The 57,671-nt window shown below is 32.9% G+C and carries 50 protein-coding genes (1 of these 50 only partly in view); 15 read left to right on the top strand and 35 right to left on the bottom strand.

The window, feature by feature from the left end:
- Positions 1–166: 166 nt before the first annotated feature.
- The 11 genes from AX016_RS07450 to tamL all read right to left on the bottom strand — a co-directional run bounded on the left by AX016_RS07450 (position 167) and on the right by tamL (position 14,531).
- On the bottom strand, positions 167–1,030 hold the full coding sequence (locus tag AX016_RS07450) for a sigma-70 family RNA polymerase sigma factor (RefSeq protein ID WP_013620242.1): 864 nt from the start codon (positions 1,028–1,030) through the stop codon (positions 167–169).
- A 236-nt stretch (positions 1,031–1,266) separates the two neighbouring features.
- Complete coding sequence (locus AX016_RS07455; protein WP_100895013.1) at positions 1,267–2,700, bottom strand: glycosyltransferase; 1,434 nt, start codon at positions 2,698–2,700, stop codon at positions 1,267–1,269.
- 242 nt (positions 2,701–2,942) lie between these two features.
- Entirely contained in the window at positions 2,943–4,142 is a 1,200-nt protein-coding gene (locus AX016_RS07460; protein WP_100895014.1) for a glutamate-5-semialdehyde dehydrogenase, read from the bottom strand.
- 10 nt (positions 4,143–4,152) lie between these two features.
- On the bottom strand, positions 4,153–4,923 hold the full coding sequence (proB, locus tag AX016_RS07465) for a glutamate 5-kinase (RefSeq protein ID WP_100895015.1): 771 nt from the start codon (positions 4,921–4,923) through the stop codon (positions 4,153–4,155).
- Positions 4,924–4,925: 2 nt separating this feature from the next.
- Positions 4,926–5,732 carry a pyrroline-5-carboxylate reductase gene (proC, locus tag AX016_RS07470; protein WP_100895016.1) on the bottom strand — a complete coding sequence of 269 codons (807 nt, stop codon included), beginning with the start codon at positions 5,730–5,732 and terminating at the stop codon, positions 4,926–4,928.
- Between the two features lie 325 nt (positions 5,733–6,057).
- Entirely contained in the window at positions 6,058–6,765 is a 708-nt protein-coding gene (locus AX016_RS07475; protein ID WP_100895017.1) for a VWA domain-containing protein, read from the bottom strand.
- 155 nt (positions 6,766–6,920) lie between these two features.
- Positions 6,921–9,167 carry a polyribonucleotide nucleotidyltransferase gene (locus tag AX016_RS07480; RefSeq protein WP_100895018.1) on the bottom strand — a complete coding sequence of 749 codons (2,247 nt, stop codon included), beginning with the start codon at positions 9,165–9,167 and terminating at the stop codon, positions 6,921–6,923.
- Positions 9,168–9,387: 220 nt separating this feature from the next.
- Positions 9,388–9,657 carry a 30S ribosomal protein S15 gene (gene rpsO / locus AX016_RS07485; RefSeq protein WP_072305038.1) on the bottom strand — a complete coding sequence of 90 codons (270 nt, stop codon included), beginning with the start codon at positions 9,655–9,657 and terminating at the stop codon, positions 9,388–9,390.
- Positions 9,658–9,917: 260 nt separating this feature from the next.
- Positions 9,918–10,796 (bottom strand): acetyl-CoA carboxylase, carboxyltransferase subunit beta, encoded by an 879-nt coding sequence (accD, locus tag AX016_RS07490; protein WP_100895019.1) that lies wholly within the window; start codon positions 10,794–10,796, stop codon positions 9,918–9,920.
- 32 nt (positions 10,797–10,828) lie between these two features.
- On the bottom strand, positions 10,829–11,896 hold the full coding sequence (gene fbaA, locus AX016_RS07495; RefSeq protein ID WP_100895020.1) for a class II fructose-bisphosphate aldolase: 1,068 nt from the start codon (positions 11,894–11,896) through the stop codon (positions 10,829–10,831).
- Between the two features lie 58 nt (positions 11,897–11,954).
- Positions 11,955–14,531: a translocation and assembly module lipoprotein TamL gene (tamL, locus tag AX016_RS07500; RefSeq protein ID WP_100895021.1), complete on the bottom strand. Its 2,577-nt coding sequence runs from the start codon at positions 14,529–14,531 to the stop codon at positions 11,955–11,957.
- Positions 14,532–14,555: 24 nt separating this feature from the next.
- Between tamL and AX016_RS07505 the strand changes: the two genes are divergently transcribed.
- Positions 14,556–15,284, top strand: coding sequence for a TrmH family RNA methyltransferase (locus AX016_RS07505; protein ID WP_100895022.1), 729 nt, complete (start codon positions 14,556–14,558; stop codon positions 15,282–15,284).
- Positions 15,285–15,289: 5 nt separating this feature from the next.
- Here AX016_RS07505 and porT read toward each other — a convergent pair whose 3' ends face one another.
- A complete protein-coding gene (porT, locus tag AX016_RS07510; RefSeq protein ID WP_100895023.1) occupies positions 15,290–15,985 on the bottom strand; it encodes a type IX secretion/gliding motility protein PorT/SprT in 696 nt (231 codons plus the stop codon).
- A gap of 14 nt (positions 15,986–15,999) precedes the next feature.
- On the bottom strand, positions 16,000–16,728 hold the full coding sequence (ubiE, locus tag AX016_RS07515; protein ID WP_100895024.1) for a bifunctional demethylmenaquinone methyltransferase/2-methoxy-6-polyprenyl-1,4-benzoquinol methylase UbiE: 729 nt from the start codon (positions 16,726–16,728) through the stop codon (positions 16,000–16,002).
- Between the two features lie 287 nt (positions 16,729–17,015).
- Between ubiE and trkA the strand changes: the two genes are divergently transcribed.
- Complete coding sequence (trkA, locus tag AX016_RS07520; protein ID WP_100895025.1) at positions 17,016–18,365, top strand: Trk system potassium transporter TrkA; 1,350 nt, start codon at positions 17,016–17,018, stop codon at positions 18,363–18,365.
- Between the two features lies 1 nt (position 18,366).
- A complete protein-coding gene (locus AX016_RS07525) occupies positions 18,367–19,857 on the top strand; it encodes a TrkH family potassium uptake protein (RefSeq protein WP_100895026.1) in 1,491 nt (496 codons plus the stop codon).
- On the opposite strand, the gene AX016_RS07530 is transcribed toward AX016_RS07525, so the two are convergent.
- From AX016_RS07530 to AX016_RS07555, 6 genes are all read right to left on the bottom strand, one after another.
- A complete protein-coding gene (locus tag AX016_RS07530; protein ID WP_100895027.1) occupies positions 19,823–20,308 on the bottom strand; it encodes a nuclear transport factor 2 family protein in 486 nt (161 codons plus the stop codon). The genes AX016_RS07525 and AX016_RS07530 overlap by 35 nt on opposite strands.
- Positions 20,309–20,319: 11 nt before the next feature.
- Positions 20,320–21,168: a ChaN family lipoprotein gene (locus tag AX016_RS07535; RefSeq protein ID WP_100895028.1), complete on the bottom strand. Its 849-nt coding sequence runs from the start codon at positions 21,166–21,168 to the stop codon at positions 20,320–20,322.
- A gap of 102 nt (positions 21,169–21,270) precedes the next feature.
- Positions 21,271–22,344: a DUF3667 domain-containing protein gene (locus tag AX016_RS07540; RefSeq protein WP_100895029.1), complete on the bottom strand. Its 1,074-nt coding sequence runs from the start codon at positions 22,342–22,344 to the stop codon at positions 21,271–21,273.
- A gap of 35 nt (positions 22,345–22,379) precedes the next feature.
- Positions 22,380–23,318, bottom strand: coding sequence for an RluA family pseudouridine synthase (locus AX016_RS07545; protein ID WP_330400386.1), 939 nt, complete (start codon positions 23,316–23,318; stop codon positions 22,380–22,382).
- A 31-nt stretch (positions 23,319–23,349) separates the two neighbouring features.
- Positions 23,350–24,534, bottom strand: a complete 1,185-nt coding sequence (locus tag AX016_RS07550) for a pyridoxal phosphate-dependent aminotransferase (RefSeq protein ID WP_100896821.1) — start codon at positions 24,532–24,534, stop codon at positions 23,350–23,352.
- Positions 24,535–24,550: 16 nt separating this feature from the next.
- Positions 24,551–25,651, bottom strand: a complete 1,101-nt coding sequence (locus tag AX016_RS07555; RefSeq protein WP_100895031.1) for a fatty acid desaturase family protein — start codon at positions 25,649–25,651, stop codon at positions 24,551–24,553.
- Positions 25,652–25,883: 232 nt separating this feature from the next.
- On the opposite strand from AX016_RS07555, the gene rsmG reads away from it, so the two are divergent.
- Complete coding sequence (rsmG, locus tag AX016_RS07560; protein ID WP_100895032.1) at positions 25,884–26,519, top strand: 16S rRNA (guanine(527)-N(7))-methyltransferase RsmG; 636 nt, start codon at positions 25,884–25,886, stop codon at positions 26,517–26,519.
- Positions 26,520–26,840: 321 nt separating this feature from the next.
- On the opposite strand, the gene pruA is transcribed toward rsmG, so the two are convergent.
- From pruA to AX016_RS07575, 3 genes are all read right to left on the bottom strand, one after another.
- Positions 26,841–28,469, bottom strand: coding sequence for an L-glutamate gamma-semialdehyde dehydrogenase (gene pruA / locus AX016_RS07565; RefSeq protein ID WP_100895033.1), 1,629 nt, complete (start codon positions 28,467–28,469; stop codon positions 26,841–26,843).
- A gap of 93 nt (positions 28,470–28,562) precedes the next feature.
- Positions 28,563–28,949: a Co2+/Mg2+ efflux protein ApaG gene (gene apaG, locus AX016_RS07570; protein WP_100895034.1), complete on the bottom strand. Its 387-nt coding sequence runs from the start codon at positions 28,947–28,949 to the stop codon at positions 28,563–28,565.
- 253 nt (positions 28,950–29,202) lie between these two features.
- The gene (locus tag AX016_RS07575; RefSeq protein WP_100895035.1) at positions 29,203–30,447 is read right to left on the bottom strand and encodes a type IX secretion system plug protein; all 1,245 of its coding nucleotides are present in this window, start codon (positions 30,445–30,447) and stop codon (positions 29,203–29,205) included.
- 182 nt (positions 30,448–30,629) lie between these two features.
- On the opposite strand from AX016_RS07575, the gene AX016_RS07580 reads away from it, so the two are divergent.
- The 10 genes from AX016_RS07580 to AX016_RS07625 all read left to right on the top strand — a co-directional run bounded on the left by AX016_RS07580 (position 30,630) and on the right by AX016_RS07625 (position 39,329).
- Positions 30,630–31,979 (top strand): Na(+)-translocating NADH-quinone reductase subunit A, encoded by a 1,350-nt coding sequence (locus AX016_RS07580; protein WP_100895036.1) that lies wholly within the window; start codon positions 30,630–30,632, stop codon positions 31,977–31,979.
- A 3-nt stretch (positions 31,980–31,982) separates the two neighbouring features.
- Complete coding sequence (locus AX016_RS07585; protein WP_100895037.1) at positions 31,983–33,185, top strand: NADH:ubiquinone reductase (Na(+)-transporting) subunit B; 1,203 nt, start codon at positions 31,983–31,985, stop codon at positions 33,183–33,185.
- A gap of 19 nt (positions 33,186–33,204) precedes the next feature.
- Complete coding sequence (locus tag AX016_RS07590; RefSeq protein ID WP_100895038.1) at positions 33,205–33,954, top strand: Na(+)-translocating NADH-quinone reductase subunit C; 750 nt, start codon at positions 33,205–33,207, stop codon at positions 33,952–33,954.
- 3 nt (positions 33,955–33,957) lie between these two features.
- Complete coding sequence (locus tag AX016_RS07595; RefSeq protein ID WP_100895039.1) at positions 33,958–34,620, top strand: NADH:ubiquinone reductase (Na(+)-transporting) subunit D; 663 nt, start codon at positions 33,958–33,960, stop codon at positions 34,618–34,620.
- 27 nt (positions 34,621–34,647) lie between these two features.
- Complete coding sequence (gene nqrE / locus AX016_RS07600; protein ID WP_100895040.1) at positions 34,648–35,382, top strand: NADH:ubiquinone reductase (Na(+)-transporting) subunit E; 735 nt, start codon at positions 34,648–34,650, stop codon at positions 35,380–35,382.
- 2 nt (positions 35,383–35,384) lie between these two features.
- On the top strand, positions 35,385–36,692 hold the full coding sequence (gene nqrF / locus AX016_RS07605) for an NADH:ubiquinone reductase (Na(+)-transporting) subunit F (protein ID WP_100895041.1): 1,308 nt from the start codon (positions 35,385–35,387) through the stop codon (positions 36,690–36,692).
- Between the two features lie 209 nt (positions 36,693–36,901).
- On the top strand, positions 36,902–37,285 hold the full coding sequence (locus AX016_RS07610) for an ankyrin repeat domain-containing protein (protein ID WP_100895042.1): 384 nt from the start codon (positions 36,902–36,904) through the stop codon (positions 37,283–37,285).
- Positions 37,286–37,473: 188 nt separating this feature from the next.
- A complete protein-coding gene (locus AX016_RS07615; RefSeq protein ID WP_100895043.1) occupies positions 37,474–37,872 on the top strand; it encodes an ankyrin repeat domain-containing protein in 399 nt (132 codons plus the stop codon).
- A gap of 85 nt (positions 37,873–37,957) precedes the next feature.
- Positions 37,958–38,317 carry a Na(+)-translocating NADH-quinone reductase subunit F gene (locus AX016_RS07620; protein ID WP_100895044.1) on the top strand — a complete coding sequence of 120 codons (360 nt, stop codon included), beginning with the start codon at positions 37,958–37,960 and terminating at the stop codon, positions 38,315–38,317.
- Positions 38,295–39,329 (top strand): FAD:protein FMN transferase, encoded by a 1,035-nt coding sequence (locus tag AX016_RS07625; protein WP_100895045.1) that lies wholly within the window; start codon positions 38,295–38,297, stop codon positions 39,327–39,329. Before AX016_RS07620 ends, AX016_RS07625 begins: the two co-directional genes overlap by 23 nt.
- Positions 39,330–39,332: 3 nt before the next feature.
- Here AX016_RS07625 and AX016_RS07630 read toward each other — a convergent pair whose 3' ends face one another.
- The 4 genes from AX016_RS07630 to gpmI all read right to left on the bottom strand — a co-directional run bounded on the left by AX016_RS07630 (position 39,333) and on the right by gpmI (position 43,368).
- A complete protein-coding gene (locus tag AX016_RS07630) occupies positions 39,333–40,097 on the bottom strand; it encodes a class I SAM-dependent methyltransferase (protein WP_100895046.1) in 765 nt (254 codons plus the stop codon).
- A 79-nt stretch (positions 40,098–40,176) separates the two neighbouring features.
- A complete protein-coding gene (locus tag AX016_RS07635) occupies positions 40,177–40,968 on the bottom strand; it encodes a DUF3667 domain-containing protein (RefSeq protein ID WP_100895047.1) in 792 nt (263 codons plus the stop codon).
- A gap of 22 nt (positions 40,969–40,990) precedes the next feature.
- Positions 40,991–41,797, bottom strand: coding sequence for a type I methionyl aminopeptidase (gene map / locus AX016_RS07640; protein WP_100895048.1), 807 nt, complete (start codon positions 41,795–41,797; stop codon positions 40,991–40,993).
- Between the two features lie 53 nt (positions 41,798–41,850).
- Positions 41,851–43,368: a 2,3-bisphosphoglycerate-independent phosphoglycerate mutase gene (gene gpmI, locus AX016_RS07645; protein WP_100895049.1), complete on the bottom strand. Its 1,518-nt coding sequence runs from the start codon at positions 43,366–43,368 to the stop codon at positions 41,851–41,853.
- Between the two features lie 239 nt (positions 43,369–43,607).
- Between gpmI and AX016_RS07650 the strand changes: the two genes are divergently transcribed.
- A complete protein-coding gene (locus AX016_RS07650; RefSeq protein WP_100895050.1) occupies positions 43,608–44,033 on the top strand; it encodes an ankyrin repeat domain-containing protein in 426 nt (141 codons plus the stop codon).
- Between the two features lie 105 nt (positions 44,034–44,138).
- On the opposite strand, the gene AX016_RS17430 is transcribed toward AX016_RS07650, so the two are convergent.
- From AX016_RS17430 to AX016_RS07690, 9 genes are all read right to left on the bottom strand, one after another.
- Entirely contained in the window at positions 44,139–44,306 is a 168-nt protein-coding gene (locus AX016_RS17430) for a DUF6747 family protein (RefSeq protein ID WP_330400387.1), read from the bottom strand.
- A 121-nt stretch (positions 44,307–44,427) separates the two neighbouring features.
- Complete coding sequence (locus AX016_RS07655) at positions 44,428–45,198, bottom strand: M48 family metalloprotease (protein WP_100895051.1); 771 nt, start codon at positions 45,196–45,198, stop codon at positions 44,428–44,430.
- A gap of 44 nt (positions 45,199–45,242) precedes the next feature.
- Entirely contained in the window at positions 45,243–45,989 is a 747-nt protein-coding gene (locus AX016_RS07660) for a M15 family metallopeptidase (protein ID WP_100895052.1), read from the bottom strand.
- A gap of 5 nt (positions 45,990–45,994) precedes the next feature.
- Positions 45,995–46,450 carry a GNAT family N-acetyltransferase gene (locus tag AX016_RS07665; protein WP_100895053.1) on the bottom strand — a complete coding sequence of 152 codons (456 nt, stop codon included), beginning with the start codon at positions 46,448–46,450 and terminating at the stop codon, positions 45,995–45,997.
- A gap of 30 nt (positions 46,451–46,480) precedes the next feature.
- Positions 46,481–47,554, bottom strand: a complete 1,074-nt coding sequence (locus AX016_RS07670; protein WP_232732606.1) for a gliding motility-associated C-terminal domain-containing protein — start codon at positions 47,552–47,554, stop codon at positions 46,481–46,483.
- 83 nt (positions 47,555–47,637) lie between these two features.
- A complete protein-coding gene (locus AX016_RS07675; protein WP_157811110.1) occupies positions 47,638–48,564 on the bottom strand; it encodes a hypothetical protein in 927 nt (308 codons plus the stop codon).
- 231 nt (positions 48,565–48,795) lie between these two features.
- Positions 48,796–55,737: a hypothetical protein gene (locus tag AX016_RS07680; protein ID WP_157811111.1), complete on the bottom strand. Its 6,942-nt coding sequence runs from the start codon at positions 55,735–55,737 to the stop codon at positions 48,796–48,798.
- Between the two features lie 364 nt (positions 55,738–56,101).
- Entirely contained in the window at positions 56,102–57,259 is a 1,158-nt protein-coding gene (locus tag AX016_RS07685) for a gliding motility-associated C-terminal domain-containing protein (protein ID WP_100895056.1), read from the bottom strand.
- Positions 57,260–57,262: 3 nt separating this feature from the next.
- Positions 57,263–57,671: the 3' end of a beta strand repeat-containing protein gene (locus AX016_RS07690; protein WP_100895057.1), read on the bottom strand. It continues 2,258 nt past the right edge of the window; 409 of the gene's 2,667 nt are visible here — the last part of the coding sequence; its start codon lies beyond the right edge, outside the window; its stop codon occupies positions 57,263–57,265.

The following is a 57,671-nucleotide window of genomic DNA, read 5'->3' on the forward strand; positions in this document are numbered from 1 at the left end:
ATTGAAAAACTCCGGTAATCAGCCGGAGTTCATTCATCAATCAAAAAACGAACAGTCATGATAAACTGTTGTTACAGTTCACAAATTACAATTTTTATACCAAAAAGACAACTACTGTTGTTATGTGTTGTTAAAAAAATGATTTGCGCTTCTAAACCGTTATGGTTTATCCAAGATATGTTTTTAATATTTTGCTTCTAGAAGTATGTTTAAGCCTCCTAATAGCTTTTTCTTTAATTTGTCTTACTCTTTCTCTAGTTAAATCAAAAGTCTCTCCTATTTCTTCTAAAGTCATAGAGTGTTGCTCTGCTAAACCAAAGTATAAACGTATAACGTCTGCTTCTCTTGGTGTTAGTGTTTCTAATGCTCTTTCTATTTCTGTACGTAGAGATTCAATTAATAACTCTCTATCTGGATTAGGAGACTCGCCACTGCGCAATACATCATATAAGTTAGAATCTTCACCATCAATTAATGGAGCATCCATTGATACGTGACGACCAGAATTTTTTAAAGACTGCTTTACATCTTCAATGGTCATATCTAATTCCTTAGCTATCTCTTCTGCAGAAGGCTTGCGCTCATGTGCTTGTTCTAAGAAAGCAAAAGTTTTATTAATCTTATTTATAGATCCAATTTTATTTAATGGTAAACGTACAATACGAGATTGCTCTGCTAATGCTTGTAATATAGATTGACGAATCCACCAAACAGCATAAGAGATAAATTTAAATCCACGAGTTTCATCAAAACGTTGTGCAGCTTTAATAAGACCTAAATTACCTTCATTAATTAAATCTGGTAACGTTAAACCTTGATTTTGGTATTGCTTAGCAACAGAAACTACGAACCTAAGGTTTGCTTTAGTTAATTTTTCTAAGGCTACTTGGTCTCCCGCTTTAATACGCTGTGCTAATTCTACTTCTTCATCGGCAGTAATTAAGTCTACCTTACCAATTTCCTGTAAATATTTATCTAGCGATGCGGTTTCCCTGTTGGTAACCTGTTTTGTAATTTTAAGCTGTCTCATTTAATATATAATTTACGCGCAACCAAAGGGCTGCATATACTTATACGTAGAAAAACAAGAAATGTTACATTTTGGTAATGTTAATTTTATCTTTTTCTTATTAATTCGTCGAAATAAACACTTTAACCTTATAAAATGTCTACTTTTTTTTTCTAATGTGTTAATATTCAGATATAAAAAAAGTAGATATATGATGTATATATCTACTTTTAAAAATTATTTTTAGTCTTTTAAAACTATTTTTTTTCTGCTAATCCACGAGTTAGCCAACCTCTTCTACTTGCTGTTGCTATTGCATAAGGAGTAATCCAGAATAAGCCAAACGTGTATAGAATACTATATGTATAAGCCCATAAAGATTCTTGTGGCTTGTACTTGTTAGAATAAAATATAACAGAGAAAGTAGATAAAATTAGTATGCTAAATAACGTAGAGCTTAAAAATAATAGTGGATGCGTTGCTACAAAGAATAACATAAATATTAAAAATGGGTAGCTCATTATTATTTTTATAGATTGATTTAAAAACAACAATCTAGAACCAGCTTTAGATTCTTTTCTGAAGTTTGTAAATACATATTTAGCCATTTCTATGTTTTCACGTACATTACTTCTTCCCCATCTAATAAACATTTTGTAAAGTCCTTTGTATTTTTCTGGCACGTTAGTGTATGCATTTGCGTTTCTTTGAAAAAGTACGTGGTTACCTTCTTTTAAAATCATATTTGTCATAGCTCTATCTTCTCCAATATCCGATGGTTTTCCCATAAAAGTTTGGTTAATCCACTTTGGTAATATTTTAAAAACAGCAGAACTACGGTAAGCAGCCAATGCTCCTGGCGTACATAAAACAGAATTTAATGTGCTTTCTGCAGAACGTACAAACTCAAAACTTAAAACAAAACTAACATCTAACATTTTTGGTATTAGTGCTTTAGCTTTATTTAATACTCTAATGTTACCTGCAACAGCACCTACTTTATCATTAACAACAAATGGGCTAACTAAATTACGTAGTGTATCTGCGTCTACTATAGAATCACTATCTACAGTAACAAAAACATCTCCTGTACCTATATTAAAACCACGATATAAAGCGTGTCTTTTTCCTTTATTTTCTGGTTGTTGGTATATTTCTACACTATCACCTAACCTTTGTTTTGCTTTTTGCATCCAATCCCAAGTGTCATCTGCACTACCATCATCAATAGAAATTAACTGTAGTTTTTGTTTAGGGAAATCACTATTTATTAAGCTAACTAAAGTATCATACACCTGTTTACCTTCATTATAAGCAGGAACTATAACTGTAACTGTTGGTAATTTATCATCAGAAACAGACTCAATAGGTTTATATTTAAAATATCTGTAAAGCACAAATAAGAAAAAAGCAACTTTAAAAACTAATAGGGTAGTGGCAATGCCCATAAATATTAATCCAAAAGTAGAATTTGTTCTGTCTTGGTTAAATTGAAGGAAATCGTTTTGAAAAGTTACCATATAGTAAATAGACCCCAGTAATAATAAAAATGTAGTAGTTAATACTAATATGGCCAATGAATTATTTTCTTTTGAAGCACTTACTTTTTCGTCTACAGATGTTTTAAAATCCTGAAAAATAGTAGCAGTCTTTTGATATGAAGTTTTTAATAGCATAGGTATAGTGTTCATAATTATTATAGTTTATTAACTCTGTTCTCTCTTAGTTTTACGAACGCAATGCCATTTTAGATTTTTCTATTTTTTTATTTATGAATATCTTAAGAAAAAGATTGTATTTGACTTTAAAATGTTAAAGACTTGTTAAAGAATAAGGAATTTGATATTGTCTTTACTTATGTAACAGCAGAAAAGAGACTGTTTCTAATATTAGAAATAGTCTCTTTTTACTGAGGTAAACCTATGTTTTATGCCTATTCTCTTATGTGTCCGTCTCCAAAGACATAATATTTATTAGTTACCAATTGTTTTAATCCAAGTGGCCCTCTATGGTGTAATTTATCAGTACTAATTGCAAGCTCAGCACCAACACCCATTTGTCCGCCATCTGTAAATCTGGTTGATGCATTATGGTATACAGCTGCACTGTCTACTTGTTGCATAAATGTATCTGCTTTTTGTTTGTCCTCAGTTAAAATAGCAGCAGAGTGACCACCAGAGTAAGTATTAATTTTTTTTATAGCATCATCTAAATTGGCAACCTCACCAATAAGAATTTTTAATGATAAAAATTCTTGAGACCAAGTACTATTTTTTTTAATCTCTTGGTTATTGGGTATTATTTTAGACGTTTTGTTATCTGTTATAATACTAACATTTAGTTGATCTAATACTTGCTCTAACTCTTTAATTTTAGCCTCGTAATTAGTAATGTTTTTATTAATTAACACTTTATCTAATGCGTTACAACCAGATATTTTATCAGTTTTTGCGTTTACAATTACATTTATTGCTTTAGTCCAGTTTGCATCTTCAGCAACATATAAAAAATTATTACCACGACCACTTACTAAAACAGCACAACTAGTATGTTCTTTTACAAATTTTATTAAACGTTCGCCTCCTCTAGGCACAATTAAATCTAGCTTTTCAGGAGGGTTTTTTAAAAAATCTTGTGTTTCTTCTCTTTTTAAGTGTAAAAGCTTAATCCAGTCTGTAGATACATTATTTTCTTCTAATGCTTTATGCCAACACTTTTCTAGTATGTTGTTACTGTATAGGGCTTCTTTACCTCCTTTTAATAAAATTTTATTGTTTGCTTTAAAAGCTAAAACTGCAGCCTCTATTGTAACATCTGGTCTAGACTCGTAAATAATAAGTATAGTGCCAAATGGGGCTGTTTTGTTGGTAACTACTAATCCACTATCTAAAGTTAGGCTAGATATTTCTTGATTAACAGGGTCTTCTTGGTTTTTTACTTCCGTAATAGCTTTAATCATTCCGTCTATTTTGCTATTATTAACTATTAAACGGTCTAAAAGTGCTTGATCTTCTTTGTTAAAAGCTTCAATATCTTTTTTATTCTCTTCTAGAATTTTTTCTCTGTCATTATCAATAATTTTAATCATTGACTCTAGAACGTCATTTTTTATTTTGGAGCTTAATAATTTCATATTTTTTATTTTAATGAATAAATTTTGTTCCTATTTTTTTGTTATCAATAATATCTACAATAACATTTTGTTTTTTACCATTTGCTATGTAAGTAGGAATCTCTTTTTTAGCGGTGCTTTTAGCTATTTTTAATTTTGAAGCCATACCACCACGGCCTTCTCCTTCTTTTTTTCCACTTGCTTTAACATATTGTTCTACATCTTGATCATGTGTAACTTGGCTAATTTTTTTAGAGTTTTTATCGTCTGGGTGTCCAGTATATAAGCCATCAGTATCTGATAAAATAATAAGTCTATCAGCATCTATTAACTCGGCAACTAAGCTTGCTAATTCATCATTGTCAGAAAATATAGACATTGTTACAGAAACAGCATCATCTTCATTGGCAATTGGTATTATGCCTTCAGACAGTAAACCTTCATAACAATTAATCATATTGTCCCTATGTATTCCTAAATCAAAATCTCTTTTAGTTGCTAATACCTGCGCACATCGCATACCGTAATCACTAAAAAGACTGTAATAATGCCTCATTAATCTTGGTTGACCAACAGAAGAGTACACTTGTCTTCTTGTAGATTTGTCTGTGATATTAGTTTCCCCTAATATTTCTTTTCCTGCAATTGCAGATCCAGATGATACCAACACAACCATGATATCTCTTTCATATAAAACAGAGATTTGGCGTACAAGTTCTTTTAAAATTGGCCCTAAAATTCTATTGTCTTTATTTGTAAGTACATTAGTACCTACTTTTACAACTACTCTTTTTACTTCCATTTTTATTTTTCTTTACCCATTTCTATGGCTCTATTAAATGCGGCGTAAGCAGCATCTTGTATAAGCTGTTTTACATTGTTGTCTTCCATAGAGTCTATTGCAGCTTGGGTTGTACCACCTTTAGAAGCAACACGATCTATCCATTTTTTAGGTGATATGTCATTTTGGTTAAATAGTTCTATAGCGCCTTCAAAAGTGCTACTCACAAGAACTTTAGAATCATAGTCTGAGAATCCCATTTTTAAAGCAGCCTCTAACATAGATTGCATAAAATAAAATACATAGGCAGGTCCGCTACCAGAAATACCTGTAGAAGCATCTATAAAATTTTCTGTTTTAACGTGGATTGATGTTCCGGTAGTGTCTAACAAATTACGAACCATTAATAGTTCTATTTTAGAAACATCTTTAGATTCTGTGTACGATGTAACCCCTTTACCAACTTGTGCCGGTAAATTAGGCATTGTACGTATTACTTTGGTTATAGCTAACCTCTCTTGAATAGATTGTATAGTAACCCCAGCCATTAAGGATACAATTATTTGCTGATTGTTAAGCATAGTTTTCATTTTAGCAAACAAATCATCACTATGAAAAGGCTTTACAGCAATAAAAATTAAATCAGATTGTGGTAAACAATCTTCTAGGCTTTTAAAAACATTAAATGCTGGATTTTCTCTAAGGGTTTCAATTTTTTTTGGATCGGTGTCGTAAATTCTAAGTTTGTGTTTGTTTAAAAGTGGAGATTTAGACATACCTTCTGAGTATGTTAATCCCATATTACCTGCACCAATTACTAATACTTTCATTTTGTGTATATATTGTTTTATATACACTTAATGGCACAAGGACTATGCGAGAGTCCAGATAACAAAATCTAATTTTAAGGAATCATTAATCTGTTAATGATATACATTTAGATTGTGATGTTGTTAATTGATATGCAAAATGTTTGAAATATTTTAAATTTGAAGTTTAATTTTGATGATTTAGAGGTGACAGACTGTCGCGTAAAAATGACTGTTTTTAATAAAAAATGACTGTTTTATATAAAAAAAGCCTTAAAATATTAATTTTAAGGCTTTTTTTTGAGTTTTTTTGACTTGTGTAGCAAACGCTATTTTTTGCTTATACTTACATTTTAGAGGTGATTGAAACACCATTGTTTTCTTGAGCTAAAGTCCTCATAAAGTTTAAGTCTGCATCTTCACCAAAAGCAATAGTATGTATAATAATATTGTTGGTATTTACTTTTCTAATTTCTTCTAATACAGATTCTGGCCCGCTGTTAGGTAAGCCGTCACTCATTAAAACAATTTCTTGCACGTCTGTCGTAGATAATGCTTCTAGCAAACCTTCTAGCGTATTGGTGCCTCCGTTAGCTTTTAAATTTTGAACAAAAATGTTTGATGATGTTCTAGAAGTGTTACTTGCAACCCTAAATCCTGTAGCTTGTTTTGTAACATCATTATTAAAAGTAAAAACAACAAATTTTTTGCCATCTGGTAAACCTTTAATAGCAGGTATTAATTTGCGTTTTACAGCGCCTAATTTTGTAGCTTCTTTGGTTACTTGCTTACCTAGTAAATTTCCAATTTTACCACCAATAACTTTACTCACCTGATTGCCTGCTTTGTTACCAGCTTCTCTCATTACTTGATCTTTTATAGAGCCTTCATCTATACCTTCCATACTTCCAGATACATCTATAAGATACAAAGTGTTAAGGTTAGAGGTTTCAATTCCAAAAAAGTCATTAGATTTTTTAGCAACGTAACAAGACTGTAATAGTGTACAGGTAATTAGTAGTGTTAATGCGGCTAGTGTTCTTCTTGTTTTCATTTTATGCTATTTTATATTGATAAGCTAAAGTACTATTATTTTGTGTTTGTAACTTTAAAAGTATAAGTTTTAAATGCTATTTGGAAAATTTAGAATAAAAAAAAGCCCAACAAATTTAAATTGTTGGACTTTTGTTATTTTGAGAAAACTAAAAATTAATCTTCTTTTTTATCTTCTCTAGGTTTGCGATCGTCACGACGATTATCACGTCCGCGATTATCTCTACCTCTGTTGTCATTACGTCCTTTATTTTCTCTAGGAGCTCTTTCTACATAACCTTCTGGTTTAGGTAATAAAGCTTTTCTAGATACTTTTTCTTTACGTGTTCTTGGGTCTACACCAAAGTATTTTACATCAAAAACGTCACCCATATTTACAACATCAGTAACATTTTCTGTACGCTCCCAAGCTAACTCAGATACGTGTAATAAAACTTCGTTTCCTGGAGCTTCTGTATATTCTACAACAGCACCAAAATCTAACATTTTAATTACTTTTACTTCGTATACACTACCTTTTTCTGGCTTAAACAGTAAAGAGTCAATTTTAGCTAAAACAGCATCAATACCATCTTGTCCTGTACCTAAAATTTCTACAACACCTTCTTCAGTAACAGGATCTTCATTGATAACAATAGTTGTACCTGTTTCTTTTTGAAGCTCTTGAATAACTTTACCACCTGGACCAATTAATGCACCAATAAATTCGTTAGGAATTCTTCTAGTGATCATTTTTGGTGAGTGAGACTTAACATCTCCAGCAGGAGCAGAAATAGTATCTGTTAATTTTCCTAAGATATGTAAACGACCATCACGAGCTTGTTTTAAAGCGTTTACAAGAATTTCATAAGAAAGACCTTTTACTTTAATATCCATTTGGCAAGCAGTAATACCGTCTGCAGTACCAGTAACTTTAAAGTCCATATCTCCTAAGTGATCTTCATCACCTAAAATATCAGATAATACAGCGTATTTACCTGTTTCTGCATCAGAAATTAATCCCATAGCAATACCAGAAACCGGCTTTTTAAGTTGTACACCCGCATCCATTAATGCCATTGTACCAGCACAAACAGTTGCCATAGAAGAAGAACCGTTAGATTCTAATACTTCAGATACTACACGTACAGTGTAAGGACAATCTGCAGGAACCATATTTTTTAAAGCACGTTGTGCTAAATTACCGTGACCAACCTCACGACGAGAAGTACCTCTTAAAGGACGTGCCTCACCAGTTGAGAAAGGAGGGAAGTTGTAATGTAAATAAAAACGCTCTTCACCTTCGTAAGATGGCATATCTATTTGGTTTGCTTCTCTAGATGTACCTAAAGTAACTGTTGCTAAAGCTTGAGTTTCTCCACGTGTAAAAATAGAAGAACCGTGGGTAGATGGTAGGTAGTCTACCTCACACCAGATTGGTCTAATTTCATCAGTCTTACGACCATCTAAACGTAAACCTTCATCTAAAGTTAAGTTACGTATTGCAGCTTTTTCTGCCTTAGCATAATATTTAGATACCAAGCCACCGTAATCTGCTAATTCTTCTTCAGAAAAAGTAGCTTTAATTTCTTCTTTAATTTCGCCAAAAGCAGTAGTTCTCTCGTGTTTAGAAGAACCAGCCTTAGCTACAGCATATACTTTGTCATATGCCATATCATGAATTTTCTTTGCTAAATCATCATCAGATCTTTCAGCATCATATTCACGTGTATCTTTTTTACCAAATGCCTCAGCTAATTTTACTTGAGCTGCACATTGTGCTTTAATAGCTTCATGAGCAAATTTAATAGCTTCTGCCATTTCTTCTTCAGAAATTTCTAGCATTTCACCTTCTACCATCATTACAGAGTCGGCAGAGGCACCAATCATCATATCAATGTCAGATTCTTCTAATTGAGCTCTAGTTGGGTTAATGATAAATTCACCATTAATACGACCAACTCTTGCTTCAGAAATAGGAGTTTCAAAAGGAACATCTGATAACTGAATAGCAGCAGAAGCAGCTAAACCAGCCATAGCGTCTGGCATTACGTTTTCGTCATGAGACATTAACTGTATCATAACTTGAGTTTCTGCATGGTAATCTTTTGGGAAAAGTGGACGTAAAACACGGTCTACTAAACGCATAGTTAAAACTTCACCATCACTAGGTCTTGCTTCTCTTTTAAAGAAACCTCCTGGGTAACGACCTGCAGAAGCAAACTTTTCACGGTAATCTACCGTTAAAGGAAGAAAATCTACATCACTTTGTTTGTAGTTAGATACTAACGTACACAGTAACATACAATTTCCAGATTGAACAACAACAGAACCGTGGGCCTGTTTTGCTAATTTTCCGGTTTCAATAGAAATTTCTCTACCGTCCCCAAGGTCTATGACCTCTTTAAATACTTTTGGAATCATAAATTTTTTTTAAAGCCTTATATTTTATTTAAGGCTTGTTAAACAATGGTCTTACGTCTTGTTAGACGAGGTGTTGTGTTGTTGTGTTGACCAATGAAAAACTATAAATAAGCTTTTAGTTTGCCTTATACTACTACAAGGTCTTTTAAATTTTAGCTAAGATAATTATTATAAATTAGCTGGTATAAAAAAAGGGAAAGCAATGCTTTCCCTTGATGTATTATTTTCTAATACCTAATTCTGCAATAATTGCACGGTAACGTACAATATCTTTTTTGATTAAGTAATCTAGAAGACTTCTTCTTTTACCTACCAATTTAACTAGAGAACGCTCAGTGTTGTAATCTTTGTGATTTCTTCTTAAGTGACCAGTTAAGTGGTTAATTCTGTGTGTAAACAAAGCAATTTGTGCTTCTGCAGTACCAGAATCTTTTTCGTTTTTACCGTGTTTCTTAAAGATTTCGGTTTTTACTTCTTTTGTTAAATACATTCCAATATTTGTTTAATGATTTTTATGTATATGACTGAATCTCAATCAAGCCGCAAATGTACAATTTATTTGTGAGACTTTTATTCTTGAATAAAATATTTTTTAAACTTTAATAAAGGCATTAATTTTATAAACCATTATAAAGTTTACTAACTACTTTTTTAAGTATTACACAGTTTTAAAAAAATAATCCTTGCTTATATAAACTATTAATAGCGTCTAGAAGCAAGGATTAAAGTATTGTAAAAATCTATTTTGACTTAAGCAGAAATAGGTTTTTGTTTACGAACAGGGTTGTTTTGTATCAAATCTAGATAAAGATTTATTTTTTGTTTTAAATCTCTTCTATGTGTAATAAAATCTAAAAATCCGTGCTCTTTTAAAAATTCTGCAGACTGAAAACCTTCTGGAAGGTCTTTACCTGTAGTATCTTTTACAATTCTAGGACCTGCAAAACCAATTAAGGCTCCAGGCTCAGATATATTAATATCACCTAACATTGCATAAGATGCTGTAGTACCACCAGTTGTTGGGTCTGTACATAAAGAAATGTATGGCAAATTAGCCTCTGCTAATTGCGCTAACTTAACAGATGTTTTTGCAAGTTGCATAAGAGACAATGCAGCCTCCATCATACGTGCTCCTCCAGATTTTGAAATCATCATAAAAGGAACCTTCTTTTTTATAGCAAAATCTATAGCTCTTGCTATTTTTTCACCAACAACGCTTCCCATAGAGCCACCAATAAAGCTAAAATCCATACAAGCAATAACAATATCACTACCATTAGATTTACCTATTGCAGTTCTAACAGCGTCTTGTAGCCCTGTTTTTTTCTCGGCTGCTTTTAAGCGATCTACATACTTCTTAGTATCTTCAAACTTTAAAGGGTCTTTAGATGATAGTTTTTCGTCTAATTCTTTAAACTTATTATCATCAAAAAGTATTTCAAAATATTCCTTACTTCCTATTCTTACGTGGTAGTCATCTTCTGGACTAACGTAAAAATTCTTTGCTAAAACTTCAGATTCAACAATTTTACCTGTTGGAGATTTATACCACAATCCTTTAGGAGTGTCTTTTTTCTCTTCTGTAGCTGTTTGTATTCCTTTTTCTTTTCTTTTAAACCAAGCCGACATAAAATAATATTAAATTAAGTGGGGATCTTTTATTATAATGTATTTACATTATTAAGATCCTCAAATGCTTTCTTTAAACGTGTACTAAACGTTTTCTCTCCTTCACGAAGCCAAACTCTTGGATCGTAAAACTTTTTATTAGGTACATCTGCACCATCTGGGTTTCCTATTTGTGCTTGTAAATAGTCTTTTTTACCCAATACATAATCTCTAACACCTTCTAAAAATGCGTATTGTAAATCTGTATCAATATTCATTTTTATTACTCCGTAACCAATTGCTTCTCTAATTTCTTCTAATGTAGAACCAGATCCTCCGTGAAAAACAAAATCAATATGATTTTCTTCTACATTGTACTTTTTAGTGATATACTCCTGTGAATTTAATAAAATTTTTGGAGTTAATTTTACATTACCTGGCTTATACACACCGTGTACATTACCAAATGCAGCAGCAATTGTAAACTTAGGGCTTACTTTAGATAGTTCTTCGTAAGCATAAGCAACTTCTTCTGGTTGTGTGTATAGTTTAGAATCATCTACATCAGAATTATCTACACCATCTTCTTCTCCACCAGTAATACCTAATTCAATTTCTAAAGTCATATCCATTTTTGCCATTCTAGCAAGATACTCTTTACAAATTTCTATGTTTTCTTCAATTGGCTCTTCAGATAAATCTATCATATGAGAACTAAATAAAGATTTTCCTGTTTCTTTATAATGTGCTTCACTAGCATCTAATAAACCATCTATCCAGGGTAATAGTTTTTTAGCACAGTGGTCTGTGTGCAAAATAACAGTAGCACCGTAAACTTTTGCTAATTCATGCACGTGTTTTGCACCTGCAACTGCACCAGCAATAGCTGCTTTTTGGTCTTCATTAGATAACCCTTTACCAGCGTTAAATTGAGCACCTCCGTTAGAGAATTGAATAATTACAGGAGCGTTTAAGCTTGCTGCTGTTTCCATAACACTATTAATTGTGTCAGATCCAATTACATTAACTGCAGGTAAGGCAAAGCCTTTTTCTTTTGCGTAGTTAAAAATTTCTTGTACTTGGTCGCCTGTAGCAACTCCAGGTTTAATGTTGTGAGCCATACTTTATGTGTTGGTATTTTATTAGATTAACAAAGCAAAAGTAATAAAATATTTAGGGTTAAAAAGGATAATTAACACCAATGTTTATTGTGGCATTACTAAAATTATATTCATTAAACCATCTTTTTGATGCTTCTAACTCTGGATTATATGTTTTAAAACCAGTATCTAAACGTAGTACAAAGAATGTAAAATCATACCTTAAACCAAAGCCTGTACCTAATGCTATTTCTTCTAAAGAATTGAAATCTTTAAAGATTGCATCTTCATTTTCTTCGTTATCAAATACGTTCCAAATATTACCTGCATCTGCAAATAAAGCGCCTTTTATACTACCTGCAATAGGGAATCTAAATTCTAAATTTGCTGCAATTTTTAGGTTGGCTTCATTAAAATCATTTAAAGATTGTGTGCTTCCTGGTCCTAAAGAATAGGCGTTCCAGGCACGGTTGTCATTAGAGCCGCCAGCAAAGTAACTTTTTGCAAAAGGTATACTGTTAGAGTTGCCATAAGGTACTGCTATCCCTAGAAAACCTCTAAAGGCTAAAACGTTTTGAGACGGAAAACTCCAGTGCTTAATATAGTCAAAATCTGTTTTTATATACTGAGAAAAAGGAACTCCAAAAATCTCTTTATGTCCATTTTCATTTTTCTTAAATTCTGTAACGCCAGATAATAGAGATAATAAGTTACCAGCACTTTCTACCTTTATTTTAAATTGATGAAAATCATTGTCGTTAACACCATTTCTGCTGTCTTTAGAATAAGAAAAACTTGTAGCAAAAATTAGGTTGTTTTCTGTTAGTCTTTTTTCTCTTTCATCTATACTACTAACCTCTTTATAATCACTAGATGTTGTAGGTATTAAACCTTGGTTTAAAACCTGGTCTATAAAGCCACTTGTACCGGTAGGAATTATTAGTTTTGGGTCAGAATCGCTATCAGATGTTTCAAAAAACGCACTTAAGGCAGGGTTGTCTTGGTAATCATCTGCAATTTTATCTAGTCTGCTGTATGTACTTTGGTATACATTGTAAAACCTACCAGGGTTTAAATTTCTAATAAACTGTACATTTATTAATTCTAAAGAATTTTTTTTAAATTGAGAAGGAGACCAGTTGTATCCTAAAATAGCATTAAAATTTTGCTTATCTAAACCTATGTTTTTCTGAAAATTTGTACCAATTACCATTCTTGTTTGTGGTAACATATAAGGAGGTATAATTTTTTTAGTTTTAAAAGGCATCCATATTCTAGGTACAGTTAAATTAACATCTGCCCCAATTTCGGAGACAGAGTTCTCATTAGGATTGTTAACTTCACTTAAAACACCAACAGAACCACGAGCGGATATACTAAGTGTTTCTGCGCCACCAAAAACATTTTTAATATTTAAAGATGTGCTAAGAGCAGCGCCAAGTCTTTGTATGTTAGAGTGTGTACCTTCTACGTTAGTTTCTAGAGTGTATTTTTTTAAAGGTGATAAATAAATATTTGTATTAAGCTTACTTGTTAAAGTGTCAAAAGTAATGTTAGGGTATTTAAACGTATTTAAATTACTTATTTGTTTGTACGTTCTAGACTTATTTATTTCTCTGTAAATACTATCTTTTTTTATAAAAATGGCATTAGTTATAGCTTTAGGTTTATACTTTAACTTGTCTTTGTAAAAAAGTGTATAGTTGTCATATTTAATAGATTTCATTTTAGAAATATCATCTCCAAAAAAATAATCTGTATAAATATTTATAGTGTCAAACTTGTAAATTTTATATTCTGTTAGTTTGTTTTCTCCTCTTTGCTTAAGGTTGCTAATACGTAGCTCAACCTCCATTTTTTTAGAGATTGGTTTTAGTGTACTGTCACTAGGAATGTCATAAATAATAGAGTTTTCTTGAAAATTAAATATTCCTGTATTTCTAAACAAGTTAGTTAAACGCTCTCTTTCTTTATATAAGTTAGAGGCGTTGTATTGTTCGTTTTCTTTTAAAAAAGAGTTTTCTACATTTAAATTGTAGATGGAGTCTAATGTTTTAGAACTGATGGTTTTAGTTATGCTATCTATAATATATGGGTCTCCAAGTTGTAACTTGTAATTAATATGTGCACGCTGTTTTTTATTAATAGAGTCTATTTGGTATGATGATTTAGTGTCAAAATACCCTTTACTATCATAATAAGACTTTAAAAGTTTTGCAGATTTTGCAGATTTAGATGTGTCTATAATTGCAGGAGATTCTCCTATGTTTTTTAGCCATTGACTGGCACCTTTTACCATAAAAGATTCTCCTAGGCCATCTACCTGTTTTTTAGATAAAAATTTATTTAAACGTTCTACGCGTTTGGGTTTTTTATGCAACCAAACTTGGTACAAAGAGTCTGGGTTATCTTTAGCCAGGTTGTATAAGTTTAAACGTAATGGATAACCTAATAAATTACTATTTGGTTTTTGAGAAATTAAGCTAAATGCTTCTTCGCTTTTTATTTTTTTACCATCAGCAGTAATGGTGTTTTTTGTTAATAAAAGCTCGTCATCTTCTACTTTTTTTAGCGCATTACAAGATGTTATTGCTATAACTAGCAATAATAAACTTATTTTAGCAAAATGTTTTGTGTTACGTAAGCGCATTTTCATAGAGTTCAAAAATACATTATTTGTATGGTTAGTAAAAGCCAAATAAAATTTATAAAGAATCTACAGCAAAAAAAGCACCGAACAGAGCATAAATTGTTTGTAGTAGAAGGGGTAAAGACGGTAAAAGAGTTGGTAAAGGCCAACATAAAGCCTTATGCAATTTATACAACAAGTTCTACTGTTTTAGAGGATGAAACTTTTAAAAGTGAGTTAGTTTCTACTGCTGATTTAAAAAAGATAAGTGCCTTAAAAACTCCTAATAATATTTTAGCTGTTTTTCATCAGCCTAAAGAAAAAAAGATTACTACAAATAATTGGGTTGTTGCTGTAGATGATGTTCGTGATCCTGGAAATTTAGGTACTATAATAAGGTTGTGTGACTGGTTTGGTATCACTAACTTATTTTGTTCTACCCAAACTGTAGATTGTTACAATCCAAAAACATTACAGGCAACAATGGGTTCTTTAGCAAGGGTTAATATTGTGTATGGTGATTTAGAAGCGTTTTTAAAATCGACAAAAATGCCGGTTTATGGTGCTTTTATGGACGGAAAAAATGTGTACAAAGAAAGTTTTGCAGTAGAAAATGGTGTTTTGGTAATGGGAAATGAAGCCAACGGTGTTTCTGCAGCAGTTGAAGAACTAATAACTAAAAAAATAAGCATACCACAATACGGAGCAAAAACTACAGAGAGTTTAAATGTAGCAACAGCAACAGCAATTTTACTAAACGAAATTAGAAGAGGAGCTTAAGGGTGTTACTCAAAAGTAAAGTTTATAAAAATACCTCTTGTTTTCATAGAGTTAATATTTCCTGTCCAAGGACTATTAGGGTCTGCATCTGGTACCAACTCATTGTTAATAGCAAAAACACCTCTAATAGAAGGTGAAAACTTAAAATACTCTAGGTAAAAATCTATTCCAAAACCCATTTCATAATAATAGGTAGCTTTCTTCATTCTAAATGTAGCACTACTATTATCTTCTACGCTATCTTCATTGGCGCTTAAATTCATAGATGTAGATGCTCCACCAATAATATAAGGTTTCCAGTTTCCTATTCTTCTTGTGCTTACTTTAAGTAAAAGCGGAAAGTTTATGTAGGTGCTTTTTATTTCTCTAATGGCATCATTAACATCTGTAAAACCTCTAAACCCTAATGTTCTTTTTGTGTAATGTAAACCAGGTTCAAAACGTAGATCTAAAAAATCGTTTAATCTAAGTTCTCCAATTAAACCTACGTTAAATCCCATAGATTTATCAACTAAAACATCACCTAAATCATCTTTATAGTCAAATTTAAAGTCGTATTGGTTAAAACCTAAAAAGTATCCCCAGTTTAAAGGGCGTAAATCTTCGGACTCTAAATTTAGAATAGGATCTTCATTAAACTGCGCATTTATAGTGCTAGCAGTAATAAAAAGGCACAAAAAAAGAAACAGAATTTTTTTCATTGGATTTTCATATCTTATTTAGATGCAACGTAAATGGATGCAACTCCAAAAGTTTGCGGCTTATTCTCTATAGATATAAACCCATTTTTTTGTAAAATATTGTTGAACTCTTTTCCGTGAGGAAAAATAGATGCAGATTCAGATAAATAAGAGTATGCAGTACGGTCTTTAGAGAACATTTTACCAATGGTAGGTAGTATGTATTTTGTGTAAAATTTATAACCTTGTTTAAAAGGTGTTTTTGTTGGTACAGAAGTTTCTAAAACAACAAAAGTCCCTTTTGGTTTTAATACACGTAAAATTTCTGTTAGTCCTTTGTCTAGGTTTTCAAAATTACGCACACCAAAGGCTACGGTTATGGCATCAAAAGAGTTATCACCAAAAGGTAAATTTTCACTATCACCAATAATCATATCTATGGTGTTGTTTAAATTTTTAGCAGCTACTTTTTGTTTGCCAACATCTAACATACCAGGAGAAATATCTAAACCTGTAATTTTAGTAGCGCCTGTTTTTGTAAGATTAATAGCAAGGTCACCTGTGCCTGTAGCAATATCTAAAATGGTTTTAGGTTTTTTGGCTTTTAAAAGATTAACCACTCTTTTGCGCCATTTAATATCTATTCCAAAAGAAATTACTCTGTTTAAGCCATCATAATTCTTAGAAATGGTATCAAACATTTGTGTAACCTGTTCCTTTTTCCCAAGTTCAGAATCTTTATAAGGAGTAACTTTTTCTGCCATTGTTATTTTTTTTGCAAAGATACTACAAAGGTTACATTTAATATCTTTTACATCCTTAAAAGAGCTAATGCTGGCTAGTATGTAATATAAAAGTGTATTAAGCGTTTAAAAAATAAGGGTTGTAAATGAGTAAGTTAACGGCTTATGAAATAAATAAATAACACAGTTTTATTACAATTACAGTTATTATTTGTTTTTATGTCTATATAATGGCGAATTGTTTAAAATTGAGTAGTTTTGCCCTCCAAAGTTTATACAGATATGCTTTGGCTTAGTTAAATATATTTATGAAGATTATTATAGCAGGTGCAGGAGAGGTTGGCTTTCATTTGGCAAAATTATTGTCTTTTGAGTCACAAGATATTACCCTAATAGATACCTATAAAGAGAGTTTAGCGTATGCAGATAGTCACTTAGATATTCGTGTTTTAAGGGGTGATGCTACATCTATTGCGGTTTTAAAAGATGCACAGGTTGAAAAATCTGATCTTGTAATTGGAGTTACGTCATCAGAAACTACCAATTTAACACTTTGTATTTTAGCTAAGCAATTAGGTTGTAAGCGTACTATTGCGCGTATATCTAATACCGAATTTATAAAAAATAAAGAAGAGCTTAATTTTGAGAAATTAGGAGTAGATGAACTTATTTCTCCAGAGGAGCTCGCGGCAACAGAAATTCAGTTGTTATTAAACCAATCTGCTTTTAACGAAAGTTATGAGTTTGAGGATGGTGCGCTAATAATGATTGGTGTATCATTACCAAAATCGGCACCATTTGTTGGTAAAATGGTTAAAGAAGCTGCTCGTATTTTTCCTGAATTAAACTTTATGCCTATAGCAATACAGCGTGTAGGTACGCAGTACACCATTATACCAAGAGGTGATACTGAGTTTATGAAAGGAGATCAAGTATATTTTATAACCTCTAAAGAAGGTTTAGATGATTTATTGAAGCTTACCGGTAAAGAAAAGAAGCAAATTAAAAACGTGATGATTCACGGTGGTAGCAAGCTTGGCTATAAAGCTGCTCGTGATTTATGCGGAAAAAGGTTTAACGTTAAGCTTATAGAAAAAGATAAAGAAAGAGCAATGCAACTTGCAGACGATTTACCTAATGCTTTAGTAATTAATGCAGATGGGAGAATTGTTGAGGTTCTAGAGGAAGAAAACTTGGATGCTATGGACGCATTTATATCTGTTACTTCAAATTCAGAAACCAATATTATGTCTTGTTTGGTTGCCAAATCTAGAAACATTAAAAAAACAATTGCCTTGGTAGAAAATATGGATTATTTTCAGCTATCGCATACTATTGGTATTGATACGTTAATCAATAAAAAACTTTTAGCAGCCAATAATATATTTAAACATATTAGGCGTGGAGAAGTTGTGGCAATGACGCGTTTAAACAACCTTAATGCAGAAATTTTAGAGTTTGTCGTAAAAGACTGTTCTGCCGTTAATGGTAAAATTATTAAAGAGTTAGATTTTCCTAGATCAGCAACCATTGGTGGTGTTGTTAGAAAAGGCGAAGGTATAATTGCTCTTGGAGATTTTAAAATCTTAGAAGGAGATAGGGTAGTAGTATGTTGTTTACCAAGGTCTATTCCTAAAATTGAAAAGCTTTTCTTGTAAAATGACGCTTAACTACAAAATTATAATACACATAATGGGTTTGTTACTACTTTGTAACGGAGCATTTATGGGGTTGTCTGCGGGTATTAGTGCTATATATAAAGATGGTGCTACATTGGAAATTACAATGGCTGCTTTGGTTACCTTGGCTGCTGGTGCTATGGCAATGCTTGGTACTAGAGGTCACAAAAAAGAGGTAAAAAGAAAAGAAGGGTATTTAATTGTAACTTTTGGTTGGATAGTTATGTCGCTTTCAGGAGTTTTGCCATACCTTTTTACAGAATCTATACCTAGTTTTACCAATGCTTTTTTTGAAACTGTCTCTGGTTATACGACCACAGGAGCTACTATTTTAAATGATATAGAAGTTTTACCAGAAGGCATTCTGTTTTGGCGAAGCTTAACACACTGGATTGGTGGTATGGGTATTATTGTTTTAGCAATTGCAATTTTACCAATTTTAGGTATTGGTGGTATGCAGTTGTTTTCTGCAGAATCTCCTGGTCCAAGTGCAGATAAATTACACCCTCGTATTACAGATACGGCAAAAAGACTTTGGTATATTTATGTTGGTTATACAGTTGCAGAAACTATTTTATTGAAGTTGGCAGGAATGTCTTTTTTTGATGCTATAAACCACTCTTTAGCAACATTGTCTACAGGAGGTTTTTCTACTAAAAATGCAAGTTTAGCGTATTGGAATAACGATCCTTTGATACAATATATAGTTATTTTATTTATGTTTTTGGCGGGTAGTAACTTTGTGTTGAGTTACTTTGCTTTTAAGGGTAAAATACAAAAAATGTTAAAAGATGAAGAGTTTAAATTTTATACTGGCTTTGTAGTGTTTTTTACCTTAATAGCAGCCTTAACAGTATATTTAAAAGCAGATGTTCCTGTTTCAGATTATCACCCTATGGTATTAGGAGAAGCAGAAAGTGCTTTTAGACATACACTCTTTCAAATTATATCTGTAATAACTACAACAGGTTTTGTTACTGCAGACTTTACAAGCTGGACACCTTTTTTAACTGTTTTCTTTTTTGGATTAATGTTTTTAGGTGGTTGTGCTGGTTCTACATCTGGTGGTATAAAAGTAATGCGTCATTTACTTATTATTAAAAACGGATTATTAGAGTTTAAACGTACGTTACACGTTAACGCAATTATACCGGTACGTTATAATAATAAGATGGTGCCAGAAAAGATTGTCTACAATATTATAGCTTTTTTGGTTTTATATATGCTGCTATTTATACTAGGTGCTTTAGTGCTTAGTTTTCTTGGGTTAGATTTTGTTACTGCTATTGGTGGTGCAGCAACTTCTTTAGGTAATGTAGGTCCGGGTCTTGGTAGTCTAAATCCGTTAGCTAATTTTGATGGTTTACCTGCTTTAGGTAAATGGTGGACAGCCTTTTTGATGTTAGCAGGTAGGTTGGAGCTATTTACGGTACTTATTATTTTAACTCCGTATTTTTGGAAGAAGATATAAATGTGTCTAACAAGTTGTTTGTTTTAGTTTGAATTTTAGATTTAAAAAAAGAAGACCAACCTAATAAATATCCGCTTATACCTAATGCTTGTTTAGACCAGTTCCATAAATTAAATGTGTCTACGTGTTCAATTATTTTTCCGTCTAAAAAGGTAAAATTAGCTGTAATGTTATTTGTAACTTTTCTTTTTTTTGAACCGTAAGTGTACACGGCTTTCCAATGCACACTTCCTTTGTTTTTATTAGTTGTAATAGAGTTAAATGTTATTTGAGTTCCTCCGTTACTTCTGCTTAATAACATTTGCCACATTGCTTTTGCTCTATTGCCTTGTAATGTTCCAAAGGCAGGATCTGTAAATGTAATATCATCGTGATAGCAACTAAGCATACCCTTAATATCTGCATTAGAAAAGGAGGTGTAAAATTTCTGAATTAACTCTTTGTTTGTCATTTTTAATGAGTTTAGTATGTGGTTGTCATATCATCATCAACACAAATAATATAATCAGCAACATTTAAGCGCTCTTCTTTTAGCTTGGTAATATCTTCTTGATTTACAGTGCTAATAGTTACGTAGTTTAAATTACCGTTTTTGTTTTTTAAATACCATAAAATACCTTCGTAATTATTAGAGTGGTATGCACCATTGTAATGTATAAAGGTGGTATTGGGTTTGTAATTTTTTAAAATAAAATGAGCCATTGTAGCGTCTTTTATTGCTTGTGCCATAACTAGCTCTGGAGTACCATGATCTCCCATCATTTTTAAAATATTTTTATAAGTGGGTAATTCGCTATCAAAAATAATAGGTAAAGGTGCTATCCAGCTTTTTTCTAGTGTAGATAAAGAATCTAAACCAGAAAAGCCCTTCTTGTAGACCAAGTTGGCATATCGTCTTGGAATGTTAGTTGCAATAAAAGGTAGTTTGTTCTCTTTTGCGTAATTTACCAGAGGAGCATAGTCTGTTTTGTAATTAGGCCATAACCTAGCAACAGTGTCTAATGCTTTTGCATCTATAATATTATTTAGGTAATTGTTTACTTGTGTTTGGTTGTCTGCCTCTAGCATTTCTGCGCCTAATACAATTGTTTTGCTTTTATGTATGTCTTTAGTAACCTCAAGTTCTAACCAGTGAGCAATGGCGTTATTGTGTAGTTCTCCAAACAGAACAATATCTTTTTGACTTAGGTCTTTTAGCATTTTCTTGTAACCTACTTTTTTACCTTTAGCATTATAAATTACATATGCTGGTTTTTGGCTATAAATTGATAAGGAAAAAAGTAAGGCTATTGCAATTTGAAATATTTTCACAGTTGTAATTTTTTTTGAATTTTACTAAAATAAACATTATTAGTAGAGCATAGTAGTATTTAAAAATGCTATGTTCTTTTAAAAGTAACTATTTGCTACTATTTAATACATTAAAAATGCAAAAGCACTTAGTATTGTAATTGCTATGGGTATTACAATTACAAAATAAATAAAAGTAGCTAAAGAGCCCTTAAAGAAGCTTAAAAGCCAGCCTTGCTTATAAAATTTTTGTAGAGCAATACACAAATATATAAAGGTAGAAAGTATAATTAAAAATTGAACATAACCAGAGAAACTAGGCCACACAAAACTAATTAGTAATAAAATTATAAATGTGCTAAATAGATATGAAAAATAGTAAAAAGCAAACACCAAGTGGTATGCAAATGGCCCTTTACTGTAAAAAAGTAATTTTAGAATAAATGCGAATATTGGTAGTAGAAAAAACAATGCAATTGGTATAGTGTCATAAAACGAGTGTAAAATGCTTGCTAAACTACCGTTGTCTTTATAAAGTTTTAAGACTTGAGTGTATGCTTTTTTTGTAAAATAGCCTGCATCTTCTGTTTGGCCCATTTCTTTAGTTATTAAAGAGTCTGGTGCGTTAATATCAATTAAAGAATCTACTTTAGATTCGTTAAAACCAAAAGTCATAAAGTCATCACCTTTGTAATTTTGTCCTTTAATAATAGAATCTAACTTCGCTAATTCTTCATCTTTTAGGCCTGTTTTATCTTGGTTTTGCTTTAGTTTCTCTATAACAGTAGCAGCAGCTAAAGAATCGTTAGCGTTGTATGTTTTTATAGAATCTATAGTTTGTTTAAGTGTTTTTTCTGATTTTACACTTTCTCTAATTTGACGTTCTTGTTTACTTACCTTAAATGAAAAGAAAAAGAAAAATACGATTGACGAAAATAAGTACAGTTGTGCAGGGTGAAGATATAATAAGCGCTTGCCTTCTATAAATTTAGTAGGTAAATACCCAGGTTTTAAAAGCAAAGGAAAAAAACTTTTAAAGAAACGAGCGTCTACAGAAAAATAGTTTTTAATTGTGTTGCTAAATAAAACACCAACCGTTAATTTGTCGTTAGATTTTTGTCCGCAATGGGGACAAAACTCATAAGTTGCATCAAATTTGTTTTCACAATTTTTACAAGCAGTATTGGTGTTGGGCATTTATGCTGGTTTTACAGCTAAGATAATTATTTTATTTAAACAGAGAAATCGTAGTCTAAAGGGGTAGGAAATAGCTTAGTAAATTTTTTATGTGGCACCTTTTTTAAGCTCATTTTTTTATTTGTAAATGGATGAATAAAGTCAAGTGAATATGCGTGTAAATACAATCCTTTTCCTTTTATAATTTTATCTTCAAGTCCATACTGCGCATCTCCTAAAATAGGGTTTCCAATAGAGGATAAATGTACTCTAAGTTGGTGTTTTCTTCCTGTTTCTGGTTTTAATTTTACAAGATTTAGATAGCTAAATCTTTTTGAGGCTACACTTTTTATTACGTTGTATTTAGATAAGGCCTCTTTATTGTCTACTATGGTGCTAATAATTCCTTTTACGGGCATTTTTCCAATAGTAACTGCTAAGTAAGTTTTTGTGATCTTTTTATTTTCAAAAAGCTTATTAAGGGCTAATATGCTAGCTGAGGTTTTTCCAATTAATAGTAGTCCTGTTGTAGGATAATCTAGTCTGTGTGTTGGTCGTGGTTTTGTAGCGTCTGCTAGGGTACTTTTTACAATGTTTTGCTCTAGTGCGTTATCTATGGTTTTAAAAGAGTTGCCGCTAACTAATATTCCTGCAGGTTTATTTATTACGGCTAAATAATTGTCTTGGTAAATAACCTCTAACTCTAAATCTAGCTTTTTCTTATTCTGATTTTCTTTAGGCTTGTGATAGGTTATTTCTTCAGCTCCATTTATAAACGTAGCGGTAGTTGCTTTTTTTCCATCAATATAAACCAGCCCTTTTTTAACTGCTTTTTTTAATGCAGATTTTGTACTTATACCTATAAAAATACCTATGCCATATTCTTGAAACCGAATAGGTGTTTTTTGTAAAGTTGCTATGTGAGTTTCTGTAGAGATAATTTTACTTTTAAGAAAAGTAAATGTATAAAAAAAGGTCTTATTGCAAATGCTAATAAGACCTTTTGTATAGTTTTGTTATGCTTATTTATAAGACAGCTTTAATTCTGCTTACAGCTTCTCTTAATTCTTTTTCTGATGCAGCATAAGAAATACGTATGCAATTAGGATTTCCAAATGCTTCACCTGTAACAGTTGCAACATTTGCATTTTCTAATAAATACATAGATAAGTCTGATGCATTGTTTATGGCAGTACCATTTAATGTTTTACCAAAAAATGCAGAGATATCAGGAAAAACATAAAAAGCACCTTCTGGTACATTTAATTTAAAACCTTCTATTTCGCCTAAAAGCTCTAAAACAAGATCTCTTCTTTTATGAAACTCATCAATCATAAATTGTATTTTGCTAACAGGAGCTTCTAACGCAGCAATAGTTGCACGTTGAGCAATTGCATTAGCACCACTTGTATTTTGACCTTGAAATTTAGTACACGCTTTAGCAATAGATTCTGGAGCGCCAATAAAACCAATACGCCACCCGGTCATTGCAAATGCCTTAGAAACACCGTTTACTGTTATAGTACGGTCATACATACCATCTATACCAGCAATACTAACGTGTCCGCCTCTAAAGTTTATGTGTTCATAAATTTCATCAGAAACCACATAAATATTAGGGTGTTTTTTTAATACTTCTGCTAAGCCCTCTAGCTCTTCTTTGCTGTATACAGATCCGCTTGGATTACAAGGAGAGCTAAACCACATCATTTTAGTGTTAGGGGTAATAGCAGCTTCTAATTGAGCGGGAGTCATTTTAAAATCTGTATCAATACTAGTAGCAACTTCTACAGGAGTTCCTTCTGCTAGTTTTACAATATCACTATAGCTAACCCAGTAAGGTGCAGGTAAAATTACTTCGTCACCCTTATTTAACATACACATTGCAATGTTAGCTAAAGACTGTTTAGCACCAGTGCTAACTACTATTTGGTTAAGACCGTATGTTAAATTGTTGTCTCTTTTAAATTTGTTTGCAATAGCTTGTTTTAAATCTGCATAACCATCTACAGGAGAATAACTGCTGTAGTTATCATCTATAGCTTGTTTTGCTGCATCTTTAATAAAATCTGGAATATTAAAATCTGGTTCTCCTAAACTTAAACCAATAATATCTTTACCAGCGTTACGTAATTCTCTTGCTTTTGCTGCCATTGCTAATGTGGCAGATGTAGACATATTTGTGATTCTGTCAGATAAATGATTGCTCATACTTTTTTTGTTTTTACTAGTACTGTAAAGCTGGTTTTTTTCCAAGCTCTTTTAAATGTTTAAAGTGCGAAATTATAGCTTTTCTAGTAGTTTTGTATTCATTATAAGGCAAATTAAATTCATTTGCCGTTTGTTTCACAATTTTAGAGATATTTGTGTAATGAATGTGACTAATATTTGGAAAAATATGATGTTCAACCTGATGATTTAATCCACCTGTAAACCAATTTACAACCTTATTTTTAGTTCCAAAATTTACAGTAGTAAACAATTGGTGTATAGCCCAAGTGTTTTTCATTGTACCTGTTTCGTCTGGCAATGGTGTTTCTGCATCATGAACAACATGTGCTAATTGAAATACGACACTCAAAATAACACCAGCAACATAGTGCATAATAAAAAATCCAATAAGTACTTGCCACCAAGCAACATTAGCAAAAAGTAATGGTAAAACAATCCAAATTGTAATGTACAATAATTTTGTAATTACAAGTGTACTCCAGTTACCTACTTTACTTGGTTTTTTACCATAAGACAAATTACGCTTCATGTAACGATACATCTGTTGAAAATCTGTAGTAATAGCCCAGTTAAAGGTTAATAAACCGTATAGAAATACAGAGTAAAAATGCTGAAATTTATGGTGTTTTCTCCATTCTGCATGTTTAGAAAAACGCAAAATTCTTCCGGCTTCTAAATCTTCATCATGTTCATGGATGTTTGTGTAAGTGTGGTGTAATACATTATGTTGTACCTGCCAGTTGTAAACATTACCAGCTAAAATGTAGATACTACCACCCATTATTTTGTTTACCCATTTGTTGTTAGAGTATGCGCCATGGTTACCATCGTGCATAACGTTCATGCCAACACCAGCCATACCAACTCCCATAACAATGGTTAATAGTAAATTAGCCCAAATTGGTAGCCCAAGGGTTAATATTAAAAAGTAAGGCGCTAAAAATAGCGTAAACATTACTATTGTTTTAATGTGTAGTTTCCAGTTTCCTGTTTTTTTAATCTCGTTTTCTTTAAAGTATGTATTAACACGTTTGTTCAAAGTTTTAAAAAATTGAGCTGAATCTTTACGTGAAAACCTTATTGATTTATTCTCCATAATTATTAAATTCTTAATTCTGTTTTCCTCTGTAATTGTTTTATTGAGGAATATATTTTATTTAGTAGATTTTTTTTATGTATTGATTATTATGATCTATTTGTCGTTAATAGTCATAAAAACTAAGTAAAGATAATGCAAAAGTACTTTTTATAATATGATAATTATCTTAAAATAAGAAATTTTTATGATTATGGAATTGCTTACTTTTGCCAAAACTTAGATTAAATTTATGAAGGCAGATATTATTTTTAAGTATTTTCCAGACTTAACAGAACAACAAAAACAGCACTTTATAAAGCTTGAAGCGTTGTATGCAGATTGGAACCAAAAAATTAATGTGGTTTCTAGGAAAGATATAGACGAAATATATCTACGCCATGTGCTGCATTCTACAGGGATTGCTAAATTTCAGCAGTTTTTACCTGGAACAACTGTTTTAGATGTTGGTACAGGTGGAGGTTTTCCTGGTATACCTTTGGCCATTCTTTTTCCTGAAACTCAATTTACTTTAGTTGATGCAATTGGCAAAAAAATAAAAGTAGTACAACAAGTTGTAGATGGTTTAGGATTAACTAATGTTACTGCTAAACATATGCGTGTAGAAGATCTTGATACTCAGTTTGATTTTATAGTGAGTAGGGCAGTAGCTGCAATGCCTACTTTTGTCCGTTGGATAAAGGGGCGTATAAAAAAAGATTCTTTACACGAACGCCGTAACGGTATTTTGTACCTTAAAGGGGGTGATTTGTCAGAGGAGTTAAAAGATTATAAAACTACTGAGATTTACAATCTTTCTGATTATTTCTCTGAGGACTTTTTTGAAACCAAAAAAGTAGTTTACTTGCCTTTAAAGTACAAGGGGTAACTTAGATACTAAGCATTCTGTTAAAAGAATACTTACAATTTTTAGCATAATTCTTCATATAACTATATATGTTGGTTATGCTAATTTTTTTTCTCTGTTTTTCTGTGTGTGTGGTAACGCTCTCTTTCATAGCCTGTCTATTTTTTAATCAAATTTACAATAAGTAAACTGTCTGTTTACATTTACTTAACGTTAAATTTACATTAAAATTGTTTAAAAAGCAATTTTTCAATAGATGTGACTTCTTATTAAACATAAAAAAGCCAAAACTAATAGATAAATATCTATCGTTTTGGCTTTAAATTTGTTTTTAAAAAGATCTTATCCTAAAAACGGATACCTGTAATCTGTTGGTGTAACAAATGTTTCTTTAATTAATCTTGGAGAAACCCAACGTAATAAGTTTTGTGCAGAACCAGCTTTATCGTTAGTTCCAGATGATCTGGCACCACCAAATGGTTGCTGACCAACAACTGCTCCTGTTGGTTTATCGTTAATGTAGAAATTACCAGCACAGTTTTGTAATGCTTTTGTAGCTTCTTCTATTGCGTAACGATCTGTAGATAAAACAGCGCCAGTTAATGCGTACTCAGATGTACCATCTACTAACTGTAGTGTTTCTTTCCAATCTTTGTCATCATATACATAAATAGTAACTACTGGGCCAAAAAGCTCAGTTTCCATAGTTGTGTATTTAGGATCTGTTGTAACAATAACTGTAGGCTCTATAAAGTAACCTTTAGATTTGTCATAATTACCACCAGCAAAAATTTCAGCATTTTCATCAGCTTTAGCTCCATCTATATATTTTGCTAACTTATCAAAAGAACCTTCATGAATTACAGCAGTAACAAAGTTGCTCATATCTTCAGGAGAACCTGGTTTGTTAATGGTAGCTAAATCTCTTTTTACTAAGTCTAAAGTTTCTTGAGCTTTAGATTTTGGTAAGTATACTCTAGATGCAGCACTACATTTTTGTCCTTGGAACTCAAAAGCACCACGTACAATAGCTGTAGCAACTTGTGCAGGGTTAGCTGTTTTGTGTGCTAAAATAAAATCTTTACCACCAGTTTCACCAACTATTTTAGGGTATGTTTTGTAATTGTGTATGTTGTTACCTATTTGTTTCCAAAGTTCTTTAAAAACATAAGTAGAACCTGTAAAGTGTAAACCAGCAAAGTCAGGACTAGCTAAAGCAGTTTCTGTAATCATAACTGGATCACCGTAAACAACGTTAATAACGCCATCTGGTACGCCTGCTTCTTTAAACACATCAATAATTACTTTTGCAGAAAATACTTGACTATCACTAGGCTTCCATAAAACAACATTACCCATCATAGCTGCACTAGCAGGTAAGTTACCGGCAATAGCAGTAAAGTTAAATGGTGTAATTGCATATACAAAACCTTCTAATGGACGGTATTCTACACGGTTCCAGATACCTTCTGCAGAATCTGGTTGCTCAGCATAAATCTGAGACATATACTCTACGTTAAAACGTAAAAAATCTATTAGTTCGCAAGCAGCGTCAATTTCTGCTTGGTGTATAGTTTTAGATTGTGCCATCATTGTGGCAGCGTTTATTTTAGCTCTATAAGGACCTGCAATTAATTCTGCAGCCTTCAAGAAAATAGCGGCACGTTGCTCCCAAGCAAGGTTAGCCCAAGCCTCTCTGGATTCTAAAGCGTTATCTATTGCTTTAGTTACGTGTTCTTTTTCTGCTAAATGGTACTGACCAACAATGTGTTTGTGATCGTGTGGAGGAGACATTGGTTTTGTGTTACCAGTCTTTATCTCTTCTGCTCCAATATACAAAGGAACATCTACAGTACTGTTGTAATAAGCCTTGTATTGCTCTAATACAGCTTCGCGCTCTGGTGATCCCGGAGCATAGCTTTTTATTGGTTCGTTAAAAGCGGTTGGAACTTCAAAAAATCCTTTACCCATTGTGCTACGTTTTATAAATTATAATAATTGTAACAAATGTAGTAAAATCCTATTCGTTATTAAAACAATTAGAATGTTAGAAAAAAGGTTTTTTTAGTTTAATGCAAATGGAGCACTAAATTTAAAACTAGGAATGTAAACTCTAAACTTTTTGCCGTCTGTAAAGCTAACCATATTGTAATGTCCGCGCATAGCTCCAATAGGAGATGTTAATAAGCAACCAGAGTTGTATGTATGAGATTGCCCTGGGTTTAAAACCGGTTTTTTGCCAACAACTCCTTCACCATCCATAATCTCTAAATCGTTTAGAGAATCATAAATTTCCCAATGTCTAGATGTTAACTGTACAGATTCCTTGCTTAAATTTTCTATGGTTACGGTGTAGCCAAATGCGTAATGCATTTTGTAATTTTTAAAAAAAGTACCTTCAAAGTTGGTGGTAACTGATATTTTTATGCCTTTAGTAACTTGTGTAGTCATACGTTTTAACTTTAAAAAAATAATACTCAATTTAGTATTATGTTAAAAAAAAGAATGTCTCATTACAGAGTAATGCCTCTCCTTATTTTAAAGTAGAAATGTGCTAAGTTGCTATGAGCGTGACACATTAGCTACATACAAATATAAAAAGGAAAATTTAAACTAACTTAATAGTCATTCATATATTCGCTGAACGAACATTTTTTCGGTAAACCGTTAATTATGGCTGTTCATTGATCTGACTTTGGTTATTTTAGTTGGTAATATTTCTAGAATTTCCATTTCCAACACCTATAACGCTATCATATTGATCTCCAAAATTTCTGTAATAAACCAAAACAAGATAATTGTTTTCTGTAAAATGAAAGTTGCCTCCAATTGCATTGTATTTTAATTCGTCTTTATCCGTCTTTAGTACATATTTGTAATTGTAAAACCCTTGTTTTAGCATTATGCTAGTTTCTAGGTATCCAGTATCTTCATTATATGTCATTTTGTTTTCATCTGTAATGGCGTAGTTGTTAAACTTGCCAAAAACATAAACATCATTTAAGCCAATAACATCTGTATAAGGTAGTTTAAAGTGCACATTAGTGTACTCAGACTCTCTAGACGCGTCTTCTCCTTGTTGTGTTGTTACCACAAAATCACCATTAATATCCGGGTAATAGGTGTAGGGTTCATTGGCTCTTAAAATATCTGCATACATATAGTGGTTATATAATTCTTTCATTTGTACTCTTGCAATTGCAGTGCTAGTAGCTCTTAAATCTTTAGTGGTAAAGTTTAAAAACTCATTACCTCCAAAAAAATTACTTTCCTTATCGTATTTGTATAAAAGTTCTTTGCCAATAGTGTATTGTGGTTTTAAATTTGTTATTGCAGAGGGCCAATAGTAATTTTGTAAAATGGTTACTTTAACTTCGTTTTTAGGGTTGATAAGTTGAAAATTACCTGCGTTAATTGCAATCTGTACGGCCTGTTTTTGATTTAAAAACTCAAAGTCTCTTGTTCTTTTAATACTAACACCAACCGAAACAGCATCTTTATAAATAACAAAGCGTCTAGAGAACTGAAGCTCATTGTAATTGTTATAAATTTCTAACATATAGTTGCCGCTTACCTTTAGGCTTAAATTATTGTTAGGTATTTGTAAACGATAGTTAGAGTATGCTTGTAGTGTATTATAACTGTTTTCGTAATTTGTAATTCTAAGGTTGTCAAATCCACTCAGGTACTGTGACTTAGAAAGGCTAGATGGTGTCCAGTCGTAATTATAATATGTAATTTTGTAATAGTAATCTTCTTCAGAAGCAGTTATATCATCAAACTCTAAAGTTAGTGGGTCGCCTAATTGTGCAACAGGAAATTGATCCTCAGTTGTACCTTTAAATATGATAGATTTTATGTTTTTAGGAGCATCTTTTTCAGTGGCATTTTGTCCAAAAATTGAAAAATAAGATAAAAGCAAAGAAAATAATAATGTGTACTGTTTCATTTATGTTGTAATTGTATTACAAAGATAAGCAAAAGTTGTGCCTAAAAATTAAGAGCTAATAATCCAATATTATTTATTTAGAATTAATATAAATAAATACATCTTAACTGATTTTGCAAGGAAGTTTGCGGTTAAAACTTTAAATTCGCAGCAAATTTTGTTAACCTAAGGTCTGCAATAATATGTCTAAAGACATTCGAATAAAAAAAGGCTTAAATATCAACCTAGTCGGTGCCGCTGATCAAACTACTTCTAAAGCGGTTTTAAGCAATGTTTATGCAATAAATCTTAACGATTTTCACGGGATAATGCCAAAGATGTTGGTAAAAGAAGGAGCAACTGTAAAAGCAGGTGAACCTATTTTTTACAACAAAGATGTAGAAGAAATGAAGTTCGTTTCTCCTGTATCTGGTGAGCTTGTTGAAATAGTAAGAGGAGCAAGAAGAAGAATATTAACGCTGAAAATACGCGCTAATAAAACTGGTGAAGTAGTAGAACACAGTACGCTAAACTTAGCAAGCGCATCTGCAGAAGACGTAAAGTCGCAGTTGTTATTGTCTGGTTGTTGGCCTTTTGTAAAACAAAGACCGTATGATGTTGTTGCAAATCCTAATGTAGCCCCTAAAGCTGTATTTATATCAGGATACACAACAGCGCCATTAGCAGCCAATTTAGATTATGTGTTACAAGGCAAGGAAAAAGAATTGCAAGCAGCTGTTACAGCGTTGGCAACTTTAACAACTGGTCAAGTACACGTATCTGTAGGTAGTAGTAACTCTCCATTGTCTGGTTTGTCTGGTGTTACAGAACATAAGGTTGCTGGTCCACATCCTGCAGGTTTAGTTGGTACACAAATAAACAAGATAGATCCTATTAATAAAGGAGAAATGGTTTGGACTGTTAATGCACAAGATCTAGTTATTATAGGTGAGTTGTTGTTAACAGGTAAGTTTAACGCGCAAAGAACAATAGCACTAGCTGGTTCTGCTGTTAAAGCTCCAAAATATTACACAACTACTATTGGTGCAGAAATATCTACTTTCTTATATGCTAGCGGAGTTTCTATAGAAAACTTTAGGGTTATTAATGGTGATGTGTTAACAGGTTCTAAAACTAGCCCAGAAGGTTATTTAGGATTTTATAACAATACAGTAACTGTTATTCCTGAAGGAGATGATTATGAGTTATTTGGTTGGAATAAACCAGTTTTTAACAAAATATCGTCTACTAGAGCAATGACTTTCTCTTGGTTAAACCCTAAGAAAAAATACGATTTAAATACCAATACTAACGGAGAACATAGAGCATTTGTAGTAACTGGTGCTTATGAAAAAGTTTTTCCATTAGATATTTATCCAATGCAACTGCTAAAAGCTTGTATGATAAAGGATTTAGATGAAATGGAACAGCTTGGATTGTATGAGGTTGCGCCTGAAGATTTTGCTTTAACAGAGTTTATCTGTATATCTAAACAACCGCATCAGCAAATAATTAGAGAAGGGTTGGACTTATTACAAAAAGAAATAGGATAAAAGATGGGTCTTAAAAATACATTACACAATTTAAAGGAAAAGTATAAAGGCAAAAAAATGGCACCTGCATTTAATGCAATCCATACGTTTTTGTACTTGCCTAATGAAACTACGCACTCTGGGTCTCACGTAAGAGCAGCAGATGATTTAAAGCGTACAATGAATACGGTAATAATGGCATTGGTTCCAGTTTTAATATTTGGAATGTTTAATGCTGGTTACCAACATTATTCTGCAATTAATGGTTTTCCTGCAGATTTCTCTTTACTAAACGATTTCCTTACTTGGGATAACTTTTTAGTAGGTATTACAACAGTATTACCGCTAGTAATTGTTTCTTATGTAATTGGTTTAGCAGTAGAATTTGTTTTTGCAGTTATAAAAGGTCATGAGGTAGAAGAAGGTTACTTGGTAACTGGTATGTTAGTACCATTGATTGTACCAATAGATACACCATTATGGATGCTAGCAATTGCAGTTATTTTTGGTGTTGTAATAGGTAAAGAAGTTTTTGGTGGTACAGGGATGAATATCTTAAACCCAGCATTAACTATTAGAGCATTTTTGTTTTTTGCTTATCCTACTTGGATGAGTGGAGATAAAGTTTGGGTGCACGAGGCTGTTGAAAGAGCTGGTACTGCAGATGCAATTTCTGGAGAAACTATATTAGGACAGTTAGCTCAAAATACAGATGCATCATATTCAATTTCAGATATGTTCTTTGGTTTTATACCAGGTTCTGTTGGTGAAACCTCTACATTCTTAATTCTATTAGGTGGGTTGTTTTTAATTTTTACAAAAATAGCTAGCTGGAGAATTATGTTGAGTGCTGTAGTAGGTGCTTTAACAATGGGCTTAATTTTTAACGGAGTTGTTAGTGCAGATTGGATTAGCGAAGGAAGCAAATTCTACGGATTAATGAGCTTTGAGTTTTGGCAACATTTACTTGTTGGTGGTTTAGCTTTTGGTATTGTTTATATGGCTACAGATCCTGTTACGGGTTCGCAAACAAATAAAGGTAAATGGTATTACGGTTTCTTTATTGGGTTTATCTCTGTTTTAATTAGAGTATTTAACCCTGCGTATCCAGAAGGTGTGTTCTTAGCAATATTATTAATGAACGTTTTTGCACCAACTATAGATCATTACGTAGTTCAAGGTAACGTTAAAAGACGTTTAAAAAGATCAAAAAAAGCTACAGCTTAACAGCGTAAAAAGAATAGATATGGCAATTAATACAGATAAAAATAGTTACACCGTCATTTTTGCAGCCATTATGGTTGTGGTTGTGGGTTCTATCTTAGCATTTACTGCATCTAGTTTAAGTGGTAAAATTAAGATGAATGAGAAGTTCGAGAAGCAACAGAACATCTTATATGCAATGGGTGTAGATGAAAATGTAGATGAAGGAAGTATAAACTTTATATCTACTGATAAAGTAGAAGTTGAGTTTAAAAAATATATTAAAGAGCAATTGGTTATAGTAGACGGTAAGGCTACTCCAAATGATGAAGCTTATTTGATAGATTTAAAAAAGCAAGAGACAGCTGCTAAAAACGGTGAACCAAGAAAATTACCTTTATTTATTGGAGAAAAAGATGGTGTAAAATCTTATATTATACCAATGAGAGGTAAAGGTCTTTGGGATGCTATTTGGGGCTTTGTTGCTGTAGGCGATGATTTAAAAGTACAAGGTGTATTTTTTGATCATAAAGGAGAAACACCTGGTCTAGGAGCAAATATTAAGCAACGTTATTTTATGGACGATTTTAAAGGAGAGTCTATTTTAAACAACGGTGCATTTGTTGGTATTAGTGTTGCAAAAGGTAACAATGACCCAATAAATAAAAGAAAAGATGATAATAAAGTTGATGCTTTAGCAGGTGCAACCATTACAGGTAATGGTGTAACGGCTATGATTAAAGAAAGCGTAAAACTTTATCAGGGATATTTAGAAACTATAGCTAAAAAATAAGAAATGGGATTACTTTCTAAAAAAGATGCAAATCTAATATTAGATCCATTAGCAGATAACAACCCAATTACTATACAGGTATTAGGTATATGTTCTGCATTGGCAATTACAGCAGAGTTAAAGGCGTCAATAGTAATGGCGGTTTCAGTAATGTTTGTATTAGGAATAGGTAACGTTGTTATCTCTTTAATGAGAAATATTATACCTTCTAAAATTAGAATTATTGTGCAATTGGTAGTAGTAGCTGCCTTAGTAATTATAGTAGATCAAGTGCTTAAGGCATTTGCATATGAACTTAGTAAAACTCTTTCTGTATTTGTTGGGTTAATTATTACAAACTGTATTATCATGGGACGTTTTGAGGCCTTTGCTTTAGCAAACGGACCTTGGAGGTCTTTCCTAGATGGTATTGGTAACTCTTTTGGTTACGGTTTAATATTAATCATTGTTGGTTTCTTTAGAGAGCTTTTAGGTTCTGGTACTTTATTAGGATTTAAAGTATTAGGAGATCCTATTGGTAGTCCAGAAACGGGACCTACGGGTCTATATGCATTTGGATATGAGAACAACGGATTTATGTTATTGTCTCCAATGGCATTAATAGTGGTTGGTATTATTATCTGGGTACAACGCTCAAGAAATAAAGCATTAATAGAAGAAAACTAGAATTAGTTATATAAAAAATACAATGTTATGTTAGAACATGTAGAATTATTTTTTAAATCCATATTTATAGATAATATGGTATTTGCTACCTTTTTAGGAATGTGTTCCTATTTGGCAGTATCTAAAAAAGTATCCACAGCCGTTGGTCTTGGTGCTGCAGTAATATTTGTACTTGCAGTAACTGTACCTATGAACTGGTTGTTAGATCAGTACTTATTAAGAGATGGAGCTTTAGCTTGGTTAGGGCCAGAGTATGCAGATTATAACTTAAGCTTTTTATCATTTATACTATTTATTGCAACTATTGCAACTATGGTACAATTGGTAGAGATAGTAGTAGAAAAGTTTTCGCCGTCATTATATAACTCTTTAGGTATATTTTTACCTTTAATTGCTGTAAACTGTGCCATTTTAGGTGGTTCTTTATTTATGCAATCTAGAGATATACAAACGTTAGGTTTGGCTTTTAACTATGGTGTAAGTTCTGGTATAGGTTGGTTTTTAGCTATTTTAGCAATTGCTGCTATTCGTGAAAAGATTAGATATTCTAATGTTCCTGCTCCATTAAGAGGTTTGGGTATTACGTTTATCATCACAGGTCTTATGGCTATTGGTTTTATGAGCTTTGGTGGTATGTTAACTGGTGGTGATGATGCTCCTAAAAAAGAAGTAAAAGAAACTGCACAGAAAGCACAAGACAAGGAAGTTAAAAATGAAATTGATGAAAATTCGGTTTCTTACAATAACGCTTTAAATAAATAAGAATGATTTTAGCTACAAGCACAATAGGTACAGTTGTAATTACAGTAATTGCTTTTATGGTATTATTGTTATTATTAGTTGCTCTTTTACTTTTTACAAAAGAAAAATTATCTCCTTCTGGTCCTGTTACTATTACTATTAACGGAGAAAAAAAGGTTGAAGTAGGATCTGGAAGTTCTTTGCTTACAACATTAGGTAATCAAAAAATATTTTTACCATCTGCATGTGGTGGTGGTGGTACTTGTATCCAATGTGAGTGTCACGTTTTATCTGGTGGTGGAGATGCTTTACCAACAGAAACACCTCACTTCTCTAAAAAAGAACTAAACCACGGTGCGCGTTTAGCTTGCCAGGTTAAGGTAAAACAGGATATGGAAATTACCATTCCTGAAGAAGTATTTGGTATAAAAAAATGGGATGCTACGGTTGTACGTAACTACAATGTTGCATCTTTTATTAAAGAATTTGTAGTTGAGATTCCAGAGGATATGGGCTACAAAGCAGGTGGTTATATTCAGATAGAAATTCCTGAATGTGAAATTAAATATGCTGATATAGATATTACAGCTCACCCAGAAGAGCATGAAACTCCAGATAAGTTTCAGGCAGAATGGGATAAATTTAATTTATGGCCATTAACAATGAAGAACGATGAAACTGTAGAAAGAGCTTATTCTATGGCTTCTTTCCCTGCAGAAGGTCGTGAAATTATGTTAAACGTTCGTATTGCTACGCCGCCATGGGATAGAGCTAAAAACGGATGGATGGATGTGAACCCTGGTGTTGCATCATCATACATATTTGCTCAAAAACCAGGAGATAAAGTTGTTATCTCAGGACCTTACGGTGAATTCTTTATTAATGAATCTGAATCTGAAATGCTTTACGTAGGTGGTGGAGCAGGTATGGCGCCAATGCGTTCTCACTTATATCACCTATTCAAAACATTAAAAACTGGTAGAAAAGTTACTTACTGGTATGGTGGACGTTCTAAACGTGAGTTATTTTACTTAGAGCACTTCTACGAGTTAGAAAGAGAATTCCCTAACTTTAAGTTTTACTTAGCTCTTTCTGAGCCTTTACCAGAAGATAACTGGAAAGTAAAAGAGAATATAGATGCACCAGGTGATGGTTTTGTTGGATTTATTCACAATTGTGTAATAGATAATTACTTAAATCACCACGAGTCTCCAGAAGATATAGAATTGTATTTCTGTGGACCTCCATTGATGAACAAAGCTGTTCAAAAAATGGGTGAAGATTTTGGTATTCCAGATGAGCACATTAGATTTGATGACTTTGGTGGATAAGCCAATAAGCAATATAATAGTAAAGCCGATACATTTTGTATCGGCTTTTTTTATGTGCTTTTTTTAATATGTATTTTCAATTAAGTGCTTACTTTTTCACCGTTCGGTTCTTGTAATCTACCGTTTATCATAAAACTATTTTTTTTACTGCATAGCCGTTATACTTTTACAGTGTAATCAAAAAATAATAATCATTTAAATCATCAATCATGAAAAAATCAATCATCGCATGTAGTCTTTTATTAAGTGTAGTAGCAACTTCTGTAGCATCAGAAAAGAAACCACTTCCATTAAAAAAAATAGAAGTAACAACAATTAAAAATGTATCGCCATTAAGTATTGCAGTTGCAAAAGGAGACTATGATACAACTGCTAGTTTTTTAGAATACGGGGCAGATAGCAACCAAAAATCTGCTGGTTCTGGTATGACGCCAATAATGTATGCAGCAAGGTATAACAATGTTAAACTGTTAAAATTGTTAATTAGTAAAGGTGCCGATGCTACAGTAACATCTAAAATAGGATACACAGCTTTAGGGTATGCAAAATTATCTAATGCTACGGAAGCAGTAGCTTTTTTAAAGTCTTTATAGTCAATGCTAACAACTTGTTTGTAGAACGTTAAGAAGCTTTTAAGCAACACCTAATCATTGTTAAATAAAAGTTATAATGAAAATTTTCTGAAACAAAATAAAAAAATTATCGTCTATATAAATGTAGTGTCTAAACAACATTGCTTAAATCAAAAAAAAGAATCATCACATCAAAAAAAACAATTATCATGAAAAAATCAATTATCGCATTCGGAATCGTATTTAGTTTAGTTGCAACAAGTTTATCTGCAAGTAATGGTCCAGACAAGCCATTATTAAAGAGAGATTTGAAAATTGAAAAAACAACTATTAAAGGTTTAACTCCTTTGAGTATAGCTGTTGTTAAAGGTAATATTGATATGACTCAAAAATTCTTAGAGTTTGGATCAGATATTAACAAAAAGTCAGGTACAATGGGTATGACTCCTTTAATGTACGCTGCAAGATATAATAAAGTAGAATTTATGAAGCTTTTAGTGGCTAATGGAGCAGACGTTAAAGCAAAATCTAAAATAGGAGCTACAGCATTAAAATATGCAAAAGCTGCAAATGCAGACGCTGCAGTACAATATTTAAAAAGCTTATAGGGCTTAGAACTTCTTATTTAATTTAGTTAGAAAGAGATTGCTTCTTTATTGGGGCAGTCTCTTTTTTTTGTTCTAATTTTGTAATATGGGAAAACCATTAACAGAGCAAGAACTACATAACTTGGCAATGAATATTGTTGGCAAGCATTTAGAAGCTAATGGGTACGAGTTTATGGGTATTAATAGTAAGCCGAAGCGTAACCCGCAATTTGTGTGTTTAAAAGATAAAGTATTGCATTTTATTGTTGTTAGGGCTATTGCACATCCGCGTAACCCTAATGCTTATGATATCCCCTTTATGGATAAAATGAAAGAACATGCAGAAAAAATGGAGGCTACAGCATATTATGCAGGCGTTAGGCTATCTAATGCTGCCGACCCAAACTTACCAGTGTATTTAAACGAGGAATATATAGTAGATTATGATGGACTTATTAAAATATAAATTACACCTTGGCGTGTTGTTGTTTGTTGTTGTAACAATGGCTTCTTGTAAAGATAGCAATGTTGCTAAAACTGTGGAAAACCGTAATAATGGTCCTGCCTTAGGTACATCATACAGTATTATTTATTTTTCAAATAAAAAAATAGACTATAAAGAAGAAATAGATTCTGTATTTAAAGTGATTAATAAATCTATGTCTACTTATATGTCTTCGTCAGATATTTCTAAAATTAATAAAGGAGACTCTACTTTGCAGGTAGATCATATGTTTAAAGATGTTTTTAATTTGTCTAAAGAGATAAATATAAAAACAGATGGGTATTTTGATCCTACAGTTGGAACTTTGGTTAATGCTTGGGGTTTTGGTCCTGGAGAGCAAATAAAATTAGATAGTTCTAAAGTAGATAGTTTGTTAGAGTATGTAGGTTTTAATAAAGTAGAATTAACAAATAAGGGGACTATTAATAAAACTAATTCTAATATATTCTTTGATTTTAATGCCATTGCAAAAGGGTATTCTATAGATAGGCTTGCAGTAATGTTAGAGAAAAAAGGTATTACAGATTATTTAATTGAAGTTGGTGGAGAAATTTATGCTAAAGGTGAAAATTTAAGCAAGCATAAAAAATGGGTTGTAGGTATTAACGACCCGCAGATTGAAGATAGGAGTCAATACAGAGCGGCAGTAGAATTGCAAAATGTAGCTATGGCATCTTCTGGTAATTACAGACATTTTAGAGTAGACCCAGTTACAAAAGAAAAATACGTACATACCTTAAACCCTAAAACGGGTTATACAAAAAATGCTAAAGTACTAGGCGCAACAATAATAACTACTAATTGTGCTAAAGCAGACGGTTATGCAACGTCTTTTATGGCGATGGATTTAGAAGATTCTAAAAAAATTATAGAAAACGACAGTACTTTAGAAGCTTATATTATTTATTTGGATGATAAAGGAGAAACTAAAGATTATATTACAGAGGGGTTTAGGAAGTTAATTTTAAAGTAGTAATTACTTTTTAACTACAGGGATAATTTCACCTTTAGCTAAACAGTATTTTGTTACTTCTTGTGGAGATAAAGTTACAGTGTAATCTACTTCATCAACAGTAAAACCAATTTGTCTTAATTTATTAAAATAATCTCTTCCATATATACGAACATGGTCATACTGGCCAAAGATACGAGCACGCTCTTTACGGTCTGTAATAGTATCATCTTCAAAAGTGGATTCTCTATCTAAGTCTTGTGGTATCTGAAAAATTCCCCATCCGCCAGGTTTTAAAATTCTGTACATTTCTTGCATAGCTTTAGTGTCATCTGGTATGTGTTCTAAAACATGATTACAAAAAATTACATCATAGGTGTTGTCTTTAAAAGGTAAGTTGCAAATATCTGCTTTTACATCTGCTAGCGGAGATTCTAAATCTGTAGTAGTATATTCTAAATTCTTCATTTTTCTAAAACGCTTATAAAACGCTTGTTCGGGAGCAAAATGTAGAACTTTAAGCTCAGCAGAGAAAAAATCTGTTTCGTTCTGTAAATAAAGCCAAAGCAATCTGTGGCGTTCTAATGATAGAGTAGAAGGAGATAATACATTGTCTCTTTGCTTTTCATAGCCATAAGGTAAAAACTTTTTAAAGCCTTTGCTGTCTATAGGGTCTACGTATGTGTTACCGCGCATAAAAAAAGTTAGTATAGGACGCGACACATAACTTAGTTTTATTAATAATGGTCTAGGTATGGTGTTTAAAATGGTCTTAAAAAGCTTTTTCATAAATGTATTTATGTACTAAATGCTTGCTGCATATTTGTGTAGCAACTATTAAAACGTAAATATACTTTAAAAGTATGTTTTAGCTAGTTTTTATTGCTAATGCGTATAAAATACCAACGCCAATACTTAAAATCATTAAAATAATAAAGGCAAGTATAATATAACCCACGTATCTAAAAAAAGTATAAAGTGTTTGTTTAAAAGTAAGTTGGTATAATTTTATAAAAACATATAATGCATAAATTGCAGATATAAGAATAAATGCACTTGAAATTATTTCTTTTGAAAGCCCAATAAGATTAAAGAAAAAAAGTTGTAGAACAATAAGTGTATAGCCTAAATTTGCCTGTATATATGCGTTAAAAACTAAGTGCTCTGAGTAATTATGGTCTCTTTTTCTAAAAGTTAAATACGTAAGTAAGCTATAAGCAGGAATGCTAGATATTATAATTAGATTATAATAATTAGTGTAAAACTGATAAATTAAATTGATGCTTTCTAATGCTTCTTTTGGAGCTTTAGGGTTGGCATCGCCAATACCATATTTAAAACCATTAGTAAAATCTACTACTTCAGTGCTAGGAAAAATTTTATTTATAATTAAGGCTATAGTTGCGTAAACTACTAAATATGAAAATGGCTGAAAATATTTTTTACGGGCACCATTTATGTATGCTTCTAAAACCTCTTTAGGTTTTGTAAATAAGTTAAATAAGGTTTTCCAGAAGTTATTGTCCCAACTAAAAAAAGGCCCAATGAACTCTCGCCATGCGCCTTTTAATGATATTCTGTCTAAAACTATTTTTGCTCCACAATTAGAGCAGTATTTATGTGTGTCAGTAATGCCTGTATTGCACGTTTTGCAATTCATAAAATAAGATGTGTTTAGGTTTTTATTTTACCCTAAACTCATCCTCTTCATTACTCTTTATTCCTAGGGCTTCATAAATATAATCAAAAGTAGATAATAATTGTGGTTTACCATTTACAATTGCTACGTCATGCTCAAAATGTGCGCTTGGTTTGTTGTCTAAAGTTGTAATTGTCCATCCATCACTATGCTGTACAATTTTTCTTGTACCTTGGTTAATCATAGGCTCTATAGCAACCACCATGCCTTCAACAAATTTTTTACCTCTACCACGTTTACCGTAGTTTGGCATTTCTGGCCCTTCGTGCATTTTTTTACCCAATCCATGACCAACTAGTTCACGAACAACTCCGTAACCTTCTGCTTCGCAAAATTGTTGTATTGCAAAACCAACATCGCCAACTCTATTGCCAGCTTTAAACTCTTTTATACCTACGTATAAAGATTGCTTAGTAATGTCTAGTAATTTTTTAGTTTCCGCATCTACTTCACCAACCTCAAAAGTATAAGCATGGTCACCGTAATAACCGTTTTTTAATACACCACAATCTACAGATATTATTTCTCCGTTTTTTAATGGTTTATTATTAGGTATGCCGTGTACAACCTGTTGGTTGGGACTCATACATAGTGTGTTAGGAAAATCATACAATCCTAAAAAACCAGGGATACCACCATTATCTCTTATAAATTCTTCTGCAATTTTATCTAACTGCAAAGTAGTTACACCAGGCTTAATTTCTTTAGCAATTAGGCCTAGTGTTTTAGAAACCATTAATGCACTTTCGCGCATTATTTCTATTTCTTCAGGTGTTTTAATTTTTACCATAGTTTGCAAAGGTAAAACAATCTTATAAAAACAGTATTATAACGTTAAAAATCTTAAACTAAAGATTTTTGTGTCATTAACTCTGGTTGTTCTACTCCTATTAATTTTAAAATTGTAGGTGCTATATCTCCTAAAACACCGTCGTTTATTTGTTTTAATTCTTTGTCTACTAAAATTAGTGGTACAGGATTGGTTGTGTGTGCAGTGTTAGGACTACCATCTGGGTTTACCATAGTTTCACAATTACCATGATCTGCTATTACAATTGTAGTATAATCATTTTTTAAACCAGCAGTAATTACAGCTTCTGCACAACTATCTACTGTTTCACAAGCTTTTATTGCGGCTTGCATATCGCCAGTATGACCGACCATATCTGGATTAGCAAAGTTTAGGCAAACAAAATCTGCTTCTCCTTTTTCTAACTCCGGAATAATAGCGTCTCTAATATCAAAAGCACTCATTTCTGGCTGTAAGTCATAGGTAGCAACTTTTGGAGACGGACATAAAATACGTTGTTCGCCATCAAAAGGGACTTCTCTACCGCCATTAAAGAAAAACGTTACGTGTGGATATTTCTCTGTTTCAGCAATACGAATTTGTTTTTTATTAGCTTTAGATAATACCTCACCTAATGTTTCCTCAATATTTGCTTTATCATAAATAACGTGTACATTTTTATAGGCTTCGTTATAATTTGTCATTGTAACATAATATAACTTTAGTGGGTGAGTGTTGTACTCGTGAAACATTTCCTGACTTAGCATTTCTGTTAGTTCTCTACCACGGTCAGTTCTAAAGTTAAAAAAGATGACAACATCATCTTCTTGTATTTTTGTAGTTGGTACACCGTTTTCATCAGTAACAACAATAGGTTTTACAAATTCATCTGTAATATCATTGTCATAACTATCTTGTATGGCTTGTTCTACATTATTAGTTTTTGTACCAGCATTGTTAACTAATAAATCATATGCTAGTTTAACGCGTTCCCAACGTTTATCACGATCCATTGCATAGTAACGGCCAATTACACTAGCTAATTTTGTGTTTTTATCTTCACAAAAAGTAGTAATATCATGAATATAACTTTTACCACTTTTAGGATCTACGTCTCTACCATCTGTAAAAGCGTGTATATATGAGTTTTGTACACCATAACTTTCTGCAGCACTAATAAGACCTTTTAGGTGTGTGGTATGTGAGTGCACACCACCATTACTAAGTAAACCTAAAAAGTGTACAGCTTTGTTATTTTCTTTAGCATATTTAAAAGCATCTGTAATTACTTTTTCATCTTTAAGAGTATTCTCTTTAACTGCTAAATTAATTTTTGCTAAATCTTGATAAACAATACGGCCAGCACCCAAATTCATATGTCCAACTTCGCTGTTTCCCATTTGTCCTTCTGGTAATCCAACATTCATTCCGTCGGTTAACAAATTAGCGTTTGCGTATTTTGTATACAACCCATCTATAAATGGAGTATTTGCATTTTCTATGGCCGAGATTTTAGGATCTGGAGATTTTCCCCATCCATCTAAAATCATTAAAATAACTTTTTTGTTCATCGTATAAATTTTTGCTACTCAAAAATAGCACCAATTATTAAGTTTTACAGTTATCTAAGTGTCTTTTTTAAATTTTTCAGAAAGTCTTAACTATTCGTTTTTACTAAAACGATATCGTATATAAAAATGGTTGTTAAAATTATGTTATAATCAATTTTTACTGAAACATATGTGGCTAGAGGTCGTCTATTAATATATCAATACAATTCATCACAATCATCAAAAAAAGAACAATCATTATGAAAAAAACAATTTTAGTTGTAGCAGCTGCTTTTTTAGTAGCAACAAGTGTAGTAAAAGCAAATGTTAATTTAGAAGAAGAAAATTACATTGAAAAGGTAGCTAATTCAGAGGTAGTAAATACTTTTTGTATGGCAATTTTAAAGGGCGATGTAGAAACAGTACGTAAACTTATAGAGTTTGGCGAAGATGTAAATAAAAAATCTAATGGTATGACGCCTGCAATATTTGCAGCGCGATATAACAAAGTAGAAATTTTGGAAATACTAATAGCTAATGGAGCGGATCTTAGAATTAAGTGTGATAAAGGGCGTAGTGTAATGTTGCACGCAGAGTTGTCTAACGCAAAAGAAGCTATGATTTTTTTAGAAAAAATAGCTAAAGAAAAAAAGTTAGCAAGAAAAAATAAGAGAAAAAGAAAGTAGAGTTCATCCAGCAATCATCAACCAAAAAATTCCTTTGAAAAAATCAAAGGGATTTTTTTATTTTGTAATACGTTGAAATTGTTACCTAGTTAAAAGTGTAATTATTTAGAATCTAAAACCAGTAAATGCTCTATATAAAAATGCATAAACAGTTATAGATATTAGCGCAAAGCAAAAGAATGAGTATGCTTTTAATAACACAACGGCTAGTATTGGTCTGCAATTGTGAAATGCGCTTAAATAAATTTTCTTGTATTCTATTAGCCTTCCCATATAGTCCTCTTTTTTTGAATTAATATTCACAAAGCTATAATGGTTAAAAACAATAAGTTAGGTTTGGGTATTTACAAAATTAAATAAAAATAACGAGATAAAAATGCATTTCATCGAATAGTTATTTTTGATTTCTATATTTTTCTATAGCTTCTTTAATCTTTTCTATTCTGTTTTCTGGGTCTGGATGTGTACTCTGGAACTCTGGCTGTCTGTTTGGACCTGCAGCAGCCTTTAAAATTTTCATAACCGCTATCATTTCTTCAGGGTTGTAACCAGCTTGCATCATAAATAACACACCAAGTTCGTCACTTTCTAATTCATCTCCACGACCATTAGTTAGTAGTGTTTTTTGTCCAATACCATTAACAACACCACCCATGTCTGCACCTACAGATGCTCCTGTAGATAAAGTTTGCCAAAAACTGCTATCTGCGATACGTTCTGCAGAGTGTCTGCCAATAACATGTCCAATTTCGTGACCTAAAACACCTGCTAATTGTGCCTCTGTAAGTTTAGAAAATAGGGCATAGGTAATAAATATTTGTCCGCCAGGTAGTGCAAAAGCGTTTATAGTATTTTCGTCTGCTAATAAATGAAATTCGTATTTATAAGGGGTTTCTTTAGCAATACTGTTTTGTACCAGCTTGTTACCAACAGCGTCTACAAAATTTTGTAATTTTTGGTCAGGGTATAAACCTCCGTGCTGCTGCGCCATTTGTGGTGCACTTTGTAAGCCAATTGCAATTTCTTGATTGGCATCCATATTAATATTTTGTACTCTTCCTGTGTATGGGTTTTCTTCTTTATTGCTGCAACGTTGTATATATGCAAAAGCAACAATAGCAAGTCCAATAAGTATTCTTATTTTCCAGTTACCACCTCTTCTCATTATAGTTTATTCTTGGTTAGTTAAAAACCAAGATACAAAAAGAGTTACAAAAGTTCAGGATTAATATCTAAAATATTATTTACAATATAAGATTTTAAAAAGCCAGCAGTAAAATGCTCACCACCTAAAAGTTGTTGATCTTTTACTAACCTCATAATATTTTTACCTCTAAATTGTTCTAGCATAGGTTTAGAAATAGGGGCGTAGCTATAATGCCAAGGTTCATATTTAAACCCTCTACGTTTTTTATCGTTAGTATATACTAAGTAAAATCCAAAGTCGTTCGCATTTTCGTCCATCCATTTTTTAAGATCTTCAAATGGTCCGCCTGCTTCAAACTTTTTAGGAACCAAAACATCTCCGCTTGTTTTTTGATAGCCATCTATAATATCTATGTCTGTTCCCCAATGGTGTCTACTAGTACCTGGAATGGTAGAGTATTCTATAATTTTATCTATTGCATTTAGCGGTTTTAGATTTTGGTCTTCAGTATATTTTAAATATTTACGTTCCCAAATACCTTCTTGTCTGTAATAATCTCTATAGCTAGATACTATTTTTAAATCAATACCTGCGCTGTAAGCAGCTACTTTCATTTTTTTAAACGAGTCGTGAGCTTCTTTTCTAAGGTTAATGCCTTTGCCATACAAATGTATATCTGCTTGGCCCATTAATTCTTCAATGGAATAGATAACCTCTTTCTCTTGCTCTTGAGCAAAAATAAGATGTGGGGCCGTTAGTGCGGCAGCACCTATAATTCCACTTTTTAGAATAAATGATCTTCTTTGCATAACTCTTAATTTAATTTTTTAAACATAACTATATGTGGTCCTACTTTATCTATGTCAAAAATGCTGCCATCTTTTGTGTAACCGCATTTTGTATAAAAAGGAATTGCACTTTCTCTTGCGTTCATCCACAATAATAAAACGCCTTTTTCTTTTAAAATTGTTTCTGCGTAGGTAATAATTTTTTTACCAACTCCTTTTCCTTGTTGCTCGTCACTAATTGCCATTCCTCTTAATTGGTAGGCACTGGCCTCTAAAATGGTACTATTTTGCGCTTGTAATAAAGTTGCAACTCCCACGAGACCAGAATTAAGGTAAGCGCCAATATGAAGAGTAGTTTCTAAATCATCTCCAGTAAACTTACAAGAAGATATAGGTCTGTTAGCTCTTAAAATAGGTTGCCTAACGGAGTATGTTTCTTTTGCAGAAATTAATTTTAAGCAAATCTTATTTTTAGTGATCATAAAATTATAAATGTGCCACAAAAATACATATTATTGATTTTGATATCCTAAATAAATATATCCTTGATGAACAACATTTACATCTCTTAAACTTAATACATAAAAATATACTCCATCTGGTAAAGCATTAGCAGCTTTTACAATACCACTTACATTGGCGTTACCTCCAAAAGTATTATCGTAACTATTTTTATCATATACAATTCTTCCCCATCTGCTATAAATTTTTAGATTATTGTTTTTAGGAGAAAGAGCAACTTCTTCAAAATATAGATAATCATTTACACCATCATTATTAGGAGAAATAAAGTAATTGTCAAAATTAGTAGATTCAATACTTAAGCTAGAGCCAAATGTTATAATATCGTAATTATTAGGAACAAATGTGTTAGACGTTATAGATCCGGAGTTAAAATCTCCAGATATTTCTGTGTTACCTAAGTTTTCCCATATGTTTAGTGCTTTATTCCATCCCACAATGCGTAAATCATCAATAGAGTCTACAAAGTCTTCAATATTACTGTCCGTATCCCAGGTTAGTGTAATTTTAGAATTAGTATTTGCTTCTAGGTGCCAAAATTCATAAGTGCTTATGGCAGTTAAAATATCTGCAAAATTATTAGTATCAAAGGTTTTTGAAAATGTAGAAGGAGAGTTTGGGTCTTCATAAAAATAAGCACTTTTTGCAGTATTGTTACTTGTTTCAGAATCTATATAAAGAGACCTAATTTTGTTTACATCACCTATAGGAAACATAAAGTTGTTTTTGTTTGCAATGGCAGCGTAGCCATCTACTTTTGTTAAGTTGGCATCTCCATTATAAAATGCATAATTGGTAAAATCTAAATTTACATCTGTTGCTGTTCTAGGAGTAACAACATCACCTAAAATAAAATTATTGTTGTTAGTAATGCCAACAGCTACATTTAAAAATAAATCGTTGGTAACAATAATTTCCATATCATTAAAAATAGGTTTAAAGGCACCAGATATTGTTCTGGTATCGTTACCATAAAAACCTGCTAAACCTTCATTTTGGTCAAAATTACCATCGTTAACTAAGTCAATATGAAACCCCATTTGGCCATTATTAAATATTTTCATATTTCCAATATTTTGTGCCACGTTTTGTGATACAACTATGCTAGAAATGCAAAAAGCGATATAGAAAAGTATATGTTTCATTGTTATTGTATTTGTTGCCAATCGGTTCCATCACTTTGTAACCAAATTGTTTTTTGACTAATTATTAAGCTTACGTTTAAGCCTAATAAACTTTTGTAAGTACTTATGTTTGCTGTTACTCCAACACCAAAAAGTATTGGGTTTTTAATAATATAAATTCTGCCTTTACAAGTATTTGCAGCTGGTAATGTTATGTTATGAGCACCTCCCAATATTATTGTATGGTGAGTATCGTCTAACGTTAAGTCTCCTGTTGTAACGTCTATTGCTGTTGATACGGAACCTTTAACGTCTAAAGTTGAGTTAGCATCTGCTCCTGAGTAAGCTGAATCTTCAGGTAAATCAAAACCAACACCTAGGCGTTCACTTATTAGTACTTGAGTTTTTGTTGTAGTGTATCTATCCAATCTTAAAGCTTCATTATTGCCAACAGTAAAACTAAGTTCATTTGCGTTTGTTGAATACATACCTGTGTCGGTATCGTTAGTAAATCTGTATGCAGGTTCTCCTTCATTTCCATTACTATTTAAAAAACCTGCGCTTCTAATAGCCCCACTTACTTGCATTTTGTTATCGGGTGTGTTTGTTCCAATTCCTAGTCTGTTGTTAGTACTGTTCCAAAATATTTGATTATTATCTTCCTCTAGTGCTCCTGAGCTATTAGCAAATAAAATAGAGCCAGGGGTATATGTTGCTGGCAATAAATCTGTGATATCTGGAATTTTTTCCCAGAGACTTGCATTGTATAGGTATATTCTTTTTTCGGTTGTATTGTATAAAATAGAACCTTCTAATGATCCTGTTATTGCATTCATTTCTGTGGTTGTGGCCGATGTAAGCCCAAGTAATAGGTTTGCGTCTATTTGTGAATAAGATGCTATTATTGGGGCAAAAAGCATAAAATATAAAATTAGTTTTCTCATCTTCATTAAATTATTGGTTTGTACTATATAATTGTTTTATTATTTTTTAAGTTGATTAGAAATAAAATATAAGTTGCTAGCTGGGTTTATGTTTGTTCGTTTTTCTAGCGTATATAGTTTTTGTTTAATTTGAAGAATTACTTGGGGGGACTAAAAAGTAACTCGATTTTTGATTTTTTCTATAAATTGATAGTTTTAAGGGTTAAAATTTATTTTAATATTTAGGTTGATAGTTTCCTACAAATCAAGAATTACAAACATAAATTCTGAGTCAAATCTTGCTCTGTCTGTACCTCCATTGTCATTGTCACCAACAATAACATCAAATCCTGTAGAGGTTTGGTTGCTGTATGAAATTCCTGGATCGTCATTACCAGCACCATTTCTTCCTGGCTGGCTTAACTGAATAATGTAATTTGCGTCAGAAACAGTACCTGCTGGTAGGTTTACACGGTAATGTCCAACTCCAAGTTGCTTCACAACTGTAACACCAGTAGTTCCTTTTATTACAACACCAAGAGCATTAACTTTTCCAAGAGCCTTAACCATACTGCTATAAAAAGCACCACCATCTGTACCTGCTTTAACGTGATTTCCAGTATCGGCAGAAATCACATCTGCTGTTTGTGTAACAACACTCTCATTAACATAACTAATTACTCCTGTAGAATTATCTTGAGTTAAAGAAGTCACTGTTCCGCCAACTATTCCGCTAATTTGAGTGTCAACATATGTCTTTACTGCATTCTGAGTAGGAAATAAGGTAGTAGAGGGAGTTGTATCTCCTAAATCAGTTGCATCAGATTTATTTGCACTATCTTCTTTTAGAGCGATTGCTGTGTTTGCAGCCGCTTCGTTACTATCAACATCAGTTTGTACAGCTGCAATAGCAGTATTTGCTGCAGTTTCGTTAGCATCAACATCGTTTTGAACGTCTGTTATAGCTGTATTAGCTGCAGTTATGTTTGATGCATTAGTTGCAATGCTAGTTTGTAGAGCAGCATCATCATAAAAAGCACCACCATCAGCACCCGCAGTTACATCGTTATCAGCATCAGTACTTACTATTACTTGAGCAGAACCTGCTACTTGGTTATCTACATAAGTTTTTACAGCATTTTGAGTCGGGAACAAATCATCAGAAGTTCCTAATGTTACTACATCAGATTTATTAGCGCTATCTTCTTTATCATTTTGTAAAGTTGTGATTGCAGTGTTTGCAGCCGCTTCGTTATTATCAACATCAGTTTGTACTGCTGCGATAGCAGTATTTGCTGCAGTTTCGTTAGCATCGATATCAGCTTGAATAGCATTTTCAGCATTAGTAGCTCTTGTAGTTTCAGCAGTTATATTTGATGCATTAGTTGCAATACTAGTTTGTAAAGCCGCATCGTCATAAAAAGCACCACCATCAGCACCCGCAGTTACATCGTTATCAGCATCAGTACTTACTATTACTTGAGTAGAACCTGCTACTTGGTTATCGACATAAGTTTTTACAGCATTCTGAGTCGGGAATAAGTCATCAGAAGTTCCTAGTGTTACTACGTCAGATTTGTTTGCACTATTTTCTTTTAAAGCGATTGCTGTGTTTGCAGCCGCTTCGTTATTATCAACATCAGTTTGTACTGCTGCGATAGCAGTATTCGCTGCAGTTTCATTCGCATCTACATCAGCTTGAATAGCATTTTCTGCATTAGTAGCCCTTGTAGTTTCAGCAGTTATGTTTGTTGCATTAGTTGCAATGTTCGTTTGTAAAGCCGCATCGTCATAAAAAGCACCACCATCAGCACCCGCAGTCACATCGTTATCAGCATCAGTACTTACTATTACTTGTGCAGAACCTGCTACTTGGTTATCTACATAAGTTTTTACTGCATTCTGAGTCGGGAACAAATCATCAGAAGTTCCTAATGTTACTACGTCAGATTTATTAGCACTATCTTCTTTTAAAGCGATAGCTGTGTTTGCTGCTGCTTCATTGTTGTCAACATCAGTTTGTACTGCTGCAATAGCAGTATTTGCTGCAGTTTCGTTAGCATCCACATCGTTTTGTACGTTTGTTATAGCTGTATTAGCAGCAGTTATATTTGTTGCATTAGTTGCTATGTTAGTTTGTAGAGCAGCATCATCATAAAAAGCACCACCATCAGTACCTGCAGTCACATCGTTATCAGCATCAGTACTCACTATAACTTGAGCAGAACCTGCTACTTGGTTATCTACATAAGTTTTTACTGCATTTTGAGTCGGGAATAAGTCATCAGAAGTTCCTAGTGTTACTACGTCAGATTTGTTTGCACTATTTTCTTTGTCATTTTGCAAAGCAGTGATTGCTGTGTTTGCTGCAGTTATGGCAGCATCTGCATCAGCTTCATTGTTGTCAACATCAGTTTGTACAGCTGCAATAGCAGTATTTGCTGCAGTTTCATTTGCATCAACATCGTTTTGAACGTTTGTTATAGCTGTATTCGCAGCAGTAATATTTGTTGCATTAGTTGCAATGCTAGTTTGTAAAGCGGTATCGTCATAAAAAGCACCACCATCAGCACCCGCAGTCACATCGTTATCAGCATCAGTACTTACTATTACTTGAGCAGAACCTGCTACTTGGTTATCTACATAAGTTTTTACTGCATTTTGAGTGGGGAACAAATCATCTGAAGTTCCTAATGTTACTACGTCAGATTTGTTGGCACTATCTTCTTTATCATTTTGTAAAGCTGTGATTGCAGAATTCGCTGAGGTTATGGCAGCATCCGCATCAGCTTCATTGTTGTCAACATCAGTTTGTACTGCTGCAATAGCAGTATTTGCTGCAGTTTCGTTAGCATCAACATCGTTTTGAACGTTTGTTATAGCTGTATTAGCTGCTGTTATGTTTGAAGCATTAGTTGCAATGTTAGTTTGTAAAGCAGCATCGTCATAAAAAGCACCACCATCAGCACCTGCAGTCACATCGTTATCAGCATCAGTACTCACTATAACTTGAGCAGAACCTGCTACTTGGTTATCTACATATGTTTTTACCGCATTTTGAGTCGGGAATAAGTCATCAGAAGTTCCTAGTGTTACTACGTCAGATTTGTTTGCACTATTTTCTTTTAAAGCGATTGCAGTGTTTGCAGCCGCTTCGTTATTATCAACATCAGTTTGTACTGCTGCAATAGCAGTATTCGCTGCAGTTTCATTCGCATCTACATCAGCTTGAATAGCATTTTCTGCATTAGTAGCCCTTGTAGTTTCAGCAGTTATGTTTGTTGCATTAGTTGCAATGTTCGTTTGTAAAGCAGCATCGTCATAAAAAGCACCACCATCAGCACCCGCAGTCACATCGTTATCAGCATCAGTACTTACTATTACTTGTGCAGAACCTGCTACTTGGTTATCTACATAAGTTTTTACTGCATTCTGAGTCGGGAACAAATCATCAGAAGTTCCTAGTGTTACTGCGTCAGATTTATTAGCGCTATCTTCTTTGTCATTTTGCAAAGCAGTGATTGCTGTGTTTGCTGCAGTTATGGCAGCATCTGCATCAGCTTCATTGTTGTCAACATCAGTTTGTACTGCTGCAATAGCAGTATTTGCTGCAGTTTCGTTAGCATCAACATCGTTTTGTACGTTAGTTATAGCTGTATTCGCAGCGGTTATATTTGTTGCATTAGTTGCAATATTAGTTTGTAAAGCGGCATCATCATAAAAAGCACCACCATCAGCACCCGCAGTCACATCATTATCAGCATCAGTACTTACTATTACTTGAGCAGAACCTGCTACTTGGTTATCTACATATGTTTTTACAGCATTCTGAGTCGGGAACAAATCATCAGAAGTTCCTAGTGTTACTACGTCAGATTTGTTTGCACTATCTTCTTTTAGAGCGATAGCTGTGTTTGCAGCCGCTTCGTTATTATCAACATCAGTTTGTACTGCAGCAATAGCAGTATTTGCTGCAGTTTCATTCGCATCAACATCGTTTTGAACGTTTGTTATAGCTGTATTAGCTGCAGTTATGTTTGTTGCATTAGTTGTAATGCTAGTTTGTAAAGCCGCATCATCATAAAAAGCACCACCATCAGCACCTGCAGTCACATCATTATCAGCATCAGTACTCACAATAATTTGAGTAGAACCTGCTACTTGATTATCGACATAAGTTTTTACTGCATTTTGAGTCGGGAATAAGTCATCTGAAGTTCCTAGAGTTACTACATCAGATTTGTTAGCACTATCTTCTTTTAAAGCGATTGCTGTGTTTGCAGCCGCTTCGTTATTATCAACATCAGTTTGTACTGCAGCAATAGCAGTATTTGCTGCAGTTTCATTCGCATCAACATCGTTTTGAACGTCTGTTATAGCTGTATTCGCAGCAGTTATGTTTGTTGCATTAGTAGCAATGTTCGTTTGTAAAGCAGCATCGTCATAAAACGCACCACCATCAGCACCTGCAGTCACATCGTTATCAGCATCAGTACTTACTATAACTTGAGCAGAACCTGCTACTTGGTTGTCTACATATGTTTTTACAGCATTCTGAGTCGGGAATAAATCATCTGAAGTTCCTAATGTTACTGCGTCAGATTTGTTAGCACTATTTTCTTTTAAAGCGATTGCTGTGTTTGCAGCCGCTTCATTGTTGTCAACATCAGTTTGTACTGCTGCAATAGAAGTATTTGCTGCAGTTTCGTTCGCATCAACATCGTTTTGTACGTTTGTTATAGCTGTATTAGCTGCTGTTATGTTTGTTGCATTAGTTGCAATATTAGTTTGTAAAGCGGCATCATCATAAAAAGCACCACCATCAGCACCCGCAGTCACATCATTATCAGCATCAGTACTCACAATAACTTGAGCAGAACCTGCTACTTGGTTATCTACATAAGTTTTTACAGCATTTTGAGTAGGGAACAAATCATCAGAAGTTCCTAGAGTTACTGCGTCAGATTTGTTAGCGCTATCTTCTTTTAAAGCGATAGCAGTATTCGCCGCAGTTTCATTCGCATCTACATCAGCTTGAATAGCATTTTCTGCATTAGTAGCCCTTGTAGTTTCAGCAGTAATATTTGTTGCATTAGTTGCAATGCTAGTTTGTAGAGCAGCATCGTCATAAAACGCACCACCATCAGCCCCCGCAGTTACATCGTTATCAGTATCAGTACTTACTATAACTTGAGCAGAACCTGCTACTTGATTATCTACATAAGTTTTTACAGCATTTTGAGTCGGGAACAAATCATCAGAAGTTCCCAATGTTACTACATCAGATTTGTTTGCACTATTTTCTTTGTCATTTTGCAAAGCAGTGATTGCTGTGTTTGCTGCATTTATGGCGGCATCTGCATCAGCTTCATTGTTGTCAACATCAGTTTGTACAGCTGCAATAGCAGTATTTGCTGCAGTTTCGTTAGCATCCACATCGTTTTGAACGTTTGTTATAGCTGTATTCGCAGCAGTTATGTTTGTTGCATTAGTTGCAATGCTAGTTTGTAAAGCCGCATCATCATAAAAAGCACCACCATCGGCACCTGCAGTCACATTATTATCAGCATCAGTACTTACTATTACTTGAGCAGAACCTGCTACTTGGTTATCTACATATGTTTTTACAGCATTCTGAGTAGGGAACAAGTCATCAGAAGTTCCTAATGTTACTACATCAGATTTGTTTGCACTATTTTCTTTGTCATTTTGTAAAGCTGTGATTGCTGTGTTTGCAGCCGCTTCGTTATTATCAACATCAGTTTGTACCGCAGCAATAGCAGTATTTGCTGCGGTTTCGTTAGCATCAACATCGTTTTGAGCGTCTGTTATAGCTGTATTCGCAGCAGTTATGTTTGTTGCGTTAGTTGCAATGTTAGTTTGTAAAGCAGCATCGTCATAAAAAGCACCACCATCAGCACCCGCAGTCACATCGTTATCAGCATCAGTACTTACTATTACTTGAGCAGAACCCGCTACTTGGTTATCTACATAAGTTTTTACAGCATTCTGAGTCGGGAACAAGTCATCTGAAGTTCCCAATGTTACTGCATCAGATTTGTTTGCACTATCTTCTTTTAGAGTGATTGCAGTGTTTGCAGCCGCTTCATTATTGTCAACATCAGTTTGTACTGCTGCGATAGCAGTATTCGCTGCAGTTTCATTTGCATCAACATCGTCTTGAACGTTTGTTATAGCTGTATTAGCTGTTGTTATGTTTGATGCATTAGTTGCAATGTTAGTTTGTAAAGCAGCATCGTCATAAAAAGCACCACCATCAGCACCCGCAGTCACATCGTTATCAGCATCAGTACTTACTATTACTTGTGTAGAACCTGCTACTTGATTATCAACATAAGTTTTTACTGCGTTTTGAGTGGGGAACAAATCATTTGAAGTTCCTAATGTTACTACGTCAGATTTGTTAGCGCTGTTTTCTTTGTCATTTTGCAAAGCAGTGATTGCTGTGTTTGCTGCAGCTTCATTGTTGTCAACATCAGTTTGTACTGCATTAATTGCCGCAGTAGTAGTTGTATTATTTGTTGTTAACTCTGCTTCAGTAACAAACGTAGCGTCTAAATCTTGAGATAACGTTCCGTCTGCATCTGTAATTTCTAAAGCTGTACCGTTTAAACTAAAGTCAGTATTTAATTCGTTTGTATCATCCGCATCAGCATCATTAACATTTATAGTAACAGAACCGCCGTTTTCTAAAGTTAAACTACCAGGATTGCCATCTGTAGTTAGATTTTGATTATCTGTACCATCAAAATTAATGGAAGTTCCGTCACCGTTTACAAAGCTAAATGTACCATCTCCGTTGTCTGATAGTTGTGCTTTTGTAATAACAACAGTAATATTGTTTTCGTTTGTGTATGAAAACGTACCGTCATTATTATCAAAAATAACGGTGTTAGTTTGGTTAAAAGAACTTGTGTTGCATAAAGATTGCCACAAAATACCATTGTATTGAAACATACAACCTTCATCTGTGTTATACACCATAGCGCCAGTTAGGGGAGTAATGGCATTCATTTGAGTATTTGTAACTCTAGTTAAAATTAACACCTTATCTGTACTTTCTAACTCTAAAATAGAAGCAGAATCTATTGTGTTTATATCATTACCTATTTTTACTTGCCCAAAAGAGTATTGAGCCATAGCAAAAAAACTGATTAATAATAATTTGTTGATTTTCATTTGTTTATATATGGGTTAGCATTTGTAAATTAATAAATTAATGGAAAATTGTAGAAATTATGTTGTAAAACATAGTTTATTGTATGTGTTACGACTTTTTTGTAGGCTTTATGTGCTTATGTAAGTCTGTAAAGCCTTTGTTTTAAGTAGTTTTAGTGTTTGTCTATTATAAAAATACAAAAATAAGATTTGAATTTACGTATTCAATTAAAAGTAAATTCTTACAATTGTGTTAAAGCTAAAAATAACCATTGTTATTCTACTACTTTATTTGCTGCTTATAAACCAATTTATGGCATAAAAAAAGCAGGCTAAAAAGCCTGCTTGTATATAAAATAATGATGATTTGTTAACTTACATAGTACTAATTTCCTGTGCCGGTTAAGTACAAAAATCCTTGGTACTCTAGCTGTAAATCATCTAAAAATACAAGGTAAAAATAAACACCACTTGGTAGACCTTCGTTTCTTTTGTATACGTTATTGTTTATGTTAGAGTAGCCATTAAACTCATTAGTGTAATTGTCTTTTTCAAAAACTTGAAGTCCGTTTCGGTCGTAAATACGAAGCCTATTATTTGGAGATTGTTCTAATTCTGGAATTACAAGAAAATCGTTTACACCATCGCCATTATTACTTACGTAGTAATTTTCTAGGTCTAATAACTCTGTTGGTATGGCCATTTTAGCCAAAGTAATAACTTCGTAATTGTTAGGAACAAAAGTCTCAGAGGTTACTGCTCCTTGATTTATGTCGCCAATTGGATCTACACTACCTAAGTTTACCCATCTTCTTTGTGTTCTGTGCCAACCCGCAATACCTATTTGGTAATACTCATCTACAAGGCTACCAATATCGCTACGGTTGTTCCAAGAAATACTTACGGTTGATGGTAAACTACTGTCTATATCCCAAAACTCTGTTGTGCTCACGGCTCTAACTTCTTTTTCTTTACTATTGGTATTAAAACTGGTAGCAAAGGTTGATGGCAAGTTGGGATCTTCAAAAAAGTAAGCACATTTAGCAGTGGCATTTTCGCTTTGCGACTGTAATGTTAATGGTCTAATGTAACCAGAATCACCTACGGTAAAAAAGAAATTTTGTTTTTGTTCTACCATCATATACCCATCTACTTTAGACAGGTTGGACTCGCCAACCGTAAAAGCATTTGGCAATAGTTTAATGTTTTCTAACGGATTATTACGGTAGGTTACAAAGTCGCCATCTACTAAATTTAAAGCATTAGTTACTGTAATAGAAGTCTCTAGAATAGCAGAACTAAAAGGTTTAAAAATTTCTACATCATAAAAAACAGGAATAAAAGCACCAGTAACACTTGTGGTAACCTGACCGTAAAACCCTGCTGTACCCAAATTTTGGTCAAACGTAGCATCGTTAATAAGGTTAGTGTGTAGACCAAGCGTACCCGTATCATGTATGCGCATGCTACCGTTGTTGTACATAGCATTTTGTGCTACGGCAACAGAACTACAACATAAAAATATGTAAAGTAAGTTTTTCATAGTTTAAAAATCTGATACAGTAAAGAACCATTCTGTAACTTCAACATTTGCTGAACTATTATTTTTTGTTTGAACAGTAAAACCATTAACTGTTTGGGTAGTAACATATATACTATAATCACCAACTACAGTTAAATTTATTATATAATTAGCATCAGGCATTGGATTAGTAAAGTTCACAGTACTTGTGCCTAAAGAACCTGATATCGTAGCTCCATTGACTTTTATTGCATTAGCTCCATTAGCTTTTCCCATAACAAATGTTGTTGGGTTTTTCCATTCGGTTCCTGTAGCAGTTGAGGTTAAAACCTGTCCTGCTGTACCTACTGAGTTGTTAATATCTTCAATTGTGCCTTCTAGTTTTAATTTTTCACGAACAGTAACGGTAGTGTTGCTTGATGTTTCATCAATA

Origin of the sequence: Cellulophaga sp. RHA19 (assembly GCF_002813425.1) — a bacterium.
GTDB lineage: Bacteria > Bacteroidota > Bacteroidia > Flavobacteriales > Flavobacteriaceae > Cellulophaga.

What these genes read in the sequence shown, in the direction of transcription:
- AX016_RS07635 (WP_100895047.1), bottom strand. Translation starts at nt 40,968, where the DNA reads ATGAATTGCAAAACGTGCAATACAGGCATTACTGACACACATAAATAC.
- apaG (WP_100895034.1), bottom strand. Translation starts at nt 28,949, where the DNA reads ATGACTACACAAGTTACTAAAGGCATAAAAATATCAGTTACCACCAAC.
- AX016_RS07630 (WP_100895046.1), bottom strand. Translation starts at nt 40,097, where the DNA reads ATGAAAAAGCTTTTTAAGACCATTTTAAACACCATACCTAGACCATTA.
- AX016_RS07670 (WP_232732606.1), bottom strand. Translation starts at nt 47,554, where the DNA reads ATGAAAATATTTAATAATGGCCAAATGGGGTTTCATATTGACTTAGTT.
- AX016_RS07480 (WP_100895018.1), bottom strand. Translation starts at nt 9,167, where the DNA reads ATGATTCCAAAAGTATTTAAAGAGGTCATAGACCTTGGGGACGGTAGA.
- AX016_RS07550 (WP_100896821.1), bottom strand. Translation starts at nt 24,534, where the DNA reads ATGAGCAATCATTTATCTGACAGAATCACAAATATGTCTACATCTGCC.
- nqrE (WP_100895040.1), top strand. Translation starts at nt 34,648, where the DNA reads ATGTTAGAACATGTAGAATTATTTTTTAAATCCATATTTATAGATAAT.
- trkA (WP_100895025.1), top strand. Translation starts at nt 17,016, where the DNA reads ATGAAGATTATTATAGCAGGTGCAGGAGAGGTTGGCTTTCATTTGGCA.
- AX016_RS07620 (WP_100895044.1), top strand. Translation starts at nt 37,958, where the DNA reads ATGGGAAAACCATTAACAGAGCAAGAACTACATAACTTGGCAATGAAT.
- pruA (WP_100895033.1), bottom strand. Translation starts at nt 28,469, where the DNA reads ATGGGTAAAGGATTTTTTGAAGTTCCAACCGCTTTTAACGAACCAATA.
- AX016_RS07590 (WP_100895038.1), top strand. Translation starts at nt 33,205, where the DNA reads ATGGCAATTAATACAGATAAAAATAGTTACACCGTCATTTTTGCAGCC.
- tamL (WP_100895021.1), bottom strand. Translation starts at nt 14,531, where the DNA reads ATGAAAATGCGCTTACGTAACACAAAACATTTTGCTAAAATAAGTTTA.
- AX016_RS07525 (WP_100895026.1), top strand. Translation starts at nt 18,367, where the DNA reads ATGACGCTTAACTACAAAATTATAATACACATAATGGGTTTGTTACTA.
- proC (WP_100895016.1), bottom strand. Translation starts at nt 5,732, where the DNA reads ATGAAAGTATTAGTAATTGGTGCAGGTAATATGGGATTAACATACTCA.
- AX016_RS07680 (WP_157811111.1), bottom strand. Translation starts at nt 55,737, where the DNA reads ATGAAAATCAACAAATTATTATTAATCAGTTTTTTTGCTATGGCTCAA.
- porT (WP_100895023.1), bottom strand. Translation starts at nt 15,985, where the DNA reads ATGAAAAAAATTCTGTTTCTTTTTTTGTGCCTTTTTATTACTGCTAGC.
- rpsO (WP_072305038.1), bottom strand. Translation starts at nt 9,657, where the DNA reads ATGTATTTAACAAAAGAAGTAAAAACCGAAATCTTTAAGAAACACGGT.
- AX016_RS07585 (WP_100895037.1), top strand. Translation starts at nt 31,983, where the DNA reads ATGGGTCTTAAAAATACATTACACAATTTAAAGGAAAAGTATAAAGGC.
- nqrF (WP_100895041.1), top strand. Translation starts at nt 35,385, where the DNA reads ATGATTTTAGCTACAAGCACAATAGGTACAGTTGTAATTACAGTAATT.
- rsmG (WP_100895032.1), top strand. Translation starts at nt 25,884, where the DNA reads ATGAAGGCAGATATTATTTTTAAGTATTTTCCAGACTTAACAGAACAA.
- AX016_RS07615 (WP_100895043.1), top strand. Translation starts at nt 37,474, where the DNA reads ATGAAAAAATCAATTATCGCATTCGGAATCGTATTTAGTTTAGTTGCA.
- AX016_RS07595 (WP_100895039.1), top strand. Translation starts at nt 33,958, where the DNA reads ATGGGATTACTTTCTAAAAAAGATGCAAATCTAATATTAGATCCATTA.
- AX016_RS07455 (WP_100895013.1), bottom strand. Translation starts at nt 2,700, where the DNA reads ATGAACACTATACCTATGCTATTAAAAACTTCATATCAAAAGACTGCT.
- ubiE (WP_100895024.1), bottom strand. Translation starts at nt 16,728, where the DNA reads ATGGCAGAAAAAGTTACTCCTTATAAAGATTCTGAACTTGGGAAAAAG.
- AX016_RS07625 (WP_100895045.1), top strand. Translation starts at nt 38,295, where the DNA reads ATGATGGACTTATTAAAATATAAATTACACCTTGGCGTGTTGTTGTTT.
- AX016_RS07650 (WP_100895050.1), top strand. Translation starts at nt 43,608, where the DNA reads ATGAAAAAAACAATTTTAGTTGTAGCAGCTGCTTTTTTAGTAGCAACA.
- AX016_RS07655 (WP_100895051.1), bottom strand. Translation starts at nt 45,198, where the DNA reads ATGAGAAGAGGTGGTAACTGGAAAATAAGAATACTTATTGGACTTGCT.
- accD (WP_100895019.1), bottom strand. Translation starts at nt 10,796, where the DNA reads ATGTCGGCTTGGTTTAAAAGAAAAGAAAAAGGAATACAAACAGCTACA.
- AX016_RS07530 (WP_100895027.1), bottom strand. Translation starts at nt 20,308, where the DNA reads ATGACAAACAAAGAGTTAATTCAGAAATTTTACACCTCCTTTTCTAAT.
- AX016_RS07555 (WP_100895031.1), bottom strand. Translation starts at nt 25,651, where the DNA reads ATGGAGAATAAATCAATAAGGTTTTCACGTAAAGATTCAGCTCAATTT.
- AX016_RS07505 (WP_100895022.1), top strand. Translation starts at nt 14,556, where the DNA reads ATGGTTAGTAAAAGCCAAATAAAATTTATAAAGAATCTACAGCAAAAA.
- proB (WP_100895015.1), bottom strand. Translation starts at nt 4,923, where the DNA reads ATGGAAGTAAAAAGAGTAGTTGTAAAAGTAGGTACTAATGTACTTACA.
- fbaA (WP_100895020.1), bottom strand. Translation starts at nt 11,896, where the DNA reads ATGGCTCACAACATTAAACCTGGAGTTGCTACAGGCGACCAAGTACAA.
- AX016_RS07575 (WP_100895035.1), bottom strand. Translation starts at nt 30,447, where the DNA reads ATGAAACAGTACACATTATTATTTTCTTTGCTTTTATCTTATTTTTCA.
- gpmI (WP_100895049.1), bottom strand. Translation starts at nt 43,368, where the DNA reads ATGAACAAAAAAGTTATTTTAATGATTTTAGATGGATGGGGAAAATCT.
- AX016_RS07685 (WP_100895056.1), bottom strand. Translation starts at nt 57,259, where the DNA reads ATGAAAAACTTACTTTACATATTTTTATGTTGTAGTTCTGTTGCCGTA.
- AX016_RS07675 (WP_157811110.1), bottom strand. Translation starts at nt 48,564, where the DNA reads ATGAAGATGAGAAAACTAATTTTATATTTTATGCTTTTTGCCCCAATA.
- AX016_RS07460 (WP_100895014.1), bottom strand. Translation starts at nt 4,142, where the DNA reads ATGAAATTATTAAGCTCCAAAATAAAAAATGACGTTCTAGAGTCAATG.
- AX016_RS07475 (WP_100895017.1), bottom strand. Translation starts at nt 6,765, where the DNA reads ATGAAAACAAGAAGAACACTAGCCGCATTAACACTACTAATTACCTGT.
- AX016_RS07450 (WP_013620242.1), bottom strand. Translation starts at nt 1,030, where the DNA reads ATGAGACAGCTTAAAATTACAAAACAGGTTACCAACAGGGAAACCGCA.
- map (WP_100895048.1), bottom strand. Translation starts at nt 41,797, where the DNA reads ATGGTAAAAATTAAAACACCTGAAGAAATAGAAATAATGCGCGAAAGT.
- AX016_RS07660 (WP_100895052.1), bottom strand. Translation starts at nt 45,989, where the DNA reads ATGCAAAGAAGATCATTTATTCTAAAAAGTGGAATTATAGGTGCTGCC.
- AX016_RS07580 (WP_100895036.1), top strand. Translation starts at nt 30,630, where the DNA reads ATGTCTAAAGACATTCGAATAAAAAAAGGCTTAAATATCAACCTAGTC.
- AX016_RS07665 (WP_100895053.1), bottom strand. Translation starts at nt 46,450, where the DNA reads ATGATCACTAAAAATAAGATTTGCTTAAAATTAATTTCTGCAAAAGAA.
- AX016_RS07610 (WP_100895042.1), top strand. Translation starts at nt 36,902, where the DNA reads ATGAAAAAATCAATCATCGCATGTAGTCTTTTATTAAGTGTAGTAGCA.
- AX016_RS07540 (WP_100895029.1), bottom strand. Translation starts at nt 22,344, where the DNA reads ATGCCCAACACCAATACTGCTTGTAAAAATTGTGAAAACAAATTTGAT.
- AX016_RS17430 (WP_330400387.1), bottom strand. Translation starts at nt 44,306, where the DNA reads ATGGGAAGGCTAATAGAATACAAGAAAATTTATTTAAGCGCATTTCAC.